A 57,030-nucleotide genomic window follows, 5' to 3' on the forward strand; every position below is an offset into this window, starting at 1 on the left:
CTCGCCCCGCGCCAGGGTTAGTACCGAAGGCGGGGCTTCCCGCAGGCTGAGCTTTTCCAGCATGTTGCGGGATAAACTTCTCGCCCCGTGCTAGGGTTAGTACCGAAGGCGGGGCTCGAACCCGCACGATGTTGCCATCACTGGATTTTGAATCCAGCGCGTCTACCAATTCCGCCACTTCGGCTCGATGCGGCACCTTTGAATGAACCTCCCTTTGGGGGTTTTGGCATCATCATGCTGTACCGACTTTTCAAATGTGTTTTGCAATTCCTTAATTGCGGATGCAAATATAGGGTCCGGCTTTGGATTTGTAAAGCATTTTGGGAGAAAAAAAGGTTCTTTTTGACGCCCAAAATGCTCACTAATTGAGAATCAATAACTTCCTAGCCGAAAAAACTCCGGATGATATCCAGGCCGTTGGCATACAAGACCAAGAGTAGGACCAGGATGAAGCCGACCATAGTGGCCCGCTCCAAGAATTTATCGCTGGGCTTGCGGCCGGTCACTACCTCATAAAGGAGGAACATCACATGCCCGCCATCGAGGGCCGGGATAGGGAGGAGGTTCATAAAAGCAAGGATAAGGGATAGGATCGCGGTCATGGTCCAGAACCGCTCCCATTGCCACTCATTGCCAAACATAGAGCCTATAGTGCCAAAGCCGCCCAGGCTATCGGAGGCTTTGATTTTGCCTTTGAACATTTGCCCGAAGGCTTTGACCTGATCGCCCAGGAATCCCCAGCCTTTAGCGATACCTGCAGGGATGGCTTCCGCGAGCGTGTAAGTCTGCCGTTCCGTACCGAACATCTCGTCCGGCAGTACGCGGGCTACCCCGATCATGCCTTCTGCTGTGGTCGTCATGGTGAGGTTGAGCGTATCAGCTTCATTGCGGAGCACCGCAACGGTAATCTCCTCGGCTTTCCGTTCTTTTACGGCCTTGGCAAAATCAAAGAAGAAAGGGGTCGGTTGGCCGTTCAGCCCAATCACTTGGTCCCCGATTTCCATGCCAGCTGCTTTGGCTGGGCTTTCTTTGAGGAAGTCGCTGATGACAAAGGGGGTCCTGGGAATGAAGAGCAGGGCGTTTTTATACTCATAACTGGACAGCATAGTGACAAACTTAGGGTCGATGGGCACTTCAATTTGTTCCCCGTCCCGTTTTACGGTCAATTGGCTGGCGTTGTTGATGATGATCTCCCGCACCAGTATGCGGTCATTGAATTTGTCGAAGGGCTTGCCGTCGATGGCCAGGATGTGGTCCCCGTCACGCAGCCCCATGTCCTGCCCGATAGAATCGACCTGAATGCCATACGTGACATTTTCTGCAGGGAGGTATTCCTGTCCATACCCCCACAAAACCATGCTGTAGATGAAAAAGCCCAGGATGAAATTGACGGTGACCCCCCCGAGCATGATCACGAGCCGCTGCCAGGCCGGCTTAGAGCGGAACTCCCAGGGCTGTGGCTCCTGTTGCAGCTGTTCGCTGTCAAAGCTCTCATCTATCATGCCTGAGATTTTGACATAGCCCCCGAGGGGGAGCCAGCCAATGCCGTATTCTGTATCTCCAATTTTGCGTTTGAACAGCTCAAACCAGGGGTCGAAGAATAAGTAAAATTTTTCCACCCGGGTCCCGAACAGGCGCGCAGGGATGAAGTGCCCCAGCTCGTGGAGGACAATCAAGATGGATAAGCTGAGCATTAACTGCCCGCCCATGATCAAATAATCCATATAATTCAGGCTTGAAACGTGATTTGCTTGTGCGGGGCCGATTGCCGCCAAACGTGAAAAAGAACACCGCCCCGGGGGCGAATGTTTTGCAAGCCCGGCAAAGGTAGGCAATTCGGGGGCATTTTTAATAATGCAATCCTGGCAGTGGGCAGCATCGGTTTTTTTCCGCTCCAAACCTCTTATCTTAGCCCGCCAAACGTACCGGATATGCAGCTGTTTTTCACTACCGATATTATTGGGCAGCGGGCAGCGCTGCCAGCAGACGAAGCCCGTCATTGTGTTCAGGTGCTCCGCAAAAAGCCAGGAGACCGGGTGCAGTTTATCGATGGAGAGGGGGGCATGTTCACCGGCCGGATCCTCGAAGTGGGCAAAAAGAGCTGTGTCATTGCAGTGGAGGAGGAGGAGCGCAATTATCAGCCCTTGCCGGCAGCTGTCCACCTGGCGGTGGCCCCTACGAAGAACATCAGCCGTATAGAGTGGCTGTTGGAGAAAGCCACAGAAATCGGGCTGACGGCTTTCCATCCTTTCTTCAGCGAGCACTCCGAGCGCAAAGTGCTGAAGCCGGAGCGTTTGGAAAAAATAGCCTTGTCGGCAGCCAAACAGTCTGGGAGGGCTTATGTGCCTAAAATCATGCCTGCTGTGCCTTTTGCGGATTTTCTGGAGCAGGCCCCAGTTTGCGAGCAGCGCTTCGCCGCCTATCTGGGCGAGGGCGTTAAGGGGAGCTTAAAGTTGAACTACCGCCCGGGGGCTGATGTTTGTTTGCTGATAGGCCCGGAAGGCGGGTTCAGCCCCAGGGAAGCCGCACTTGCGGCCAGCAAAGGGTATGCCCTCGTTTCCCTTGGCCCTAACCGCCTGCGCACGGAAACGGCTGCCCTTGCAGCATGCCACACCGTCAATTTGATCAACCAAGATTTTCATACCCGTTTAGATGACCGCTCGCTATGACAAAAATATTGCTCACGCTTCTTACTTTGCTGCCTTTTGCATTGCCCTTTGCGGATGCTCCCGGGCAGCCTACGCTGAAAATGGCGCTCCTGAAGTACAACGGCGGTGGAGACTGGTACGCCAACCCTACCGCCCTGCCCAACCTCGCAGCTTTTTGCAATAATCAGCTGGGCACCAATTTCTCAACTGAATATGCAGAAGTAGCAGTGGGGAGTGCAGAGCTGTTCAATTACGCCTTCGTGCACATGACAGGGCACGGCAACGTCGTCTTTTCCAACGCAGAGGCTGAGAACCTCAGGGCTTACCTGCTGGCCGGAGGGTTCTTGCATATCGATGATAATTATGGAATGGACCCCTATGTCCGGGTGGCGATGAAAAAAGTATTCCCGGATCAGGAATTTGTGGAGCTGCCGTTCGAACATGACATCTACCGGCAAAAATTCGAATTTAAGGGCGGGCTCCCTAAAATACATAAGCACGACGATGCCCCTCCCCGGGGCTACGGCTTGTTTCACGAAGGCCGGCTGGTCTGTTTTTATACCTTCGAATGCGACCTTGGCGATGGGTGGGAGGACGAAGATGTTCACAATGACCCGCAAGAAGTGCGCCTGCAGGCTTTGCGCATGGGGGCCAACATCATTCAATTCGCTTTTCAGCAATAAGGGGCTAAGCAGGTGCAGGAAGGAAGCGCAGCCCTGCTGCCAACAGCGGAAGGGCGCTCAATCATACGCTGAGGGCTGCCACGCCTCCCCTCATTGCCAGATCGGCAAACGGCTCTTCCGCAGATAGGCCTTGATGTTCAGCCAAAAAGCGATAAACAGGTACAGTATGGCGGGGGAGCCAAGGGTGACGAAAGAGATGTAGATGAAATAGACCCTGACCCGTTCGGATGCTATCCCCATTTTGTCGCCGAGGTAGCTGCATACCCCGAACGCGGAACGCTCCATCATTTTTTTTAACTGCCTCATTTCTCAAGGTATTTACTTTAGGGTAACGCAATATACAGGTGCTGCCGCTGCCTGCCCCATCATTTGCTTTGTGCTTTTGGGGGGCATGCTTTGCCCATGCCCACCGTCCTAACAATCAGATTCGGGTTTGGTTAGCCAAGCCCCAAATAATTATGGCTGAAATTCCGCCTGCGCCATATTTTTGCTGTAAGGATGGGGCCCTGCCCCTGCCAGCAGGCAGGTGCCGCTATGCTCCGGGGCTCGCTGCCCGCTCGGCCCCTCGCCCTACAGGCGTCGGGTCTGGCCTTCGGCCACCCCTGCGCAGCGCTAGGCCAATGCCAGGCAAAAGCCCGGAAAGCTTAAACGCCTGCGGCCTTTTAGTCTGCGCCTGTGCAGCCACTCCGATGGCTGCACAGAAGGCGCTAGGCCCGCCAAAAAAACGGAGCGCCTGAGCCTAGCTCTGCTGGATTGATCCGTGATTTATGGCTTGAGGCACTAGAAAGGGCTTAAGCGTGGAAATGCTATCCAATAATCCGGTCTAGCCGCACTAGCCACAAGCTGTACACGATAGCCCTGTAGCGTGATTTTTGAATGTTTGAGGCGCCGGGCATGCCGGCCAGCCTGCTAGTTTGCGATGGGCATATCCCCTGCGTTCAAAGAAACCTGATAGACCGCGCTTGCATTTTCAAGGGCATGCCCAGAAGGCTGCTCGCCTTTGCCAGAGAAAAGCGCGTAAGCGCCCCCGATGCCGATGATGAGGATGAGCGCGATAACAAGCGTTTCGATTTTTGATTTGTTGCGTGCCATGATGTAGAAGTTTGTTGGTGTCCGGCTGCGCCGGGGTTACTGGATTGGCATAGGCCGCCCATTCCCGGGGAGAGCAGCTCGTAGGCTCGCCACAGGGCATAGCATGGGCAGGGCAACCTGGTTGCCGGTTGTGAAAAGTTTGTGGGGGGGCTAGGCACAGCGGTGGCTAGCCGCGCTGTGCCATCGGCAGGAGGCATGCGGTACTTGGGGGCAGGGCATAGGAAGGGCTTTCAGCTAAGGTGTCCCTTCAGCTGTTGCCAGAGTACAGGGGGGGAGGGCAATCCAGGTCAAGCCCGGATTACGTTCTGTACATACTGCCCAATGGCGTGCTGCGCATTGCAGGTGCAATGATGCGTGCAGCAGGGTCTGTCCGGCCCCACATGCTTAGGCCAATATGATCGTCTTGCTGTTTTGGGGGGAGAGGGGCAATAGCCTGCTCCCTGTAGGTTAAGGAGGGGGAGCGGCGCGCCTTCCCGCTTGGCAAAGCAGGGACAGGCTGTGCGCTGTGGATGGAGTAGCGTACTGCATAGGTCGTCTTTTTAGTGTGAGATTGTTTGCTCGGGCGGAGCGTTACCGCACTGGCGTCTATGCAAATATTGTAAAAAACATTTATATGACTACAATATTTAAAGTGTTTTGTATTTATAAAAATCATAATGTGTAAGCTTATTAGGTTCGCTTACAGTACTACAAAATATATGCCAAAAATATAATGTAAGGGAGGAAGGGGGAGAGGGCAGGGCAGATAGGCAGCGTGCCAACCGCCTACTGTACAAGGGGTTTGAGGCGTTCAGTTGGAGATAAAGCGCGGCTCCGATTGCTTAGGGAGCAGTAGCCACAAACGGCCATAAGCGTTCATGTTGCCTGCTGTGCGGGCTGCTTCCGGGCCTACGCCCTGATAGTAGTCTATATGCCCTGGCCCGCGGATAGCGCCCCCGACGTCTTGGGCTGTCAGCAGGCGGTACTCGTAATGCGAGACGCGCTGTGTGCGGTTGTCGAACACAGGGCAGGCGGCAAGGAGGGTGCTGCCCAGGGGGATGTACCGCCGGTCTACGGCAATAGAATGCTGAGGGGTCAGCGGGACGTTCCCTGCCCCAGCGGGCACAGCGGATTGGCGGACAAAAAAGGTATAGGAGGGGTTTTGGAAAAGCACGGTATCCGTAAGGCCAGGCTTGCCGTTCAGGAAAGACCGGATACCGGCGATGGAGAGTTTGGCGGGGTTAAGGTCGTGCCGGCTGTTCAGGTATTTCTCAATGCTGCGGTAGGGGTGCCGGTTGCTGCCATTATAGGCAAAGAGCTCCCGGGTGCCATCCGGGTATTCTACATAGCCTGAGCCTTGCAGCTGCATATAGTAAATATCTACTTTGCTTTTTGCGTAGGCGAGCTCAAGCCCGAGCCCTTTGAATGCGCTGTCCCGCTCGATCTTGGCACGGGTCGGCAGCGCTCCTTCCCAGGAGATGGGATGGGTATAGATAGGGTGCTGAAAGGGCCCCTGCTGCTCGCGGCTTACGGGTATGATGGGAGTGAAATATCCAGTAAAACGGACCGCCCCTTTCTGGTCTGCACCCCAGATTTGATAGGCATCGAGGTAATGCCCCAAGCCTGCGGGCTTTTCGTTTTCCCAGCTGAGCAGTATGCGGGCGGCCTCCTCCAAGTCTTCGTGCGAAGTGATGAGCTGCCCGATCTGATAGCTGCGGCGGCCTTGGGCGAGGTTCAGCAGGCTCAGGTTTTGCCGCAGTGCAGCCGTAAGCGGCTCGGTTATGGTAGGGAAGGGGAAGGAGTCTATTGGGCTGAGCTCGTAGATATGGGCAAGGGGCTGTGCGCCTTCCACTTTCCCGTTCCGTTTCAGCGGAGGCTGCGCCAGGGCAGTGGGCTGCGGCAGGCTCTCTAGGGCAACGGGCAGTTCGCCGGTATTGACATCACCTTGGCACCCCCATAGGAACAGGGCAAAAACAGCCGCTTTGTAGAGGTAGGGGCGCATAGCTTAGGTTTGGTCAATTGGTGTGCCCGGAGGGGGCATACCGATTAAAAGGTGTTCGTTTCCTTGCTGTCAAGGTACTAATTTTTTTGTGCGGTGATCAGGCTGTATTGCCATAAATCCTGCTGCAGGGCTTCGAATTGCTTGATGCTGCCACGCAGGTTGTTGTACTGTTCTGCGCTCCTGATGCGGAGCAGCCGGAGCAGGCTGTTGGCCCAAGACCACCTTAGGGAAATTTTGTACAGGTTTTTCAGGGAGATAAAGGCATACCGCGTAAAATCTTCGGCTGCCAGATTTTGGAGACCCGCCGCTTCTGCATAAGCGGTGTGCTCTGCTACAGTTGAGATATCAGGGATGGCCCAACGGTTGAGCCAGTCCATCAGCAGCTTTTCTTGGGCCTCTAAATGGAACGGCCGCTGACGTCGGGTGTACTCCGCGATCACCAGCCTGCCGCCAGGCTTGAGCAGTCGGGCCGCCTCTTGGTAGAACAGGGCTTTGTCAGCGGCATGGCATAGGCTCTCGCAAGCCCAGACGACATCAAAGCTTTCATCAGCGGCAGGTACACTGCAGAAGTCGCCCACCACAAAAGCACAGGCATCGCTCAGCCCTCTGCGCTGCGCTACAGCATGTGCTTTGCTGATCTGACTGCCCACTGGGCTGATGCCCATCGTTTTCGCCCCAGCGTGGCGGGCTAGCCAAAAACTGCTCCCCCCTTGCCCACATCCTGCGTCTAGCACCCGCATCCCTGCCGCTACCCCCGCCTTGCTGGCCATGATTTTGTTGGTGTTCAGCAGGGCGGCATCATGATGGGTGTGCTCACGGTCGTAAAACCCGAAATGTACGGCTAGGTTCTCTTCATTGAGCCAGGCAATTTTGTAATCGAACTGGGTTTTGTCGTAGTAGGCAATGACCTCCTGAAGGGCGGGGCGCGTTGGCGTGCGGGGCTGCATTTTTAACCGAAGTTAAGGAAAAACGATAAGCAGGGGCGTAAAAAAACGCCTAGCCAGGGCGGCCTGCTTTGTGAAAAAGCTAAAGGGGCTTAGGGCGCAGACCAAAATGTGGCAGGTCTTGATGCTTTCCGGGATCTAGCCAGGCATTGGCCTAGCGCTGCGCAGGGGTGGCCGAAGGCCAGACCCGACGCCTGTAGGGCGAGGGGCCGAGCGGGCAGCGAGCCCCGGAGCATAGCGGCACCTGCCCGCTGGCAGGGGCAGGCCCCTATCCTTGCGGCAAGAGCAGGCATAAAAAAACCGCCTAGTCAGGGCGGTCCGCTTTGTGAAAAAGCTAAAGGGGCTTAGGACAGCTCTCCCTTTTGTTTTTGCAGTTTGTAGGCTGCTTTCATTACTTCTTTCCTTCTTTCTACGGAAGGTTTGGTGAAATGCTTGCGCGAGCGCAGCTCTTGCAGGACGCCTACCTTTCGGTGCTTCCGCTTATAGCGTTTCAGGGCCCGGTCGATGTTTTCACCATTCTTTACTTCGATAATCAGCATAGGCTTATTTTTTGTTGTTAAACGGTTTGTAGTCCGGTTAAATCAACAGGGATAAGCCGGGTAAAGTTCCTTTTTTATTGATTATCTGACATTTAGGATATTACAGCAGGTGCAGTCCGTGGCTTGCGCCCATTAGGTTGGCGAGTTTGTACAGCACCCTTGCGCCTACGTTCCCGTCCCATTCGTGCCCCAGGCCAGCGGTCTCGCAGAGGTCGAACCCAATGATCCGGTGCCCTTTTTCAACCAGTTGAGCCAGGAGGTAATGTGCCTCTTCCAGGGCCAGCCCGCCGGGCACAGGGGTGCCGGTGTTGGGGCATAGGCTTGGCTGCAGCCCGTCTATGTCAAAGCTGATGTACACATGTTCTGGCAGGGTGGAAATGATCTGGCTGGCAATGCTTTTGAACGCCGCCCCTTCAAACTGCTGCCGCCGGATGGCATGGCTGTAAAAGACGGCGGCTCTGCCGCTCTCGTTGGCCAGCTGTACCTCTGCTTCGCAATAGTCGCGTATGCCTACTTGGGTGAGCTGTGTGATTTCAGGGATTTGCAGGGCATTGTAAAAAATAGAGGCATGAGAATAGGTAAACCCTTCATAAGCTTTCCGCAAATCCATGTGGGCGTCAATCTGCAGTACCCCGTAGCTGGGGTAGTGCCGGGCAAGGGCTTTCATCAGCCCAAGGGGCGTGCTGTGGTCTCCGCCTACCACCCCAACGAGCTGCCCTGCAGACAGGAGGCTTTCGCACTGCCCTTCTACCCAATCGTTGAGGGCTTCGCTCCGGCGGTTGATCTGCGCGAGCAGAGCGGCCATCTCGGGCGCATCGGCAAGCTGGCCATTGCGCTCCAGGAAATCAATATATTGGCTGGCTGAAGGCCTTAGTTTTTGGGACTCCTCCAGCCAATACGCATCAGGCTGCCGCATGTAGATGCCCATCTGCCAGGCATCCGGCACATCGGTGTCCAAAAGGTCGAGCTGAGGGGACGCCTCAAGTATATTGGCCGGGCCTGTTGCTGTGCCGGCACCATAAGACACCGTCACGTCCCATGGGACAGGCAACAGCACAATCTGTGCCTCCTGCTCGTCGAATGGGAGCCCGATGAAGTGCCCATTCTGAAGCCCAACTCCATTGGGGTCGAAAGATCTGATTTTTTGTTGCCTGGTTTCGTGGCCGGTCATGATAGCGTTCGTCTTATTGCGTGCCTGAAAATGAGGGTGCGAGGCTTCAAAAGTCCTGTTTTTTTTCTAACTTTTTGCGGTAGGCCAACGATTTTTTTATCCTTGTAAAAACCAAAAATTACCTTTGCGCCAGCGTTAAGCCCAATCGCTGGCCTGTGCCTCAGCCACAGTGCAGTAAAGCAAACAAAATCAGTCAAACATTCAACCACAACCTATGTCTAAAGTCTTGATTATTGGTGCCGGCGGAGTAGGCCGGGTCGTTGTTCATAAATGTGCTCAGCACCCCGAGATTTTTTCGGAGATCATGCTGGCCAGCCGCACAAAGTCCAAGTGTGATGATATTGTAGCCGATGTACAAAAAGCGACCGGGCACCCTGCTATGCAAACGGCTCAGGTAGATGCCGATAATGTGCCGGAGCTGGTGCAGCTTATCCGCTCCTTTGGCCCCAAAATGGTCATCCATGTTGCTTTGCCTTATCAGGACCTTACCATTATGGATGCCTGCCTGGAGACAGGGGTGCACTACCTCGATACCGCCAATTATGAGCCCAAGGACGAGGCGAAGTTTGAATACAGCTGGCAGTGGGCTTATCAGGACCGGTTCCGGGAGGCTGGCCTGACGGCTATCTTGGGCTGCGGCTTCGATCCGGGGGTGACGAGCATCTTTACTGCCCGTGCTGCAAAACATCACTTTGATGAAATGCATTACCTCGATATCGTAGATTGCAACGCAGGCGACCATGGCAAGGCTTTTGCCACGAATTTCAACCCGGAAATCAACATCCGGGAGGTGACCCAAAAAGGGCGCTACTGGGAAAATGGGCAATGGGTGGAAACGGAGCCTCACGAGATCATGGAGGTCCTCAACTACCCTAATATTGGGCCACGAGATTCTTACCTGATCTACCACGAAGAGCTGGAGTCTCTGGTGAAAAATTACCCCACCCTGAAGCGGGCCCGCTTTTGGATGACCTTTGGGCAGGAATACCTGACCCACCTCCGTGTAATCCAGAATATCGGTATGGCGGGCATCGAGCCGGTCAAGTACAAAGGCATGGATGTCATCCCGCTGGAGTTCCTTAAAGCGGTCCTGCCAGACCCGGGCGGGCTGGGTGAAAACTACACCGGCGAAACCTCGATCGGCTGCCGTATCCGTGGCTTGAAAGACGGCAAAGAGCAGACCTATTACATCTGGAATAACTGCAGCCATCAGGCCGCCTTCGACGAGACTGGTGCACAGGGCGTTTCTTACACGACCGGCGTGCCCGCCGCGCTTGGGGCCGCTATGCTGCTTACCGGCGAATGGGGCGGTGCCGGGGTTTTCAATGTGGAAGAGTTCAACCCCGACCCGTTCCTGGATAAGCTTGGGGAGTGGGGCCTGCCCTGGCAGGAAACAGTTGGTGCTGACCTCGAGCTCTAAGCTCAGCTAATTTCCTCTATCCAATGGGCATGCCCGGGCTGTAAAGCTCGGGCATGCCTTGTCAAAACTAAGCCATGATCGACTACTCCAAGGCCCCTTCCCCTTCCTATCTGCTAGACCTAGGCCGGCTGAAGCGCAACCTTTCCCTCATCAAGCGGGTACAGGACGAAGCGGGCGTTTCAGTTATCCTTGCCCTGAAGGGCTTTTCCATGTGGCGGGTCTTCCCCCTGGTGAAGGAGTACCTTAAAGGGGCCACAGCAAGCTCTCTGCACGAAGCCCGGCTGATCTTTGAAGAGATGGGCGTAAAGGCACATACTTATTCGCCCGCTTATCTGCCCACAGAGTTCGAGGAGGTTTTAGGCTACAGCAGCCATGTCACTTTCAACTCCCTGAGCGAGTACGAGCGCTTCCGCCACCGCCTCTCTGGAAAAGGGGTGTCTGCAGGCCTTCGGGTCAATCCAGAATACTCTGAGGTGGAGGTAGACCTTTACAATCCGGCTGCAAAGGGCTCCCGCCTTGGCGTAGCACCTGACAAGCTGGCCGATGGGCTGCCGGAAGGGGTTGATGGGCTGCATTTCCATACGTTGTGCGAGTCTTCTTCCTACGACTTGGAAAAGGTGTTGGCTGCATTCGAGCACCACTTCGGCCACTTGTTCCCTGCCCTGAAGTGGGTCAATTTTGGCGGCGGCCACCTCATGACCCGCCAAGGCTATGATATCAGCCATTTGATCAGCCTGCTGAAGGGGTTCCGGCAGCGTACTGGGCTGGAGGTCATCCTGGAGCCGGGCAGCGCTATTGCCTGGGAAACTGGCGAGCTGATTGCCACCGTCTTGGATGTCGTGGAGAATAGAGGGGTTAAAACGGCCATTCTGGATGTGTCCTTCACAGCGCATATGCCCGACACGCTGGAGATGCCTTATCTGCCTAAAATACTGGGCTCAGTGCCAGAGGGCGAAGGGGCTTATCATTACCGCATGGGCGGGGTAAGCTGCCTTGCAGGTGATTACAAGGAGGGCTATACTTTTACCTCCCCGCTTGAGCCTGGCGATCAAATTGTTTTCTGGGACATGATCCACTACACTATGGTCAAGACTACTACGTTCAACGGGGTCAGGCATCCTGATATTTGTATCTGGAAGGAAGATGGAGAGCTGGAAGTCGTCAAGGCTTTTGGGTACGAAGATTTCAAAGGCCGGCTGTCTTAACCCCCGATCAGTAAAAGCTGTCTAACCCTGAATTCAAACGGGCCTGCCTGCCGCTGACTGATCAGGAAGCCGACTTGGCTTAAGGTCAGGCTGCTCAGGGCAGGGGCTTCAGGCTTGTGCCGCCCGCGGAAGGTAGGGGAAAACTCGTCTAAAGGGCAGTCGGCAGTCTGCCAAGTGCCCGATGATGGAGGCAAGGTGAAGCGGTAGGCGATGTGGGCCCACTGTTCTTCCTGCACCCGTAGGCGGATGTCATAGGCTTTGCCGTCAGGGCAATAACTGATCCGGATAGCACGGAAATTGTGCAGGGGCACCATCTGGCTAAGCCCAGCTTTTACAGAAGCAAAGCCGCCGCTGTTGTCAAGCGATACCCTTCCCGAGAAAATACCTTCTCCCGCTATGGTTTCAAACCGGCTCTGCGAAAGCCCCCCCATCACGGTATCATTGATGGGCACCCAATTGAGCAGCCCTTGCTGGAAGCTGGTTAGCATAAGTGTTGAAGGGGTCATGGTTGCGAGCGTGTTGGGATTTTGGTCTTCTAATCGAAAATTAGTGCCTCAAGCCATAAACCCTTGGCACCCCAAGTTTCGTTCTTTTCCGCCTGCTCTTCGTTAAAGGACCGCTCCTTTAGCTCGGGCTAGAGTCGCGAGCCTTCGCCTTGATCAGCCGGAAAACAACTTCAACTTAAGTATCAGAGATTTATGGCTTAAGGCACTAGTAGTTTTTTGATTAAACGAGACCCGAAAACCAGTGTTTAGCTAAGTCCCGCTATTTATGCACAAAAGCGGGAAGGGTTTTCGGGGCGAAGTGTAAGCTAAAAAGTGTCCCGCTGTCTAGCGGATAGACCGGTTACTAAAGTTCTAACACGCTCTAAAGGGTTGCAAAATAAAAGGTTAAGCCCCCTTTCGCGTATAATTGCGTTAGGGGGCCTTGTCGTTGTTTAGCTCAATTTGATCTGGCTGAACTCGGCAGGGGCTTTTGCCCAAAAGCAGCCGTTTTCGGCGTGGATTTCCAGAGGCTGCCCGTCGCACAGGACTGTTTTAGGCTGGAAACTGAGCCCATAGAAACGGATTTCAAAGCTGTCGTAGGATGTTTTGAAATGGCCCTCCTTTGTTCGGTCAAGCACTAAAGTGCCTTTGTTTGCTGTTGTTTTGAAATGCTGAAGGGCATAGTTGCCATCCTCGTGCGCGTACCCTTCGCCCGCATCTTCGTAGAGTTTGGCCTGCCCCGAGCCCGCATAAACCCTCAGGGTGATTTCGTCAAACACTTTTTCCCCCGTATACTGCTGTACCGGGTAGTTGGGCACGACAGCGCCTGCACGGCAGAGCAGCGGCAAGCGGTCAGGGCTACAGCTCAGCCGGGCAGTGCGCGCACCGGTATATTTCCGGCCGGTTTCGTAATCCAGCCATTCCCCTTCCGGCAGGTAAGCCGTTACGGTTTTGGCCCCGGGCCTGAGGACGGGCACAACGAGAAGGTCTCCCCCGAATAAGAACTCATTTTCGCGCTCAGCGGCTTTCGCGTCCCCTGGCGCTTCAAATACCAGGCTGCGAAGTATTGGCGTGCCATCTTGCACATGCTGCCAGAAAGCGGTATACAAGTAGGGCAGGAGCTTATACCGCAGCTCAACCGCAGTGCGGGCCTGATCGGTATAGGGCTGCCCAAAAGCCCAAGGCTCCTGGTCCATACGGTTGTTGCGCTCCGCTGCTTTGATCTCCTCCGCATCTGCCTCAGCTGCTCCATCTACGTTATTGCCCATAGAGTGGACGCGGAACAGTGGGTGGAAAACAGCAAGCTGCATCCACCGGGCGAAGAGCTCTCCCGAGGGCTGTTCACAGAAGCCGCCTACATCCGTGCCGACAAAGGAAAAGCCAGAAATGCTGAGCCGTTGGCACTGAATGTTGGCGAGCCGCAAATGTTCCCAACTGGCCACGTTGTCGCCAGTCCAGACACTAGCATAGCGCTGCCCGCCCGAAAAGGTAGCCCGGGTAAGCAGGAAGGGGCGCTTGCCTGGGTTGAGCTTTTTTAGCCCTTCTACGGTAGCTCTTGACATTTGTTGGCCGTATATATTGTGCGCCCGGCGGTGGTTGGTCCGCATGCCATCATAATCGTGCAGTACCTCATCTGGAAAAGTAGCGATATCCACCTGGAACACCGCAGGCTCGTTCATGTCATTCCAAAAGCCGCTCACGCCCTCTGTATTGTAAAGCTCTTCGTAGAGCTGCCCCCACCATTCGCGCACATCGGGGCGGGTATAGTCAGGGAATACGCACTCCGGAGGCCACACTGGGCCGCGCATGACCTCTCCTGAGGTCCGATAGCAGAACACATCTTTTTCTAAACCTTTGTCATAAACGTGGTACCCGGGGTCAGCTTTGATGCCGGGGTCGATCATGACGATAGCCTGAAAGCCCTGTTCCCGGAGCTTTCTGATCATGCCCGCAGGGTCGGGGAAATACGCTTTGTTCCAGGTGAAGCAGCGGTAGCCGTCCATATAGTCGATGTCCAGGTAGATGGCATCGCAAGGGATTTTGCGCTCCCTGAACTCCCGGGCCAGCTCGTGCACCCGCTCTTCAGGATAGTAGCTCCAGCGGCACTGATGGAAACCAAGGGCCCAGATCGGAGGGAGCTCATGTGTCCCGGTCAGGGCAGCGTAGCGGCGGGCTACATCAAGCAGGGCTGGCCCCTGTATAAAGTAATAATCGACCTCGCCGGCCGTGGCCCAGAATGAGGCTTCGCCCTCTGTCGTATGGCTGAAATCAAAAAAGGACCGGGCAGTATTGTGGAAAAAAATCCCATAAGCCTGCCCATTGTGCAGGCCATAATAAAAGGGTATGCTGCGGTAGAGCGGATCGGTTTGTTTTTGGTAGCCAAACGAATCGGTGTTCCAGTTTTCAAGGCGCTGCCCGCGGAGGTTCAGGCTGCAGCTCTTGTCCCCCAGCCCAAAAAACGCTTCTCCCGGCTGTGCGGCCTTGGTGACGGTCATTTTTTCAAAGCCGTTCAGGATGGTCTTGCGGGCTGCCACCGGGGCGGCATCTTCATTAATGATCTGCCCCGTGGCGGCATCTTCGAACGTCAGGCGGCAGTCTGCTTTACTGATGTGGCAGAGCAGGTTGCCGTGCTGCAGGCTCAGGCGGCTTTGCTGTTCATTGATGCCCAATTCCCAGCCTCCCTCCTGTGCGCCTTGCTGTACTGCATAGGAAAAATCTCGCTCGAAGCGGCCTTCTGGTGCAAATCGTACCCGGAGCACCCCTTCTCTGACTGCAGCAATGCGCAGCTGTGCAGATTGCGCCCCATACAGCGTTAGGCAGCTGCCGTCGTTTGCCAGCTCATAACGGCTCAGCGGGCCGGGGCTGATCTCTTCGTATACATCGGGGTAGCGTGCGCTAGTCTCTGTGGCAGACTTGGGTACGGCCTGCAGTGCTTTTTTTTGTTTTGCCATGGTTTCAATTGTCGGTTCGCGGTTTATGAGGCGGGCTGACGCCAAATATACCAAAAGAGGGGCTATGGGGTGACGGCATTAGGCAATAATATGGCAGGGCCGCGGGGCCGGGTCTGTTTTTTTGGAGGGGGGCAGGCCAATGTCAATGCTTTTTTGCCCCTGTGCGTCCACCTTTGAGCCCATATTGCCTTTGGCAGGGCGCCAATCAGATTGTCTTTTTTTAGGGCCTGCCCCTGCCAGCCGGCAGGTGCCGCTATGCTACGGGGCTCGCTATCCGCTCGGCCCTGTCGGGCCTGCCGCCCCTTCGCAGCGCTAGGCCAATGCCAGGCTAGAGCCCGGAAAAGCATATAACGCCCACGGTATTTGGTTTACGCCCCTTTGGCAAGGCTAGGGGGCGACCTGCAGCCGTTGTAGGTATGGCCTTCCTTCCCGGCCTTTCGCCCTGATGTGGTACAGCCCGGATGGGAGAGCGGTGAGCGGGATTTCCAGATGGCGCTGCCCAGGGCTTGGGCTAGCAGACCAAAGCAGCTGCCCAAGGCTGTTGTAAAGCCCTAAATGCGCCACATCTTGGGGCAGGGCCACACGGCAGGACTGCCGGGCAGGGTTGGGGAAGACCCTGAGCGGCAGGGGCGCTGCCCGGGTATGATGGGTGCTGACGAGATTGGTGTCTCTGGCGATAATGATTTGGGCAGTGTCTGGCACAACAGGTATGCCCTTGAAGGAGGAGTTGATGAGCAGTACGCTGTCTATGGTGATGTTTAGCGTATCCACATTGAGCCCAACGATGATGTCTTCTATGATGATGCTAAAAGAGGCGATGGCACCGCTACCGCTTATCGGCTGCTGATTGATGCGGGTAAGGGCAAATTCTGCTTTCCCGCTGATCTCGTCATTCACAAATAAGTCTTCGACACCGGCCATGTCAGCATCAGCAAAGGTGTCATCCACATCATCATAGGTAAAACCTGTAGTCGGCTCTACCAAGTCGGTATCATAGCTCAGGGTAAAGGCGATGCCGTAGAAATCGGCAAGAGGGGCATCCGGGCTGCCAAGGTTCAGGCTGATGTCCACTTGGGCCCCTTGCTCCACTAGGGTAGCGGAAGGCACAAGCTGCAGCGCGGGCGCACCAGAACCGGGGGCTGCATTCTGATAAAAGTCTGGTGATTGGGTGCCGTGGGTCAGCCCGAAATTGGGGATGATGGCATTTTCGATATCGTCGTCTTCTATTTCCCCATCCCCGTCGCAGTCGGCATAGCCAAAGTTGGTGCCGTCCTGGAAAGATTCAGGCCAGAGCGTGAAGCTTTGTGGTTCCCAGTTGGTGGTCGCATCTGTGCGCTCAGGGCCAGTAGCGTTGTAGGCCAGCCCGATGTACAGGACATCAACTGCATTTACAATGCCGTTGTTGTTGGCGTCTCCTGGCCAGACATCCTGTGCATAAACGGAGGCCGAGAAGAGGCTGAAGAGCAGGAGGAATGTTTGAGCTAACTTCATGTTGAAGAGTTTGTTCATGGTAGGGTGCAGCTTTGCTTTCTGTATGCAAGAATAAGGCGGATTAGCCGTTTTATCAACTACAATTATCAGTGGTTGTCAGTAAGGCAGGCTGAGCAGAGAGATAAGCTTGCTGCAAAAATAATTGGTTATCTTTACTTTAGTGCTTTGAATTAGCTTAAAATTAAATGTGTAACACCAGATTGTCAAATCAAAGAATGTGGAAAAGAGCAAAGTCCTTCAGGCATTAAGGGCCTTGGAGCCTGAAGAGTGGGGGCGGTTCCGCCAATTTTTGTGCTCGCCCTACTTCAATACCCGGGAAGCATTGGTACGTTTGCTAGATGCTTTGCAGGGTTATCTTTCGGAAGGGCACGAAAGCGCCTGGCCGGAGAAGGGGGAGCTTTGGGGAGCCGTCTTCCCAAGCCTGCCCTACGAGGATAAACAGTGGCGTTACCACCTGAGCTGGCTCAACCAAATGCTAGAGGAATTCTGGTGGCTGGAGCGGGCGAGGGGGCAGCCGGCCGTTCAGCTGCAGGAGCAGATGGAGCTGCTCTCAGAGCGGGGGCTAGAGAAAGCCTACCGCCAAAAGGAGCGGAAGCTCTCTGCATTGCTGCGGTCTGAGGCCGAAAGCGGTGCACAGGCATTTTACCGCAAATACCGGTGGGCGGCGGCACGCGAAGGGCACTTTCAGCGCAAACGCCTGAGGCGCTTCAATAAAGACCTACAATCTGCAGCGGGCTTTTTGGACCGTTTTTACTATTTGGAGAAGTTGAAGTTCGCTTGTGCCATGCTCGACCGTCAGGCGATTTTGGATGCAGATTATGAAACGGGCATCACAGAGGCTTGGCTGCAGCATCTGGAAAGCGCCAGCTGTTTCAATGAGCCGGTCATCCGCCTGTATCTCAACATCTACAGGGCGCTGTCTGCTGAAAAGGAGGAGGCTTACTTCGAAACCCTGATCACTCAGCTGGAAACCTGGTCGGGCAACCTCCCCGAAGAACAGATGCGGGAAGTCGTCCTGATGGCCATCAATTACTGTGCCCGCAAGATCAGGCAAGGGCGGGAGCATTATGTTTCCGAAGCCCTTAAACTCTATACGCTTGGGATCAGTCAGGGCGTGTTGATGGAACAAGGGCAACTGTCTCCCTGGACTTTCACCAATGTGGTCAAATTGGCCTTGCGCCTAGAGCGCTATCAGTGGATAGAGTCTTTCATTGCTGCGTACGCTAAGCACATAGCCCCTTCCTTCCGGGAAAATGCCCTGCATTTTTCCCTAGCAGAATTGTATTACTATACCAACCGCTACCGGAGCGCGCAAGAGCACCTTTCGCAAGTGGAGTTCTCCGACCTCAATTACTACCTTGGGGCCCGCACCATGCTGGCCAAGATCTATTTTGAAGAGGGCGAAGAGGAAGCCCTGCTATCCCACTTGGCAGCTTTCACCATTTTCCTAAAACGGAACAAGGCGCTATCCGCACAGCTAAAACAGACCTTCCTGAATTTTTGCGATATCCTCTTCCAGCTGCTCAAGCGGAAGCCAGGGCAGCTTTCTGGGCTTGATGCCCGGATAAAAGAAACGGCTTTGCTCACCGACCGCAAATGGCTGTTAGAAGCTTGGGGGAAGGCCGCTGGCTGACCGGGGCTATAGGGCTTGTTGGGATATTCCTTTTAGGCCGGAGGCAGCCAAATGGTGTGCCGACCGGCCTACCTGCCAAGCTGGCACTTTCCAGGTAAGCCGGGGCGTGATGTGTTCAACCAAGTATGGGCTAAAAGCCGGTGCGAAGCTGCCAGTCTTCGCGCAGGTTCGCATAGCGCAATATTGCCGACGTAGGTTCCATGGGCGCAAACCAGATGGTCGCTTTTTTGGCCTGCCCCTGCACAATGTGAGGGAGCCTGCCCCTGCCCGATGGCAGGTGCCGCTATGCTACGGGGCTCGCTATCCGCTCGGCCTTGTCAGGCCTGCCGCCCCTTCGCAGCGCTAGGCCAATGCCAGGCTATAGTCTGACAACTTAGGATTTTTGAAAATATGACGCTGCTATTTTTTCGGTTGTCGAGACAAAAAACGTAGGCATAGCCTACACGAAGCGTGGGGATAAGGGGCTCCACGATGAAGTCGGCGAGGCTTTTTGGTGAAGAGAAACGGAAAAAGAGCAAGTCAGAATTCATAAATTCTGGGTTGTCAGGCTATAAAGCCCCAAAAGCATAAACACCTGCGACATTTTTGTTCACGCCGGTTCTACCTACATCGCAGCGCAATCAAAAATGCTGTTTTGTGTGTATTTCGGAAAACCAATCTGGACACATGAAAACCATGCTGTGGAATTGATCACTAATAAGTTTATCCGGCAGAAGTGTGCCTACATACATCGGAATCCGGTACGGGCGGGCTGGGTGAATAATACGCCGGATTGGGAATACAGTAGTGCTTCGAATTATGAGGGGGAATATGTCTTGATTGAGGTAAGTTTGTTGGATGCGATGTACGAATGGTGATGGTTTGCGATAAATGGATTTTGTAGTTCGACGTAGGCGCAGCTTACGTCGAACGGGAAAAGTGTTATTTTGCTGCCATAAAACTACAAGATATGCAAGGACAAGGCAATCGGCAATATGGGATCCTTTCAGCCGGCGAATTGCTCATCGATTTCATTTCCTCTGAGTTTGCCAGCAACCTGGACGAGGCAGTTGACTTTAAGCGCATATTGGGTGGGAGCCCTGCCAACCTGGCTATGAACATGGCCCGGCTCGGCGTCAGCACCAAGTTGGTGGCTACCATCGGCAATGATGATATGGGGAAATATGCTGCCCGTTATGTACACCGGCTGGGCATAGACCTGCACGGGCTGCGTGCCGTGGATACTCCCACTACTTTGATTTTGGTGACCCGCTCGAAGGAGGTCTCCAACTTTGAGGCCTACCGTGGCGCAGATTGTGAAATTGTGCCGGAGCAGATGCCATTGGGGCAGCTCAAAAACATCGCCCTTTTTCATACGACCTGCTTTGCACTGAGCCGGGAGCCGGCGAGGAGCACCATACTGCAGGCTGCAAAGCTGGCTGCAAGCCACGGCTGTACGCCCTCCATTGATGCGAACTTTGCGGCCAAGATATGGCCAGACCAGGCGGCTGCCCAAGCTGCTGTCAAGGCCTACTGCGGGCTGGGGGCACTGGTGAAAATGAGCGAAGTGGACTGGGAAAGGCTTTTCAACCATCAAATGTCAGACCCAGGGGCAGCGGCAGAGCAATTGCTCGAGATGGGGGCAGCAGAGGTGTGCCTTACCATGGGGAGCGAAGGCTGCTATGTCGCGACGAAGGGCGAGCGCCACTTTCTCGCTGCACGCCCGGTAGAGGTAAGGGACACGACAGGTGCAGGGGATGCGTTTTGGTCAGGCTACCTTACGGCTTGGCTGGACGGGAAGGGGCTTATGGAAAAAGCAATGGCAGGGCGGAAAATGGCAGAGCTGAAGCTGCAGCACTTCGGCCCTTTACCCGATCAGGTCGAACGGATGGAGCTCTACAAGGGCTAGCCGTACCTTTTGAAGCCTACTCCTCTTCAGGCTTGGGCGGAGCGGGCGCTTCTTCCCGGAACTCTTCCAGCAGCCCCAAAATCTGTGCCCTCTTTTCCCAGTTCTTCCTGGCGAGCATCTGCATGTCTTCGATATTGTCCTGTTCATCTACAATTTCGATGCCGAGCAGGGTTTCGATCACATCTTCCATTGTGACAATACCGCCCATGCCCCCAAATTCATCCACGACAAGGGCGATGTGCTCCCGCTTTTCCATAAGCTGATTGAACAGATCGGGCAGGGGCACCTGCTCATTGATGATGAGGATTTCCCGCATGATGGATTTCAGGGGCTCGCCCCCTTGTTGGCTAATGATGCTGCTCAGGATTTCGTCTTTCAGCACAAAGCCGTTGATATGGTCTTTGGATTCTGCAAAGACAGGGATGCGGGAAAATTGTAGTTTGGGGTTGTTTTCGTAAAACTCTGCTATCGTACGGTCTTGGTTTGCTGCTTTGACGACTGTCCGGGGCGTCATGACGTCTTTTGTCCGTATCGTATTGAGCCGCAGCAGGTTGTGGATGATCCTAGACTCATTGCTGCGGAATATGCCCTCTTTCTCGCCGATTTCCGCCATAGCTGAAAAATCAGCCCGGCTGAGCACGCTTTTCTCTTTGTCCTTTTTGAGGGATTTGGTGATAAACTGGCTGACCCATACTAAGGGGTAGAGGGCATAGATGATGAAATTCAGGGAGGTGACTGTAAACCCCGAGAGCCGCTTCCAGTTGTTGGCGCCTACCGTTTTAGGGATGATCTCGGATAATATCAGGATGGCAAGCGTCATGACAGCCCCTACTAGGGCTTCTACAGAAAAAGGCATGCTGAGCCCGCCTATGATCAGGTCTTTATCGCCGAACTGTTCGCCCGCCTGTGCGCCAACGCCTATGGCCCCTACGGTATGGGCTATAGTGTTGAGCGTCAGGATAGCAGAAAGCGGACGGTCGATGTCTTCCTTAAAGACTTTGAGCAGCTGTCCGGTCCGTGTGCCTTCTTTGTACTGAACTTCCACGAAGGAAGGGGTGATGCTGAGCAGTACGGCTTCCCAAACGGAGCAGAGGAAGGAGACAATGATCGAGAGCAGGAAAAAGAAAATCAATAAGCCCATATGCGGTTTTGATATGCAGGAAGTATTGGAGCTCAGGCTGGCGGCGTACGTCCGGGCCAGGCTGTTGCCGTTCCTGACTGATGGTGCAGGTCAAAAATACATAAAGCCCCGGGATATCAAAGCAGGGGCGGCCTTTCTGTTGGCCTTTTCGGGGCAAATTGTGCACTGAGGGTGCTGGGGCACAATAGGAAAGGGCTTTGGCATCTTTCATCAGCCAAAGCCCTTTCTAAGCGGAGCATCCGTAAGCTTTAGTTGAGGTATATCCTTTGATAGGGGACAAGGACCTCATTGCGCTCAAGGTTGTTGATGGCCCGCAGCTGCTCAACAGTTGTACCGTAGTTCCGCGCGATGCTGTACAGGGAGTCGCCTTCTTTGACGATGTAAACCGTACGGGTAGGCTGGGCAGGCACTGCATTGTACTGAGCAGGGCTGCTGGCAGCGGCACTTGGGGCATAATACGATTGCGGGGCCGGTTGAGGCGTTGCAGCGCGGTCGAGGAAATAGGGCGTATTGTAGTTGCCGTCCACCTGCTGATTGGCGGCGGGGGCATCAAAATCTATTGCACTGCCAGAGAAGGCTTCCTGTTCTTCCTGAGTAGCGCCTTTAGCTTGCAGCCCTGAGGTTGCCGACGTTGCGGATGGGATGCGGGCAGTAGCGGTCTGCCCATAGGACTGAGGCGCGGGGCTATTGGCAGGGGCTTGCTCATCACAGTCGCAAGGGCAGTCGGTAATGCGCAACTGCTGGCCGACCCGTGCAAAGGTGTTTTCGCTCAGGCCGTTCATTTCGCGGAAGCGGGGCTCCGTGTAGCCATATTTCAGGGCAATTGAGGCTACGGTCTCCCCTGGCTTGACCAAGTGGTATTTTTGGTGCTCGCCGCCTTCTGTCATTTGCGTAGGGCGAGACTCGTACCGGGGAGGGTTTGATGCCGCCATCATAGGCTCAGCGCCCCCTTTTGCCGTAAGCACAGGTTCAGCAGAGGGCTTGGGCGTGGCAGAGACCTGCAGGGCTTCTCCTGGGTAAATGGTGTTGGAGCTGCCTTTTTGGTTCCATTCCCGGATCTGGGCTACCGTCACCCCATAGTTTTTCGCAATCCGGTAGAGGGTTTCCCCTTTCTTCACGGTATGCGTCTGGGCTTTGTCCTGAGGGGCAGCAGGCAGGGGGGATCTGGCCACTTGAGCGAGTGGGTCTTCCGGGGCGGTGTAAGCTTCATTGCTATAGCTTTCCGGCTGCTGGCCCACGGTGTAGAACTCGGGTTGTGCAGTTTTGGCCACAAAATCTTGTTCGGCAGGTGTGGGTGGGGTATCGTCTGTTATGCCCTGGCAGATGCGCTTGAGGTGGCGGTCGAGTTTCCGGCCATTGACCCGTTGGAGCCGGAGCGTATTGTTGAGCGCGTCGTCTACATTGATGCCGTTCCGCTTTTCGACGATGCCAACTTCCGGGATGAGGACGAGGTCGGTATGAGGGCTCCCGTCAAACTCTGCGTACTGATGGAAAAGGTAAGCCCCCGAGCACTCGTTGTCCAGCCGGCCCTCAAAATAGACTTTAGCTTTAGGGTTCTGCAGGGCGATATTCTCCCCTATAGTGCCCCGGTCGAGGTCGAACTGAAAGCGGTATTTGGGCGAATCGTATACGATGAAGTTATCCGAGCGCATAAAGCGGGAAGCGAAAATGATAGGGGACACAAAGTACCGGTTCCCTTTCTGTACCACCATGTGCACCCGGTCTATATTGCTGTTGATGGCATTGACCAGCTGTTCGTCAAAAACAGCATTGCTGCACCGGATGAACTGAGAAGGCATGAAATCTTGGGGGATCTGGCTCTCAGGGCCTACCTCCAAAATCGTTTTTTCGCCCGGTGTAGACTCCACTTGGTACACGATGTAGGGCGGCTCATCCTCGTGGTTGAGGTAGGCATACTCTAGGCGGTCCATGCAGGTGTCATCATAAAGGATGTACAGATTTGCAGCCTGCCCGGCTGTAGCCGCAAAAAGCAGTGCAAATAGGGCAACAAATTTTTTCATGGTCATGGTTTATGTGAAGGCCAATGGTTTTGTTTGGCCACAACGGCGGATAATGGCGCCACAAATATACAATTTACTGTAAATCGTGGAGAGTTGCAAGCTTGCCCAAGGTGGCCCAACAAATTGTTGAGGCCCACCGCTGAGGCATGCAACGATTGTGGGCAATAGGGGAACGGAATAGGGCAGGAGGGAATTGTGGAGGGCGTAACCCAAAATGTCACAGGCGTTGATGCTTTTGGGCTTTAGGCTGGCAACGGCCTAGCGCTGCGAAGGGGTGGCAAGCCCGATAGGGCCGAGCGGATAGCGAGCCCCGTAGCATAGCGGCACCTGCCCGCTGGCAGGGGCAGGCCCCTCAACCAACGACAATCTGTTTTGCGGCCATTGTGGGAGGGGGCGGATTAGGCTGCCGTTCAGTTTTTGGGCACCAGGCCCATATTGACAGCGTAGAGCACTAACTCGGAGGAAGAGCCTAGCCCTAGCTTCTTCATGATGTTTTTGCGGTGGGTATAAATGGTGTGGGTGCTGAGGTTAAGCTCCCGGGCAATCTCTTTTGCGATCAGGCCACGGGCCACTAGCTGGACAATCTCTATCTCTCTCGGGGTAAGCGGGGTGGGCTCGCAGCTAACCGCTGAGGCGGCTTCATCCGCTCCTCCGGGCAGGCTCCGCTCAATGAGGTAGTCTAGGACGCGGGTGCAAAAAAACTTTTCTTTCTTCACGGTGGCACGTATGGCGTCCTGTATCTCCTCTTCGTCGCAAGATTTGGTGAGGAAACTGTTGATGCCCAGATGGAGGGCCTTGTATATTTCGTTTTTGTCCGAGTCATCGCTGATAATCAGGATGCCGATACCGGGATAGTCTTTCCTTAGCCGTTCTACTGTGCCGATAGAGAAAGCGGGCTCCTGCTGATAATCGAGTATAAGCACCTCGGCAGGGTGTTTTTCCAAAACCTCCCAAAGCTGCCCCTCCTCGTTGGCTTCTGCCACGACAATGAACCGGCCATCTTGTTCGACAAGATGCCGCAGGCCCGCCCGGAAGACGTGCTGATTATCGGCGAGTATGACGGGGACTGGCTTCATGCGGAGTATTCATTGTTGGCAGGCAGCCTTGCTTTTGCCAAGGAACGAAGGTAGTGCTTGCCGGATTGATCTGCAAACTTATTTAGACTTAATTTAGATAGCAGGCAGCTGCTTTTGTGCTTCCAAAAAAAGCTCGCGCCCAGCCCTTGGAGCGATGCTGCCCGAGCAAGGGGAAAGCGCCACCTTATGGAACAAAGGCTGCAGCAAAGCTTCATAGGTTTCCCTATGGCCGCCAAAGGGCGGCCCATCGAATGGGAAAACGGTGTTGAAAAGCAGCCCGGCGAGCCGCCCTCCTGGCTTGAGCAGCCGGTGGCACTGCGCAGCATAAGCCGCTCTTTTGGCAGGCGGCAGCGCACAGAAAAAGGTCTGCTCAATGATGAAATCGTACTGGCCCGACAGCTCGAAGAAGTCGCCGGCAATCAGGTGCTCATCAGGGAAAAGGCCCGTAGCTTTCAGGGGCTGCAGGGCTTCTGCCGACCAGTCGCAGATGTAGACGCTGCTGTAGCCTTGCTCCCCAAGCCAGCGCGCTTCGTGCCCGAACCCTGCGCCAGGGATGAGTATCCGGCTGCTGATGGGCACTTCCCGGCTAAAGTAATCGACAAGGGCAGGGGAGGGGTAGCCTATGTCCCAAGGCGTATCCCCGTTCCGATAGCGGTTTTCCCAATAGGCAGCGTTCAGTTCTGTCTCCATTTTATTTAGTCAGGGTATTGGTTGGCCTCTTCCGAAAGGTCCTCATACAAAGGCGCTCCGGTATCAGCGAAAACGACCCGCAGCTGGTACTTCGGGCTGATGCCTTTGACAATTGGCCCAAACAGCGTGTTCATCAGTTCTATGGCTTGGTTTTCGGCTTTTTCAAAAATATCGCTTTCCAGCGCTTCCCTCCTGAACTCAGACCGCAAGACATTAAAGTTTTTGTTGAGGTCAATATTTTCCACTTCCCTCATCCAGCCAATGTCTAGTTTGTCAATCTTGGGGTACACTTCGTGTGAAAGGATGACCGGCTGGGGCAAAGTGATGGTGACAACCTCTTGCCTGCTGTTCAGCTGAATGTCGAAGTAATCATTTAGGCGGAAGCCCACTTTCAGGAGGCTGATGGCAGAGACTTCGATATCTGAGGAGGACACCGCGAAGCCGAACACCTTGGTCTGTAGGTTTCGGTTGAGGCCTTTCTTGTCCCGTACTTCCATCGTAGCCAATTCGGCGATAACGCGCTCTACTTTTTCCTGCAACAGCCCGCGCGACCGGCCGAAATCCCGGATAGCCGCCCGGTCAGACAGTTTGGCGAGCATAGGTGCTACTGCCTCTTGCATAGCGACCCCACAAGGCGTATTGACTTCTTTCCCCTTGGCATAGATACTGCCGCCCTGAGTTGGGACAAGGGAGGTGATCACTTGTGTCACCAAAAAGCAGGTATACTTCCCGGCCACTTCCCTCAGGGCCTGTACCGCCCCGCTGCCTTCGTTATCGTACCAAGTTTCGTAAAGCTGGCCGGTGGTGTCGTTCAGCCGGGTGAAGTCATTGAAATATAGCTCTGCAAGGTAGGGGTGATGTTTTTCATATTCCTCCTGCACCCGGCCGAGCGCACTGTCGTCCAAGTTCATCCTGCGCCCGACATGGCGCAGGATGTTCAGGTTGAGGTCGTACACGAGCCGGTCAAATGCCCGGCGGTTGCGTGTGGGGTTGGACAAAATGTCCAAGGCCTGCTCTTCGTCTATCTGGAGCTGAAAATCAGAGGGCACATAAGTGACCTGGTATTCTTGGGGCACATCGGTATAGCCCGCTGGGCTGATGACCTTTTTGTAGATGAACAGCCCGATAAGGCCAAGCCCAAGGGTGGCGGCAAGCGCACGCAACAAACTTTGCCGGCTGGCACCGGTATCTGAAGTGTTTCTGGCCATAAGGCAAGGTTGAGAAGCTAATGGATTTGAGCCGTAAATGCCTGCAGTTCAGAGCTCAGCAACAGCGGGGCTGGTGCTGAAAAACAGCTAGGGATCTGGGCTGGTCAAGCGAATTTCAATTTTGATCAGTGCTGGGGCACAAAAATGCCGTGCTGCCTGAGCCCGGGGCAAAGATAAATTGCTGTGCCCTTGGCAGGCCAGCTAGTTTTGCATTTGCATCAATATGGCTTGCAGGGCAGCATCTGACTGCTGCTCTGTGCTGAGCAGGTCCTTCAGGCTGACCTGGCTAAGGACATGGTCTATAGCGCTCTGCACAACGCTCCATAAAGACCTTACCGAGCAGTCTACAGAGTTGGTACAAAGCTTGAAGCCTGCAGCATGCTTGTCGCAAAAACTGCGGTCGAACAGCGCGCCGCCAAGCGCGTGCAGCACTTCGCCGATGTTGATCTCCTCTGGCGGCATGGCTAGTATATAGCCCCCTTTCTGCCCACGGGTGCTCTCTATATAACCGGCCATGCGGAGCAGTCGGGTGAGCTTGCCTACATAACTGGCTGACATCCCCTCCTGCTCGCTGAGCTGAGGGATGCTGAGCCCTTCTTCCTGGCCCGACTGAGCGATCCGGATGAGGATGCGGAGGCCGTATTCGTCTTGTGCTGATATTTTCATGGCTTTGCGGTTGGGCTGAGGGGGTTAAAACATATCGAGCGCGAAGCGGGCTTCTTCGCTCATCATTTCCTTATTCCATGGCGGATCGTAGACTACTTCTAGTTCTACGTCAGAAACTCCTTTTACTCCGCCAACTTTTTCTTGCACTTCTAAAGGCAATGAATCAGCAACCGGGCACATAGGCGTGGTGAGGGTCATACGCACGCCAACCCTGCCTTCCTCCCCGATGTTGATGCCGTAGATGAGCCCGAGCTCGTATATGTCTACCGGTATTTCGGGGTCGAAAACGGTTTTGATGGCTTCGATGATCTGCTTTTCCAGTGTCGCATTATCCATAGCTGCGGAACAGTTTCAGATTAAGGCTTGGCTTGCAAAGCCAGGCCGTACATTTTCATTTGCTTGACCATGCTGACCAGCCCATTGGACCGGGTAGGGGAGAGGTGCTCTTTCAGTCCGATCTTCTCGATAAAGTACAAATCGGCATGGCTGATATCCTTTGGCTTTTGCCCGGAGAGCACCCGGATGAGCAGCGCGATGATCCCTTTGGTGATGACGGCGTCGCTGTCTGCAGTGAACTGCACCTTGCCATCCATCTCTGCAGCATGCAGCCACACTTGGCTTTGGCAGCCCTTGATCAGGTGGCTTTCATCTTTGTACTGCTCTTCGATGAGTGGCAGAGATTTGCCGAGGTCGATAATGTACTCGTACTTTTCCATCCAATCGCCAAAAAAGCCAAACTCATCGATGATCTCATCTTGTATCTGATTGATTTCCATAGTCCTTTCAGTTTAGCGCAGCATATTCAGTGCACGTTTCACGCCTGCAACGAGGCGGTCGATATCCGTTTGGTTGTTGTAGAAAGCCAGGGAGGCGCGCACCGTCCCGGGGATGCCGAAGCGGTCCATTAATGGCTGCGTACAATGGTGCCCGGTCCGGACTGCAATGCCTTGTTTGTCGAGCAGTGCGCCCAAATCATAGGGGTGGACGCCATCAACGATGAAAGAGACCACGCTGGCTTTATCTTGTGCAGTACCGATTATCCGGAGCCCTTCGATTTGGCTTAGAGCCTCCGTAGCATAGGCTAGCAGGTTGTGCTCGTGCTCCTGTATGCGGCCATGCCCGATGCTGTTCATATAACGGATGGCTTCACCTAGCCCGATGACCCCTGCGATATCAGGTGTGCCCGCTTCGAATTTGTGTGGGAGCTCGTTGTAAGTGGTCTTTTCGAAAGTGACGGTTTTTATCATTTCGCCCCCCCCGTGATAGGGCGGCATGGCATCTAGCCATTCCCGTTTGCCGTAAAGGATGCCAACGCCAGTCGGGCCGAACATTTTGTGGCCAGAGAAGGTGTAAAAATCCGCATCGAGCTCTTGCACATCCACCTTCATGTGGGGGATGGCCTGAGCGCCGTCTACCAGCACAGGTATGCCCAGTGTATGAGCTCGGCTGATGATGCTTTTGACCGGGTTGATGGTGCCCATGGAATTGGAAACATGGGTGAGGGCGACCATTTTTACTTTATCGTCCAGCATGGCGTACAGCTCCTCGAGCAGCAGCTCCCCGGCATCGTTGATAGGGGCCACCCTCAGCTCGGCCCCTTGGGCTTCGCAGGCCATTTGCCAGGGCACGATATTGCTGTGGTGCTCCATTGCGGTGATGAGCACTGCGTCCCCCTGCTGAATGAACTTCCGGGAGTAGGAGGAGGCGACCAAGTTGATGCCCTCTGTAGTGCCCCGCACAAAAATCACTTCCTCGGCAGAAGGGGCGTTGATCAGCTCACGTGCCAGCTCGCGGGCCTCCTCAAAAGCGGTGGTCGCTTCCTGGCTGATCTGGTATACCCCACGGTGGACATTGGCGTGCTCTTGTTCGTAGTAGCGCGCTATCTTCTGAATGACAGCGTTGGGCTTTTGGCTGGAAGCTGCACTGTCGAGGAAAGCCAAAGGTTGGCCGTTCATTTCCCGTTCCAGCAGCGGAAAATCTTTTCGGATTTCTTCCAAAGTCCGGATGGCTGGCGTTGCTGTTGATTCCATAATAGTTGTTGTCAATGTACACAGCCCCGGACGGTGCCCGGGGCTGTTGCCAAAAAATGTATAGGCTTCCGGGCAAGCTTATGCGCCAAATTTCTCCGCGATCATTTTTGCTCCAAATGTGCTTACCGCTTGGTTCGGGAAATGCCCGAGCACCTCGCCGATGAAAGCGAACTGCAGCATGGCGCGGGCTGCGGCATCGCTCATCCCCCGGCTGCGGAGGTAGAAGACGGAGTCCTCATCCAATTGCCCGATGGTGGCACCGTGGCTGCAGCGGACATCATCTGCGAAAATCTCCAATTGAGGCTTGCTGTCCATTTGTGCTTTATTGGACAGGACGAGGCTGCTGCTCTGTTGGAAAGCGTTGGTCTTTTGGGCGTCCTGCCTGACCAGCACTTTGCCATTGAAAACACCCCGGGCTTTGTCCGTCACTATGCCCTTGTACAGCTCATTGCTCTGGCAGTGTGGCACAGCGTGATCCAGGAATGTATGGTTGTCGATGTGCTGTTCCCCATTGCCAAAATAAATACCGTAGTAATTGGTGGTAAGGTTGGAGCCCAAATGCACGGTATTGAGGTTGTTCCGGACAATCCTTCCCCCTAGGTCAATGGTGTAGTTGTTGAAGGTGCTGTCCCGGTCGTGGGCTGCATCCGTATTGTTGATGACAAAACCCTGCTCGCCCTCATTTTGAAGGCAATAATGGTGCACGTGCGCATTAGGGCTGACCAATGCCCGGTTGGCGAGGTTGTTGAAGTAGACGCCTGAAGTGCCAGGAAGCTGGAACTGCCCTTCGATGACCGTGAACTCACTGCTCTCTTCTGCGACAAAGATGTTGAGGTGGCTGTTGTAAATGGGCGTTCCGCCTGGGGCAGCCAAGTGCAGGATGTACACTGGGCGCTCTGCCTGAGTATTTTTAGCGGTATGGAAAAAAAGGCTGTGCTGGGAGAACGCGAGGTTGAGGCTCAGGAAGATGTCTTCCCGCTCTGTGAGCATTTTCTCCAGCTCTCCCCGGGCCACAGTGCCGAACTGATCAGAGTCGAGGGCATCTTCCAGCTTGAGCACAGACATGCCTTTAGGCAGCGTTTTCTCATCAGAAAGCTGAGGCTGATAGACCCCATTGACAAAAACGATGAGGTGGGCATCGAGCCCTTCAGGGATGAAGGGGGAGAGCGCATCAGCGGATACCGCTACCTGCTCCCCGAGCTGATACTCCTGCTGTACAATCCGGTTGATGCTTGTGTACTTCCACTCTTCGTCCCGGCGGGTAGGGAAAGAAAGCGCCCCTGCCTGTCGGATGGCCCGTTGCTGATACTCCTGCAGCGGGTGAACGGCGCCGGTGGCGGCGCCGTGTTTTTCGAATAAATCCAGGAAGCGCTGTTTTTCTACAGCGAAACGGTCTTCTACTACGGTAGTTGACATGAATTTAGATATTTGGAGCAGCTTCTTTTGCTGCATAGGGTTCAAAATCGGATGAGCTCCTGCTGAGGGCAGCGTCTTGGCGGCGTTTAAGCGGTCACCGCATCGGCTTCTGCCTTGATCCAATCGTACCCTTTATCTTCAAGCTCAAGTGCAAGGGATTTATCGCCAGACTTCACGATGCGGCCATTGTAGAGCACGTGCACAAAATCAGGCTCGATATAGTTGAGCAGGCGCTGATAGTGGGTCACGATGACGAAGGAGCGCTCTGCAGAGCGGAGTTCGTTTACGGCTTCGGACACAATGCGAAGGGCGTCGATGTCCAGCCCAGAGTCGGTTTCGTCCAAGATAGCGAGCTTTGGTTCCAGCAGGGCCATCTGCAGCATTTCACTGCGCTTTTTTTCTCCCCCGGAGAAGCCTTCATTGAGGGAGCGGCGCAGGAAGTCCTCCTTCATGCCTACCATTGCAATTTTCTCGCGGATGAGCTTGAGCATCTGCATGGCATTGAGCTCTTCCAGCCCTTGAGCTTTACGCTTGGCGTTCACAATGCTTTTGAGGAAGTTGGAGGTGCTGACCCCAGGGATTTCCACAGGGTACTGGAAAGCCATGAAAATGCCAGCCAGTGAGCGCTCGTCCACTTCCATTTCCAGCAGGTCTTCCCCCAGGAACTCGATGCTGCCGCTTTCTACTTCATATTCTTCCCGGCCTGCGAGCACGTTGGCGAAGGTGCTTTTGCCAGAACCGTTGGGCCCCATGATGGCGTGCACCTCGCCAGGTTTTACTTCGAGGTTGATGCCTTTGAGGATATTTTTATCTTCTATAGAGACTTTGAGGTCTTTTACTGTGAGCATAGTATGATAAGGTATTTGCGTTCTGATTAAGAGGTTGAAAAAAGGAGTTGCGTCCGCGGTTTAGCCAACGCTGCCTTCCAGGCTGATGGCCAGGAGCTTCTGAGCTTCGACGGCGAACTCCATAGGCAGCTCATTGAAGACTTCCTTGCAATAGCCGTTCACGATGGTATTGACCGCATCTTCCTCGCTGAGCCCTCGCTGCATGAGGTAGAACAGCTGATCTTCCCCGATTTTGGAGGTGGTAGCCTCATGTTCTACCTTAGCGGAATTGTTTTCCACCTCCAGGTAAGGGAAGGTGTGGGCCCCGCATTTGTCGCCCATGAGCAAGGAGTCGCACACAGAGAAGTTGTGGGCGTTCTCTGCCTTTTTCCCAATTTTGACCAGGCCACGGTAAGAGTTGTGGCTGTACCCGGCCGAAATCCCTTTGGATATGATGGTGCTGCGGGTGTTTTTGCCGATGTGGGTCATTTTAGTGCCCGTATCGGCCTGCTGCTTATTGTTGGTTACGGCTACAGAGTAGAACTCCCCTACGGAGTAATCTCCCAGCAGCACACAGCTTGGGTATTTCCAAGTCACTGCAGAGCCGGTCTCTACCTGAGTCCAGGTAATTTTAGAACGGACGCCCTTGCACAGCCCGCGCTTGGTCACAAAGTTGTAGATGCCGCCTTTGCCGTCCTTGTCGCCCGGGTACCAGTTCTGTACGGTAGAGTATTTGATGGTGGCGTTGTCCATTGCAACAAGCTCTACCACTGCAGCGTGCAGCTGATTTTCGTCCCGCATAGGGGCGGTACAGCCTTCAAGGTAGCTGACGGAGCTGCCCTCTTCTGCGACGATAAGCGTGCGCTCGAACTGCCCGGTATCCCGCTCGTTGATCCGGAAGTAAGTGCTGAGCTCCATAGGGCATTTTACCCCTTTAGGGATGTAGACAAAAGAGCCGTCGCTGAACACAGCTGAGTTGAGCGCAGCGTAGTAGTTGTCGTTAGCAGGCACAACAGAGCCGATGTAGCGCTTGATCAGCTCGGGGTGCTCCTGTACCGCTTCGCTGAAGGAACAGAATATGATGCCCAGCTCAGCCAGTTTCTCCTTGTAGGTCGTTTTTACGGATACAGAGTCGATGACCGCATCTACGGCTACGCCGGCAAGCATTTTCTGCTCCTCCAGAGGGATGCCCAGTTTGTTGAAGGTCTCCAGCAGTTCAGGGTCAACCTCATCGAGGCTGTTCAGCTTTTTCTTCTTTTTGGGTGCGGCATAGTACACCATGTCCTGGAGGTCCACTGGCGGGTAATCGACATTGGGCCAGGTCGGCTCGGTCATTTCCAAGAATTGCTCGTAAGCTTTCAGGCGCCATTCCGTCAGCCATTCTGGCTCGTTTTTCTTTTTGGAGATCGCGCGCACGGTGCCTTCGTTGAGCCCTTTGGGCAGCTTATCGGTTTCGATATTGCTGCTGAAGCCATATTTGTAGTCGCTTCTGGTATGCTGCTCCAGCGTCTGCATGGAATCGCTCATATCTGAATCCTGTTTTGGCGTGTTATTTAGACTTAATCTAAGTGCAAAGGTGAGTAATTTATACAAAAAAGTACAAATAAGGTTCAGCTTTTCTTTCAGCAGCTGTTCTACCTAACATTAGGTAGGGTAGGGGCACAGCCCTTGTGTAGTGCCTTTTGTTGGGCAGAGGCTTGATTTCTGGTGTATTTCACTGTGATTAAAATTAAGTACAGAACAAAATTCTTTGATATAAATATCCTATTCTTGGATAGGATATACCTATGTTTAGGGAGAAGACCTAAACAGGCCAAGGGCTAACAATTGTCCGCTCCCTTGCCTATCTTTGCGCCCGCTAAATGCTTGATATGAAGACCAAAACGCTCAAACGAGATAAAGTAAACGTCATTACCCTGGGCTGTTCCAAAAACCGGGTCGATTCTGAGAACATCATCACGCAGCTGCGCGGCAATGATTTCGAGGTCGTACACGAAGATGATGATGCGGAGGCTAATGTCGTCATTGTGAACACTTGCGGTTTTATCGACTTGGCCAAGGAGGAGTCGGTCAATACCATACTAGAGTATGCGGACATCAAAAAGGAAGGCGGGATAGATAAGCTGTATGTGACGGGCTGCCTTTCACAGCGCTACAAGGACGACTTGGAAGCTGAAATACCTGAGGTAGATGCTTACTTCGGCACCTTGGAGTTGCCCGGGCTGCTTGCCAAGCTCAATGCCGACTATAAGCATGAGCTCATAGGGGAGCGCACGACGACCACCCCTCAGCACTATGCCTACCTGAAGATATCAGAAGGCTGCAACCGGACTTGCTCTTTTTGTGCCATCCCACTGATGCGCGGCAAGCACATCTCCCGCCCGGTGGAAGAGCTGGTGCAGGAAGCCCGCAACCTGGCCCGCATGGGGGTGAAAGAGCTGTTGCTCATTGCACAGGAGCTCACTTACTACGGGCTGGATATATACAAAAAACGCGAACTGCCGCGCCTGCTGCATGCTTTGGCGGATGTAGAGGGCATTGAATGGATCAGGCTCCACTATGCTTACCCCAGCAAGTTCCCGATGGAAATATTCGAGGCTATGGCGGCGCGCAAGGAAATCTGCAATTACTTGGACATCCCTTTGCAGCATGCCAACAACGGGGTGCTAGAGCGTATGCGCCGTCAGATTACCCGGGAGGAGACCGTAGCTCTGGTAAAAGCGGCCCGCGAGCGGGTGCCGGGCATCACGATGCGGACCACCCTGCTCGTCGGTTTCCCCGGCGAGACGGAGGAGGAGTTTCAGGACCTTTGCGATTTTGTAGAGGAGATGGAGTTTGACCGCTTGGGCGTATTCCAGTATTCCCACGAGGAGGGCACCTCTGCTTATGGGCTGGAAGACGATGTGCCCGCAGCAATAAAAGCGGAGCGCGCAAACCGCATCATGGAGATTCAGCAGGCGATATCTGCCCGGAAGAACGAGGCTAAGGTAGGGCAGTCTTTCCGGGTGCTGTTCGACCGCAAAGAAGGCGGGTATTTCGTTGGGCGCACTGAAGGGGATAGCCCTGAGGTAGACAACGAAGTTTTGGTACCTGCCGAAGGCCAGTATGTCCGGGTTGGCGACTTTGCCAATGTCCGTATAACAGAAGCTACCGAATACGATATTTTTGGAGAAGTAGCGGCCGGCTGATACAGCGGGCTGCTTAAATGGCCTGATGGTTTTGGAAAAGCCCTTTCTGAGTTGGATCAGGAAGGGCTTTTGTATTGGCAATTGCAAATACTGCCAGGGCTTTTAGTATTGGGCTAAAGCCTGCAAGCCCTAGCCGGGCATCGGCCTAGCGATGTGCAGGGGCGGCAGGCCTGATAAGGCCGAGCGGATAGCGAGCCCCGGAACGTAGCGCCCCTGCCGTGAGGCGGGGGAGGCCCCTAAAAGCATTAGGGCAGGCTGCGTTTTGCTCAGTACAATTTCTTGATGCGGGCTTTAGGCCCGGGGCAAAGCGCGGTATGGCAGCCCATGCAGCTGTCGACCATGTCCTCGAACAGCATTTTAGCCTTGGCGACATCAGCATTTTCCAGCGCTTTGAGTGTCTGAAGGTAGGATTGGGCATGCACTTTGTAGGTATCGGAAGCGGCTTTCTCTGGCTCTGTTGCCTCAGCGGTAAGGATCGCTTTGTAATCGAGGGTGATTTCAGGCTTTTCGCCATTTTCGATAGCGGATTTCATCCGTTCCGCTTCTTCGTACATGGCGCGCATGAGGAGGGCCAGCTCACTGTCGCCGTTGGGGTTGATAGGCTGCCGGATGATGATGGGTTTAGATGGGCTGCTGCCATCTGCTTCGGGCTTAGGGGCCGGTTGTTGGGCTCCGTTTTCAGTAGTGCAGGCGTAGGAGAGGGCCATCAGTGTGCTGCAAAGGAGGAGTGCGGTGTAGAAGAGCGCGCGGTTGAACATGGCTTTTTTTTGGTAAAGATAAGAAAAGCGGCTGTACTGTGTCAGTACAGCCGCTCTGCTGTTGTGGCGGAAATGCCAGGGATGGGCTAGTGTGTATGCCAGCAGCCGAAGTGGCTATCGGCGGGCGTTTGGCCTATGCCGTTGCGGCCACTTGATGCTCCGCCAGGCATTTTCCCTTCTTCGATCATGTCAATGCGCGCGAGCAGGTCTTTGAGGTGTGCCCCTTGCATACCGTCGGCGCGTTTGGCAGCCTTCGCAATGTCTGCCTTTAGTGTTTCCAGTGTCATGCGGGCAATCGCCTTGGCATCGCTGATGTCAACATCGCCTCCAGCCATAAGCAGGCTGCCCATTTGGCTGATATACGCCCGTTGCAGGTTGCGCCGGTAGGCATCGGGGGTTGAGCCCGCGCCAATTTCTGCAAAGATGCTGCGGCGGGTATCTTCGAACAGGTTGCTCATGGTGTAAGCCTGATTGCCGTTCAGCGCCTCGTTTTCCATCATGCGCTCGAGGCGGCTGCCTGTGAACAGGAGGTTGAGCCCGTAGTCCTGCAGCCCGCGGATAAGGTCAACGATGACAGTAGAGCCGACCCGCCCGATGATGTCTTGGTCGATCATCCATGTGGGGGTAGCAAAAAGTTGCCGGTTCAGGAAGTTGACTGCAGCGCGCTGCTTGTCTTTAGGCACATGCGTGTACACAATTCCTTCCTGATCGTAGGTTTTGTCGTATTCGTACACGCCCCCTATGTTGTTGCCGACATGGCCGACATAGCGGCGGAACTGCCCAGCAACCTGACGGTAGATTTCAGAGAGGTCTTCGTAGTCTTCCCCATCCCGGGCGGTCCACGTGATCAGGTTGGGCACAATGCGCTTGAGGTTTGCTATGCCCAGGTCGCTGGCCTCTACGGCATCGCTGCCGATGTCTTCCGTTTGAGCGCTGGGGTCGACGACCCGCCACTGCTGCTGCCCATATCGGTAGATGGGGTCGTCATCGCGAGATTTGATCCACTCGTTGAGCACTGGGCGCTCCTCCTCTGCGGAAGCAGCCTCAGGCACGAGCTTGTACCCGTAGATGATGCTCCATTCGTCGTAGGGCCCGATTTTCGGCATGACACCTGCACCTTTGTCTTCTGGCTGAGCAACGTAATTGAAGCGTGCATAGTCCATAATGGAAGGGGCAACGCCCATGCGCTGTACAAAGCCCGGTGCGCGCAGAGAGTCAACAGGGTAAGCAACGCTTGAGCCCATATTATGCGGGAGCCCGAGGGTGTGGCCTACTTCGTGAGCGGCCACAAACCGGATGAGCTCGCCCATGAGCTCGTCATCAAATTTCACTTTGCGGGCATCCGGATAGACCGCAGCGGTCTGAATGAGGAACCAATTGCGCAGGAGGTTCATCACATTGTGGTACCAGATGATATCGCTTTCCAAGATTTCTCCAGTGCGGGGGTCGTGCACATGAGGCCCCATTGCATTTTGGATGTCAGTAGAAACGTATCGGATAACCGAATAGCGCACATCTTCGGGGCTCCATTCGGGGTCTTCTTCTTTGGAAGGAGGGTCTTTGGCGATGATTGCATTTTTGAAGCCTGCTTTTTCGAAAACCGCCTGCCAATCCTCTACACCTTTTTTCAGGTATGGCCGCCATTTTTCAGGGGTAGCGGGGTCTATATAGTAGACGATAGGCTTTTTGGGCGCTACGAGCTCGCCACGTTTGTAGGCGTCCATGTCTACGGGGTCGAGGCGCCACCGGGTGATGAAGCGCTTGGTGGCCGCTTTCTGTTCATCCAGGCTGTAATCGGTTTGGCGCAAGCTGAAATACCCTACCCGGTCATCGTAGTAGCGGGGCTGCCAGGGCTCTTCTGGCAGCTCGATGAACGATTGGTTCATCTCTATAGTCATAGACTCTGTGATCTGATTGTCGGGCAGCTCGTCCCCCCGGTAAGTGAGCACTTGGCGGACTTCGACATTGGACGGGTAGGCTTTGATGTGCTTGATGAAGCTGCGGTTATTGTCAAGGCCTTTGATTTTGAAGGCTTTGCGCTGCCCATCAGTCATTGGGCCGAGCATAGGCACATCCGAAGAGAAGAACTTGGTCACATCGATGACATAGGCTGTAGAGTCCTCGTTCTGCGTTGCGACCTTGAACCGCTCGATGATGGGCTCGTAGTTGTTGTTTTTGACCGATTCATAGATGGGGTCGCCTTGAGTGGCAACGCTGTTGTAGCTTACGGAGCGCAACAGCAAGTGCCCGTCCATTTCCTGCCATCGGATGACTTGCTGTGGGCGGGACCGCATGCCAGCCCCTCCAAAGTTCAGGTTTTTGACATGCCCGGAAATCCGGCTGACGACCAGGATTTCACGCTCCATCAATGACTTAGGCAGTTCGAAGTAATATTTGTCCTCTACTTTATGGACGGTAAAGAGGCCTTCATCAGAGATGGCATCCTCGGTAATGATGTCGGTATACCCTTTCTCTTTCTTTTTGCCCTTGCTATCGTCTGCCCCAGCTTCCTTAGGGTCTCCATCCCCTGGCCCGTCTTGGGCAAATGAGGGCGTAGTGCCAAAGGCGAGCAGTGCAGCGATCAGGCAGCACCAGATCAGTTGTTGTTTCTTCATACGTTGGTATATGGTTTGGTTTGGCTAAATGAACCTGTGAATACGGTTGTAATAGCTGAAAGCTGCCTTTTGTTGTAAACGGGGCGGCTTGCAGTGCTGCCAAGTTAAGGAATCTCGGGCAGGGGGCAGGGGCGATTTTTTTGCGAAAGTGGTGTTTAGACAACGAGGCGCAAAAAAAAGCAGCCCGGCTACAGACGAGCCAGGCTGCTTTCTCCGGCGGGAAGGCTAAGGTTAGTGCCCGTTGCCGTTGGTCAGGGTCTGTTGCTTCATTTCTTCCCCCATTTTTTGGGCTGTGACGAACGAGGCGGTCATCTGCGAAAGCATATCTGCGCCAGCGCTTGGCGCATTGGGCATCATGATGAGGTTGCTGTTGGCATTTTCCCCCATGGCCTGAAGGGTGTCGTAGTGCTGGGTGACCACGATCAGGGCAGAAGCTTCCTGGGAGTTGATGCCTACTTTATTGAGCACTTCGACCGACTCTTCAAGCCCGCGTGCGATTTCACGCCGCTGATCGGCTATGCCTTGGCCCTGCAAACGCTTGCTCTCTGCCTCCGCTCGCGCTTTAGCTACGATCCGGATGCGGTCTGCTTCCCCTTCATACTCAGCAGCAAGCTTTACCCGCTCAGCAGCGTTGATGCGGTTCATGGCATTTTTGACTTCAATATCCGGGTCTATATCCGTGACTAGGGCTTTGACGATGCCATAGCCGTACTCGTTCATGGACTCCTCCAGCTCCCGGCGGATAGCCAGGGCGATATCGTCTTTGCGCTCAAAAACATCATCGAGCTTCATTTTAGGGACTTCTGCCCGGACGGTGTCAAAAACATAAGCCGTAATCTGCTCGTGGGAGTTTTCAAGGCGGTAGAAGGCATCGTATATTTTATCTGAGAGGATATAATATTGGACCGATACCCTCAGCTTGACGAAAACGTTGTCTCGGGTTTTGGTCTCGACATGAACATCGAGCTGTTGCACTTTGAGGCTTACCCGGCCGGCGATGCGGTCGATAATGGGGATTTTAAATTGAAGCCCGGAGCGTTTGATGCTGTGGAAGCGGCCCAGCCGTTCCACCAAAGCTGCAGACTGCTGGCGCACGGTGAAAATGCCAGTGAACAAGATGATCAGCCCCAAGAAGATGATGAGAATAATTGCAGGTGAAAATGGCATAGGGATTAAGGTTGAAAGGATTAACAATAGGTAGGCTCAGTGCTGAGCGCTACGATTGAACACCCTATGAATATACGGCAAACTCGTTGTTTATTAGCTTTTTTGGGATAAAAACCCACAAATAGTCGACGGTACAGGCCTTACAGCTTCCATCGGAGCCGGAGTATCCAACGGTATTCCATCGGGCCGGAGGGCGCGCCCCTGCCCGTTCGGTTCTCGAGCCCTGCCTCAAGGGCCTGCCCATTGTGCAGCCACCAGCCAATGCCCGTGTAGAATCGCTGCTCCCTTAGCTCCCAAGGCTGATGTTCGAACGGGTAGGCGACCAGCTCAGCCTGATGGTTGAGGTAGGCTTCCCCGGGGTCTAGCTTTTCCCCTTGCAGCGGATAATCCAGGCCGCCCCTGAGCCGCCACCTGTGGCGGGCCTGAAAGGCGTTGTTGCTGAAAAGGCGCTGTTCAGCCATCAGCCGTTCCCGGAAACGGAGCTTGCCTTTGCGCTGCACAATGCTGACCTGCTGGGAAAAACGGTGCTCCCAGGTAGGGCTGCCCTGCCCGAGGCTGCGGGCGGCGACACGGTAGGCCCCTCCAAACGCGGCATCTGGCCCCGGAGCGTAAGCTGCTCCCACTTGAGTGTAAAAGAGGGTAGGGGCTAACCCCGCCCCTTCGGTGTCTGCCCAACGGTTCCGGAACTCGGCCTGCAAGTCGCCCTTCCACTTGCCTGGCAAATTGAAGCCGAAGTCGATTTGGGTGAACTGTTCTGCGGTATGCTGAGCTTGTGCAGAGGAAAGGGGCAGCATTTGGGCGAGCAGCCCCAAAGCTGCCGGCAGGAAGTAGCGGTTCATTGGCCTGTGGTTTTATGTAGGCTAAAGCTTGGGAAGGGCTTTAAAAGAAAAGGAAATCATTGGGGCGCTGTTCTATGGCCCGTACAGATTGCCATTCGCCTTGGGGAGAGGTTTGGACTTCGAAGTATTGGAAAGCTTGGCCTTCTTCTTTTGCTTTTATCTCGATTTCGTACCCTAGCAGCTCGCCACCGGGCGAAAGCTGCTCTTGCAGCCGTTTGATTTTGTAACGGCTGAACCGGGCGGAGAGCTGTCGCTGCAGTGCCTCGCCTACCTGCCTGGGCAAACTATCGCTATTTGGGAGGAGCCGTTCAATATCATGCAATTTGCCAGATGGCTCAAACTTCACGCTGTAGCGGTAGCCTTGGTAATTGAATTTGGCTTCCAGGAAACGGCCCGCCTCGTTTTGTTCTTCATAATACCGTGCACGGCTGCCCCCTGGGAAGCTTCCCTCTAGGAAATCCAGAGCAGGCTGTGGGAATGTGCTTTTAGGGGTGCGCGACTCCTGCTCTGTTTTTTGGGCGTTCAGGAGCGCGGGGGCAGTGAATAGGACTAAGAGCAAAAAAGCATGAATACGCATCTGTTGTCTTGTTTTTGCACAGGCAAAGGGCTATGCCGGGCTGTTGAAAGAACAAGGCAGGTCAGCGGAGTGTTTGCAGCAAATGCTTTTCCAGGTTGTTGTTTTACTCAGCTAATGTTTCCTGACAAAAAAAACAAATACAAAAAATCAGATTTACAGGGCGCAAACCAAATTGTCGTCTTTTTTGCCTGCCCTGCCGCAAGGATAGGGGGCCTGCCCCTGCCCGATGGCAGGTGCCGCTATGCTACGGGGCTCGCTATCCGCTCGGCCTTATCAGGCCTGCCGCCCCTCCGCAGCGCTAGGCCAATGCCAGGCTAGAGCCCCAAAAGCATAAACACCTGCGGCATTTTGGTTCACGCCCGATTTACAGCGACTTAATCTCTCCTGCGAGCTTGGCGAGGGAATCTTTGGCATCCCCAAACAGCATACGGGTTTTGTCATGGAAAAACAGCGGGTTTTGGATGCCCGCATACCCGGGGCTCATGCTGCGCTTCAGGACAATCACGTTCTTGGCGTCCCAAACCTTAAGCACAGGCATGCCATAAATAGGGCTGCCCGGATCGTCGTCAGCCGCGGGGTTGACCACATCATTGGCCCCGACAATGACGACGATATCGGTATCCTTCAGGGCTGCGTTCGCCTCTTCAAGGTCTAGCAACTTGGGGTAAGGCACATCTGCTTCTGCCAAGAGGACATTCATGTGCCCCGGCATACGGCCGGCTACCGGGTGGATAGCGTACCGCACCTCTACACCGTTCTTTTCCAGCAGTTCATCCACTTCTTTGCATACTTTTTGGGCTTGGGCTACCGCCAGCCCGTAACCGGGGACAATGATGGCCGAGCTGGCATAAAACAGTTGGATGGCCGCATCATTGAGGGATACCTCTTTGGCCACGAGCCCATCGGCCTGCCCTGCAGCGCTGCTGCTGCCGCCCCCGCCAAAGCCACCGATGAGCACATTGAGCAGGGAGCGGTTCATAGCGTCGCACATCAGCACGGTAAGGATGGTGCCAGAAGCCCCTACCAAAATCCCGCCTACGAGCATAAATTGTGAGCCATAGATGAGCCCAGTGACAGCAGCGGAAAGCCCCGTAAAGGAATTGAGCAGAGAAATGACAACGGGCATATCCGCCCCGCCGATTGGGGCTACAAAAGAAAAGCCATAGATCAGGGACAGGGCCATAAAGAGGCTGCCGAGGGCCAGGCTTCCTGATGACCCGGCGGCTGCCAGGTAGATGCCTAGCCCCAGGGTCACAGCGAGCAGGGCAAGATTGATGGCGCTGTGCCGTGGCAGTGCCACCTGACTGTCATTGACCAGGCCTTGCAGCTTTCCGTAGGCCAGCAGGCTGCCGGTGAAAGAGACTCCGCCTATCAGCAGGGCTGAGAGCACAATAGACAGGCCGGCAAGATCAAGCGGTTTGCTGCCTTCATAAAAAGGGAACAGCTCTGCATAGGCGAGCACAACTGCGCAGGCCCCGCCAAGCCCATTGAAGATAGACACCATCTGCGGCATAGCTGTCATCTGCACTTTCTTAGCAGAAACGAGCCCGATCGCGGCACCTACTGCGAGCGCCCCGGCAATCCAAAGGTAGTTATTGGAGGCCCCTTCTATAGGCTGGAAGAGGGCTGCCAAAATGGCGATGACCATGCCGGAGCCGGCTACGATATTCCCTTTCCGGGCGGTATCGGGGGAGCTGAGCAGGCGCAGGCCCCAAACAAAGGCGAGGGACCCGGCCAGGTAAGCGATATTGATGATGAATTCGAGTAGCATATCGATAGGTATTCAGCAAGGGGCATATGCCCCTGACAGTTGACAACAGGGGTTCTTTTAACGCTTCTTCTTTTTGAACATTTCCAGCATGCGGTCAGTAACTGCAAAGCCGCCTGCCACATTGACCATCCCCAGGACTACGCCCAGGAAGCCCAAGCCGAGCATCAGGTAATCTTCAGGGCCAGACTGCCGGATGAGGAAGATCGCACCAATGATGACAACCCCCGATATGGCATTGGCGCCCGACATCAGGGGCGTGTGAAGTACAGTCGGCACTTTGGAAATGACTTCGAAGCCCAGTATTATGGTGAAAAGGAGCAAATAGATGAGGAGCAGGTTGCTGTCCTCATTGAAGAATGTAATCAGGCTTTCCATAGTTATTCTTTTTCTGCGGCTGGCTTGGTAATGCAAGCACCGCCGATGATCTCATTGGTGTAGTCGAGGTTGAGCTGCCCATCTGAGGTGATGTACTTCAGGAAGTTGACAACGTTGTTCGAGTACAGCTGACTGGCGTCCTGTGGCATTAGGGCCGCGAGGTTGGAGTTGCCCAAAATGGAAATGCCATGGTGCACCCTCAGCTCATTGTCTTGAGATAGCTCACAGTTGCCGCCGGTAGAGGAGGCCAGGTCGATAATGACAGAGCCGGGCTTCATACGCTCTACCGTGGAAGCAGGGACCAAGATAGGAGCTTTGCGCCCTCTTACCTGTGCGGTAGTGATGATGACATCTGCTTTCATGGCACGCGCCTGTACTTCTTCCCGCTGCTTTTGGAGGAAAGCTTCGCTCTGTTCCACGCCATATCCACCGGCTCCGGCATCCTCGCGCGCGCCTTCGATCTCGATAAACTTCGCGCCCAAGCTTTTTACCTCTTCTTTTGCCGCTGAGCGGGTGTCGAAAGCTTCCACCTGTGCGCCCAGCCTGCGGGCGGTAGCAATGGCCTGCAGCCCTGCAACACCTGCGCCCAGCACCAATACCGTAGCGGGGCGGATGCTGCCTGCTGCGGTGATCATCATTGGGAAATAGCGGGGCAATAGGCGGGCGGCTTCTAATACGGCCTTGTAGCCGGCTACAGCAGCCATAGAAGAGAGCACATCCATAGATTGCGCCAAGGTGGTACGCGGGATCATGTCCAGGCTGAATGCATTCAGGCCAGCTTTGGAAAGCTTCCCACTTACGCTCTCGTCCACAAAGGGCTGGAATTGGGCAATCAGCCAAGCCCCAGGCTTGATGCTTGGCCACTCTGTTTCAGGCAGTGGGCTGATGCTCAGTAGTATATCTGCCTTGCCGAGGAGCTCAGCCCTACTAAACACATCTACACTGCTGTAGGCTTCATCGGGGAAAAGTGCCCCTTCGCCTGCGCCTTCTTCCAAGAGCAGGCTAAAGCCTGCGGCTTGGAGCTTAGGTACAGCATCGGGTGTGAGCGCCACGCGGGCATCGCCCTGAGGCTCTTTAAGGATTGCTAATTTCATGGTACAACAGGAGTCAGTTCTTTGGAAAGGTAGCGCCAAATAATAGTTTTGCCAAGAAAACTAATGCAGAATTATTAGCCTGTAAACCAATCGGATAGATGTAGATATGAGGAAGGATAGCACCGCTAAGCCCTGATCCTTAGCAGGTTGCAGCACTGGGCTTTACCGGCTTTCAAATGGGGCAGCCGGTAAAAAATATTGGGCGGATGGCTAGTTATTTTCGGAGGTGGGCAAATTTTTGCCGGAACTTCGCCACCTTGGGGGAGATGATGTAGGTGCAGTAAGGGTTTCTTTCCCCCACTTTGGAGTAGTAGCCTTGATGGTAGCCCTCGGCCGGATAAAAAGCCTCTAGAGGGGAAAGCTCGGTAACGATAGGCTGATCCCAGACCTGCGGTGCCGTTTTGGCAATAGACTGTTCTGCTAGGGCTTTCTGCGTTTCATCGTGGTAAAAGATGACAGAGCGGTACTGAGGCCCCCGGTCGTTGCCCTGCCGGTTGAGGGTAGTGGGGTCATGGGCGGCCCAAAAAATTTCGAGCAGGGTTTCGTAGGAGACTTCAGCAGGGTTGAATTGGATTTGTATGACTTCCGCATGCTGGGTTTTGCCGGAGCATACAGCATCATAATTGGCTGTTTCACGGGTGCCCCCTGCATAGCCTGAAGTCACCTTGGCTACCCCTTTCACTTCCTGAAAGACGGCTTCTGTGCACCAAAAGCACCCTCCGCCAAGGGTAGCATACGCTGTCTGAGTGTCGCTCATGATTGTGTGCCTTTATTAAGGTTGCGGTGTGCTAACGCTGAAAGACTGGCATTGGTTTAGCGGCCCCTTGTTTTTCATTGAGGTAAGAGAGGAAACGGTGAAGGGCCTCTTCTTTTGCCTCGTCAAGCTGATAGCTGATGTAACGGGTAAAATACTCTTCCAGGCTGAAATCAGGGGCGGGGGAGGGGAGCAGGTATTTCAGTTTTTGGATTTGGCTGACGCCAGAAGCGAGGGCATCATTGAAAGCCTGAAGGAAGGGCGCATCAAATTCGCGGGTGCTGACCCAGGCGGCAAAAACGAAAGGCAGGCCGGTATGCTGCTGCCAAGCCTCCCCGAGGTCATAGCAGTGCTTGAACTTCTTGTCCAGGCCTATCGTCCGGTCGCCAATGACGAGGCCGGCAGTGCGCCCGCCGATCTTCCGGATATACCCTTCTTGTGCGGGCAGCAGGGCGGGGGAGAGGTGCCAATACTCTTTCAGCAGGAGCTGTGCCAGCTCAACTGAGGTGCGGGAGTGGTGGTCGAGGTAAAGGGTTTCTGCCTCTTCCAGGGGGCAGTCGCTGTAGATGCATACTGTTCTGACTTCGCCCACAGCCCCTATGCAGTAGCGGGAAATGATGCGGGGCTGCTGCAGCTCAGGGATGATGGCTACCGGGACAAGCGCCAAGTCTGCCTGCCCGTTCTTCAGTTTCTGCGCACAGTCGGACGGGATGTTCAGCTCCAGGTTCAGCTGCCCGCCGATGGGGCTGTTAAGCAGCCCGTAGAGCAAAGGTTTGGTATTGAGGTAACTGACGGCAGTGATGCGGTATCGGTCCATGAAAGCGCTTTAGATTTTTAGGCTATCGAGGTGCGACAGGTCGTTCTGCAGCAAAAAGCGGAAGCCGGTGCCTTCATAAGCGGTTTTGTAAAGGCCAGTGTTGGCATGTTGGTACTCGTCCATCCGGCTGAGCGGCTGCCCAGCGAGCAGGCACATCAAAGCCCGCATAGCACGCCCGTGGGAACAGACCAGGATTTTAGGCTCTGGCCGCTGCTGAAGGTGGCTGACAAATTCAGCAAGCCGCTCACCGACATCGGCAGCGCTTTCGCCTCCTTCCAGCCGGGCATGGTAGTCACCGGCTTTCCATGCATTGACTACCGCGAAGTACTCCTGATGCATGTCGGGCGTGCTGACCTTCCCTTCGTGCTCCCCCCATCCAATCTCATTGAGCGCTGCAAACTGCTCCCAGGGCAGCCCGTCGCTGATGAAAGGGGCGACCGTCTCGTGGGTGCGCTTGAGGCGGGAAGTGAGCACTGCATCGAAGCCGACCCTGTGGTGGAAATCGTAGAAGGCTTTGGCTTGCTGCCGCCCGGTGTCGTTCAGGCTTGTGTCTACGCCTTGCCCCTGCACAATACCTTTCAGGTTGAAATCGGTCTGCCCGTGCCGGACAATGTATACTAATTTTTCCATGCGGTGGTTTATCGGTTCACAACGGGCAGAGACATATAGCCTTTGAACTGCTCATCTTCTTCGAAAACATGATCGGTGAAGTCTTGCACCACGTTGTAGAGGGTGTCGCGTTCGATGGGGTTGCGGCCAACAGCCCGGATAAGGTTGACGAGCTCGCGGGTGCTGAGGGCGGGGTTTTGCTCTTCAGAGCCGGCCATGCTGTATATTTTGGTGGTATCATCTATAGTGCCGTCTATGTCATCTACCCCGAAAGAAAGCGAAAGCTGGGCCACGTTGCGCCCGATCATAGGCCAGTAAGCCTTGATGTGGTCAAAGTTGTCCAGGTAGATCCGGCTGATGGCATAATTGCGCAGGTCCTCGACTACAGTAGATTCCGGTACATGGCTCATCTGATTGCCCTGATTGCGGAACTTCAGCGGGATGAATGTCTGGAACCCACCGGTTTTGTCCTGCAGCGCGCGGAGCTGTTCCAGGTGGTCTATCCGGTGCTCGAACCGCTCGATATGGCCATAGAGCATAGTGGCATTGGAGCGCCGGCCCAGCTCGTGCCATATCTCATGTATGCGCAGCCATTGCTCCCCTGAGCATTTCCCGCCGGCGATCTGATCCCGTATTTCAGGGTGGAAGATCTCCGCGCCCCCGCCGGGCATGCTGTCGAGCCCCGCATCGAGCATCTGCTGCATCCCTTCTTCGTAGGAAACTTTGGCTTTTTTGAAGATGTAGTGGTACTCTACGGGTGTGAGCGCTTTTACGTGAAGCCCTGGCCGGTGTGCCTTGATGGCCCGGAACAGGTCTGAGTAGAACTGCAGGTCGTACTGTGGCAGCACCCCGCCCACGATGTGCACCTCTGTCACCGGCTCATCATCGTATTTTTTGATGATGTCCATGATCTCTTGCAGGGAATATTCCCAGCCTTCTTCCCGTTTTTTGATCAGGCGGGAATAGGAGCAGAAGGTACAGGTATACAGACAGACGTTGGTGGGCTCTACGTGGAAGTTGCGGTTGAAAAAGGTGCGCCCGCCATGGCGCGCTTCCCGTATGTAATTGGCCAGGGCGCCTACAAAGCCTAATTCGCCTTCTTCAAAAAGCAGCTGGCCTTCTTCAGGGGTGATGCGCTTTTTGTCAAATACCTTTTGGGCAATTTGCCTGAGGGGGGCAGATAGGTTGGGGTCTTCCAGGAAGTGCTCAACTTTGCGGGCCGTTTGCATACGAAGTATTGTTTTGGTACCAGAATAACAGACAGGCCGCCTCTAAGTTTGAACACTGTTCTAAACTTTCAGAGTTTTGTGAAAAATACCTGCCTGTGCCCGCAAAGGTAAGGAAGCAGGAGGGAAAATGCACACTTGGGAATGCCGCATGTGCCGGGGGAGTGGCGGGCGCCCTCTGCAAAACAATGCAATTATTGTTGTTCATTTTTCTCAAAACCAACTATCTTGGCTTTTCCGATGGCTTAAGCGAAATTTTAGCCGCTTTTTTGGGCAGCTGCCAATAAGATAGCGCTTTTGCCGGGCCTTAGACAACACAATGATATTCAAACACTAACACACTAAGAACATGAGGAAGAAACATGTCCACTTGGGGCTTGCGCTGTGCGCTGCCCTGGCCTTTACATTTGGGGCAGCCCACAAGGGCAATGCCCAAACCGTAGCCGCTTCGGATGATATGCAAGCCTACACTACTAACATTGAAGGGCAAAACAACGGGACAGGCTGGGCTACTAATTTTGAGCCTAAAAACTTTGGCGGCAGTGATATGGGCGGGAGCTTTTTAACATCGGGTTCCCCACCTGCAATAACGGGCCAATCCGGCGGTATCTTTGCAGGTACCTCTGGCACTGGCAAGGCGTACGCCCGTTCTCTGAACACAGCATTAACCGGCCCTTCGAGGATAGAAATCAAGCTGCGTTTCAACTTGAATACAGGGGATGCAAAAACGGCGGGCATGATCATTTCTGATGCTACCGCTCCGGGCTTGACCTGGAATACAGGGCAACAATTATTTTTGGGCATTAGCGGCGATGGGGTTTGGAAATATGACGACGGCACTTTGAAAATTGTAAAAGCGGCTAACGGTACCGATGATTTTGCGTGCAACGGCGGAGACCTTTACGAGGTACAGCTAGACATTGACCCTTCAAACGACTTTTATGGTTTCAAAATAATCAATTCTTCTGCCTCTACCGAGAGCGAAGTGACTACAGGGACCTTGAACGGCGGTGGGATCCAAACGCTCGGCTTAGGCAATGGCGTTACAGGGATCAATCAAGATCTGATTTTCGATGATATCGTAGTCACGACAAACCCTAGTGCGTTCCTCCCCGTCGCCCTTTCAGCCTTCACGGCCCGCCCAAGTGCAGGGCACAACCTTCTGCAATGGTCTACCGCCACCGAGCTCAACAACAGCCACTTTGAGATAGAGCGCAGCTCCGACGGCCGCGTTTGGTCGGCTGTGGGGCGTGTTGCGGGCGCCGGCACAGTACAAGAGCCAAGAGACTATCAATTCTCAGACGAGGCGGTGCAGCCTGGGCGCACCTATTACCGCCTTCGTCAGGTAGATTTTGACGGGCAGTACGAGTACCACGGGCCAGTGCAAGTGGTACGGTCAAGCGCTGGCACAGTCAAGGTCAGGGTATTCCCCAATCCTGCTGCCGATTGGCTGGAGGTGGCTGCAGACGGGCAGCAGCCTTTCCATGCTCTACAGCTGATGGATATGTCTGGCCGGCAGGTGAGCTACTGGCCTTCGGCCCGTGCCGGGCAGCGGCTCTCTCTGGAAGGGGTCAGCCCGGGCGTCTATCAATTGCTCGTGCTAGATGCCCAAGGCGGGCTCATCAGTCAGCAGACGGTGCATAAGCAGTAGAGCTTGCTGAAAAGGGCAAGCCTGCAGCCCGCTTTGCCTCTATGGGCAGGGCGGGCTGTTGCATTGTGGGGAAAGGTATGCCTTTGAGGGTAGCCAATGCCCGGCCTCCGGCCTAGCGATGCGGAGGGGTGTGAAGCCCGATAGGGCCGAGCGGGCAGCGAGCCCCGCAGCGTAGCGACCCCCGCCCTCAGGCGGGGGTAGGCCCCAAGAGATAGCATTTTGCCTTGCCCAAGAGGGTTAATTGAGGTTGAACTTTTGCTGTACCGGGCTGCGGAGAGCTTTGGCGCTGAGCACGAGCGCCTGAATGATGAGGGCGAGGATGATCAGCAGCACCATTTCAATTTGGGCAGTGAGGTTGGAGCCCAGGACGATACGGTGGGAGGCTTCGCTCAAGCGCGTGCCCTCCGCAATTTGTATGCCCGACAGGCGGTGCAAGAGGCGGTGCGCGTTGTTGATCTCCGACAGGTACAAGGCGCTATTGAACGGCTGGGCTTTTTCCAGATCAGACAGTTGGGCCACGGTACGTTTAAGGAGGCTGAACAATTCCTTTTCTTCGGGAGTGAGATAGGTCGCTTCATATTGGGCGATAAGCGGCTGAATATCAGCACCTGCTAGTTGTGTTTCTGTGGCCGGCAGGGTAGAGGGGGAGGTATTTGCCGCCCGGGCTTTTGCATGGAAGGCTTCCGATAATTCATAAATATAGCCCTCAACGAGAAGCCGGTCTTTGTAAAGCATGGAAAGGTGGCTGTCGAGCTGCTCCATACCGGAGCGCTCTTGCCAATTGTTCCAGAAGACGAGCGCAAATACTAAGGCGAGGAGAAGGGCGGCACGCATTTTATTTTGAACGAAAAAAGTCCATTTCATAGGGCTGTGGTTTTGGCTGGGCTAAAGCTGCAATCTGCAGCCTTATACAGACGAGAATAGCCTATGAATTTACTAGAAAAAATCAGTTTTTTCAAGCCGCTGCCGATGCCTTTCGTTTTTTTAGGTAAATTTCCTACTCTTCAACGACCAACCCGATTATGCCTGCTCAACTGTACGCTTTACTGATTGGCATCAATGATTACCCTGGCGCCCCCCTGCACGGCTGTGCAGCCGATGTGGCAGCAATGGAAGCTTACCTTGTTGCACAGCCGGCCTGGGAGGGCAGGCTGCAGCTCCGGAAGCTGCTGGACAGGGAAGCGACCAAACAGGCGGTGGCAGATGCCCTAGTGGGCCATCTGGGGCAGGCTGGGGAGGGCGACAGCGTGCTCCTGTACTTTTCTGGGCATGGCGCACAAGAAGTAGCCGACCCTGAGGTATGGGAGCAAGAACAGGACGGCTGCCTGGAAGGGATAGCTTGCCGTGGGCTGGACGGGCAGATCGAGCTGATGGCGGATAAAGAGATCCGCTACTTGCTCGGCCAGGCTTTTCGCCGTGAGGGGGCTGCTCCACCGCACATCCTGACCCTATTCGACTGTTGCCATTCTGGGGACAATACCCGTTCATCAGCCCAGGATGGGGAAGAGCGGGCAGTAAAGCGCCTGGCTGGGCGCCTGCCACAGCGGGAATGGGGCCAGTTTCTGTTTGGAGGAGCGTATGCGGCGGCAGATTTGAAAGGGGAGGGGCTACAGCGGGAAATGCCACAAGTGCCCCACGTACATTTAGCCGCTGCCCTTCCGGATCAGGCTGCACTGGAAGTGAACGGGCAGGGTGTTTTCACCCAAAGCCTGCTGCAGGTCTTGAGCTCAGCAGGTGACAGCCCCGACTATTACACCCTACACCAAATGGTGAGGAACTACATCCGGTTCAAGTACCGTCAGGACCCGCAGCTCGATGCCCCCGGCGGCGGCAGCCGGCTGCTTTATCAGGGCTTCCTGGGCCTTGCCCCAAGGCTAGAAGGGTTGGCATTTGGCCAGATGGTGTACAACACCAAAAAAGGCTGGGTGCTCGACAAGGGGGAAGTGCATGGCCTGTCGGAAGGCAAGGAGGTATCGGTCGAGCTGATGGCCGGGCAGGGGTTGCCTGGCTCCGTCCTGAAAGCCTTCGCAGGCTATAGTATTTTAGATATCGATTTTGAATCCCGGCAGCAGCTGGACAAAAAACAGGGGTACCGGGTGCGGCTGGGCCTGAAGCAGGAAGCGCCTATGAAATTATGGTGCCCTTTCCCGCCGCTAAAAGAGGCGCTCAGCACACTGTTGGACAAGGCAGAGGGGGCTGCCCTTCATTTTTCCGCAACTGCCGAAGAAGCCGATTTGGCCCTTACGGGCTACAACGGGCGTTTTTTTTGGTCTTTGGCCAGCGCGGCCCCTGCCTACCCGGCGATAGGAGCGCCTGTGCTGTACGACGAGCTACAGCCCGCTGTCCTGATTGCTCAAGCCAGGCAGGTGTCCAAGTGGCAGTTTACCAAAAGCCTGTACAACCCCAAGCCTTCTGTTTTTCAGGGGCAGCCGCTCAAGGTAGAAATTTGGCAGCAAACCGCAGGGGAGTGGGCCGCTTTGCCGCCTAAGGGGGAGGTATACCCCTGTGCAGCAGTTGAAGAAGCGCCGGGCGGCCTTCTGCAAGCCCGGTTGAAAATCCGCTTGTCTAACCCCCACCCGTTCCAGGTCTATTTTACGCTACTGTACCTCGATAGCCAATACAGCGCCAGCTTGTCCGTGGAAGAGCCCGGGCGGCCGGGCCTGCTCGAGCAAGCCGCAACCCCGCTGGGGCCAGGGCAATCGATATGGCTGTTTGGGCACCGCGGCGGAGTCATCCCCTTTACATTCGGCGAGAGAGAGCAGATGCTGAACTTAGAGGAGAGCTGCTCTTGGTTCAAGCTTTTGGTCTCCGCCACGCCCGATATCAACTACGCCCATCTGCTGGTGCCGCAAAGGAGGATGATGGACCTGACTGCCGGAGCGGATTGGTCAGACTGGGCCACTCAGCTGGTAGCGATAAAAGTAAGCAGCCCGGCTGTGGCAGCCAGGGTTCAGCCATCATTGGAGCGCTGGCTGGAAGATGATTCCTGGGGCGATGTGGTGATGGCCCGCCATTTTGACGCCACGGGCTGGGGGGCGGAGCTGTCGTTGCGGGCAAGCGCCCGCCCAGCGGGAGCACTGCAGCGGAGCAGCCTGCTATGGGGCGCAGCGCTCCAGCTGGCCAATGCTTGGGCCGGGGCCCGGAGGAAAGGGAGGTTTAAGCGGCAGCTGGAAAAATACCCAAGCCGTACGCTGATCGTATCTGAAGGGGATTCGTGGTTTCAGCACCCGGCCTTGATGGATACGATAGACCACCTGAGCTTATACTACAACATCTATAGCAAGGGGGCAGCTGGCGATTCACTGCGGGCCTACTTGCAGACCGGAGAGTGGCTGGAGGCTTTTGCAGAGGCCAGGGCGTTGGCCAAGGCTGCTGGCAGTCAGGAACAGCCGCGTTTTTTGCTCTTGAGCGGTGGTGGCAACGACATTCTGGGGCCACAGTTTTCTGTATTTTTGCGGGATGGAGGCCAAGCAGGGAACCGGCCTTCCCAGCCCGGGGAGTGGCTGAACGAAAGGTTTCATGCTGAGCTCCATCAGGTTATGGCCCTTTACCGGCAAGTATTGCTGCGGCTACAGCTGGACGAGCCAGGAGTAGCGGCGGTCTTGCATGGCTACGATTACGTACGGCCCCTGCCGCACAACGCGGGCGGCAAGAGCTGGCTCGGGCGCCCGATGTCTGAAAAAGGGCTGTTGGCAGAAGAGGAGCGCCAAGCGGTAGCCCGCTATTTGATAGACGCTTTCAACCAAGAGCTGGAGAAAGTAGCCGCCGGAGCGGAGAACGCCGTTTGGGTAGACCTCCGCGGGGCTGTACAGCCCTGGCAGTGGGCAGATGAGATCCACCCCAATGCCGAGGGGTACCAAATGGTGGCAGCCCGGATTTCGGCAGCGATAGATCAGATCATTCTAACAAGACCATAAAAACAAACGCATGAGTTTCTTCAGGATATGCAAAAATGACATTACCGACCATCTGCGGGAAACCTTCAACGCTTTCCCGCTAAGGGTGCCGGAGACCAGGGTGAAGCCGTTGGTCGTCATGGGGCAGAAAGGCAGCAAAATAGATTTCAGGGGGGAGCTGCAGTTCTTGCTGAAAGGGGATGCCCCGGTTGAGCTTGAGCAGCGCGAGTCGGCTATGGCCAATGCCGCCCTAGACCGTTCTAAGGCGGTAAGCGCAAGCTTTGGGCTGAAAATCCTGGACGGGTTCCTTTCCGGGTTTGGCATAGCGCCTTCCCCCGTGAAAGCGAGCCTGGAAGGCGTTACCGAAATGAGCTATTCTTTTACGGGCGCGAAAAGGCTTTATATAGACCCTAGCGAGCTAGGCCGGGCCTTGGATAAGCGGCATATCGATCTGGCTCACCCCTCTATGGGGGTCTTCAGGGGGAGCGACCCTTACCGCATGTTGCTCGTCTCCGACGCCATTGTCAGCAACAAGTTTACCATCAATATCGAAAAGTCTAGCAGTAAAGAACTTGAGGCCAGCCTGCCTGAGCTTCAGTCTTACCTCGCTGATGCAGACCTCAGCGTCAAAGCGGAGAGCAAGGACGGGCGCAGCATTACCTTTGAAGGGCCAGAGTACCTGACCTTTGCCTTTTCCTGCTTGCTGCTTGAGCTGCACCCTGGGCTGGGCACCATTGCGATAGGGGAGACGGTGAAGAGCAAAGGGGCTGGCGAAGCCCCTTTGCGGTCGCCCTATGCAGTGCTTGATGAAGATGAGTTTGAGCCGGGCATGATAGCGCTATAGCATGGCTCAGGGCTTGAGCTGCTTGGTATCGCAAGCGTACTTCCAAAGGTCGAAGGTCCTGTTGACCCCTGCGCGCTTGCGCATCCGTTTTAGGTGGGTATTGATGGTGTGTACCGACAGGCCACAGGCAGTGGCCGTATCTTCGAGCGTCCGGTTGTTGGACCAGACCTCAAGGATGTGCAGTTGGTGCGGGGTAAAGTAGACGGTGGGCGTTTCAGGAGTGGACATATGCGTAGTTGGGGTTATTGTGCCCACTAAAGGTACAATGTAGTACGGTAAACTCCCAAAAACCCTGTGTACCAATATTTTGTTACAATAGCCACAGGCCCAAGATAAAAATGGCCTGTGGCTGCTGCGCTGATTTTAAATTTGGACCCCCGCGAGATATGCTGCGCCATCTTCTGCGCCTTCCATGGGCGTGGTGCCATCGTACCTTTCCTGCTCGAGAATAAAATACGAAATGCCAGCCGTCTTGGCTGCTGCGAGCAGTGGCGGGTAGTCGATACTGCCTTTGCCCAGCGTGCAGGAAGCCTGTTTCTCTTCAGCGGGAGCCTCCTTCATGCGGTCTTTCACGTGTGCAAGGCGGAACCGGTTGGGGTAGCGCTCAAAGTAGGAGAGGGGGTCTACCCCGGCCACAATGACCCAATACATGTCCATCTCGAAATCAACCGTGTCCGGATTGGTATTGTCCATCATATAGTCTTGGGGGATCTCGCCGTCTAGCTCAGCGAAGGAGTAGTCGTGGTTGTGGTAGGCAAAGCGGATGCCATTGGCCTTGCAGATGTCCCCGCACTCGTTGAACCGTTCAGTGATCCGCTTGAAGTCGTCCATTGACTCCTGTGGGCCTACCCATGGGCAGATGAGGTACTTCATTCCAGCTTCTGCAGCTTGCGCAGCTTTCTCTTCAAAGCATTCCATGATGTTGCAGTGGCTGGCAATAAGGTTCATGCCAAGGTCATTGTTGACGTAACTGGCAAACTCTGCCGGCTTCATCCCCCAGAACATGCCCTGTTGCCCTTCGAAACTTTCGATTTGGCCATAGCCATAGCCCGCAAGCGTTTTGAGGGTAGCTTTGGGGTCCTCGCCAATGACATCCCTCAAGGTCCACAGCTGTATGCCAAAAGCGCCGAGGTTGCCCTTAATGGCTTGATTTTCTGTAGTTTGTTCAGTTCCCTCCGCGTTTTCAGCATCGGTTTTTTCTGCATTGTTGCAAGCCCATGCAGGCAGCAGGAGAGAGGCGGCAGCGGCTTTGCCAGCCTGTTGCATGAATTTCCTTCGGTTGTAAGACATTGATTTTGTTTTTTGTTTTGCAGATCGGCACAGTGCCCAAAGATACCGGCTAAGTGTGTAAAGTACACAATATAGCGAATTTGCTGTAATTCGCAGTTGGGCTGTGGGTGCGTATTTGAGCTGGCACTGAGGGCTTGGGGCTGTTCCTGCTGCAAGGGGCTTGCGGATCGCCTATATCGCCGGGACACTCCGTGAGAGCCTGCAAGCCGCTGCTTCTCAGCTAAAATAAAAGCCCTATAATTTATATTATGTTAAGTAAAAGGATTGAAAACGCCTGCCCCTTGTTTTCCCCGCCCTATCCCTGCCCACTGCGGAGGAGAAAAGAAAAGGAGTTCCTGCGGAACGGCCCCTATTGGTACATGGTATTGAGAAGGCCCTGTAACGCCTAGGCGCAAGGCGATTGCCGTTTTGGGGGGCTGCCCCCTGCCTGACGGCAAGGTGCCGCTATGCTCCGGGGCTCACTGCCCGCTCGGCCCTACGGGCTTGCCACCCCTGCGCAGCGCTAGCCCGCTCCATTTGTGCCTATTATACCCTGAAATTGGAGGCAGCAAAACTGATATATTCCTTATATTTGAGCGAATATTCGCAAATGTGTCTTTTATGGAGTCTTATGCTGAAGTCCTCAATTACGCCATCCCATTCTTCATTTCCCTCCTGCTCCTCGAGGCTTTGATAGCGCGCTGGAAAGGCGCGAGCGTCATCCGGAGCATGGATACTTTGTCCAGCCTGAGCTCAGGGCTGACCAATGTCATCAAGGATGTGCTCGGCCTTACAGTGGTCATCGTCTCTTACGATTGGCTGGAGTCTCGCATTGGGCTGGTCGAAATTTCTGCAACTTGGGCAGTTTACCTGCTGGCATTCATCGGGCTCGATTTTGCGGGCTATTGGGTACACCGCTTGTCGCACAGCATCAACTTTCTGTGGAACAGGCATATCATCCATCACAGCAGCGAGGAATTCAACTTGGGCTGCGCCCTGAGGCAATCTATTTCGGGCTTCTTCGCCATAACCGTCTTCTTCCTGGCGCCAGTAGCTTTGTTGGGCGTCCCCGGAGAGGTAATTGCGGTGGCCGCCCCGCTGCACCTTTTCGCACAATACTGGTACCACACCCGCCTTATCGGCAAAATGGGCTTGCTCGAACACATCATTGTCACGCCTTCCCACCACCGGGTGCACCATGCGATCAACCCTGAGTACCTCGATAAAAACCACAGCCAGATTTTTATCATTTGGGACAAATGGTTCGGGACTTTTCAAGAGGAATTGGACGATGCCCCCCCTGTTTACGGGGTCACCCGCCCGGTCAGGACTTGGAACCCCATCCTGATCAACTTTCAGCACCTGTGGCAGCTTATTCAAGATGCTTGGCGCACCAAGGATTGGGGGGCGAAATTCACCATCTGGTTCAAGCCCACAGGCTGGCGCCCCGCTGATGTGGAAGCCGCTTATCCCGTAGAGAGCATAAAGGACCCCTACGCGTACGAGAAGTACGCCCCTACCCTTTCGCCTCACCTGCAGCTATGGTCTTGGGCGCAGTTCACCCTCACCTTTCTGCTGATGATGTTCCTTTTCAATCAGATCGGTGCGATCGGTGCACAAGGCGCTATCCTTTACGGGCTATTTTTGGTGTTCAGCATTTTCAGCTACAGCATGCTGATGGACAAAAGCCGGTTTGCCGTTTATAGCGAAATGGTACGCTGCCTGCTAGGCCTGGCGATCATAGGCGCACAGGGCGGCAACTGGTTCGGGCTGGAAAAGGCATGGGGAATGGGGCCATTTGCCTTGGGCGGGTACTTTATCGGCAGCCTGCTTGTCACCGTTTACTTTTTCCAGTCTGAGGTAAAGTCAGCGGGCTATGAGGTCAGCCGGGCTACGAAAACAGCAGCCCCCACAAAAAGGCTGCAAAGCTGATGACCAGGCCAATCAGGAAAACGCGATACGCGATGGTCAGTAGTTTGTACTTCCGCATCAGCACTTGCCCGAGGCTGTAAAGATCTCTAGAAAGGTCATCGTAGAGGATGGCTTCGTCCTTTTTCAGGGAGCGCATATAGCTGGTGAATTCAGCTGACGGGAGCTTTAGGAAGTTCCCAAAGTACAGCAGCCCTACGCGGTGGCGCTCAATATCTTCTTCGCTGAACTCTTGGCCAGATACTTTTGGGGCCGCAGATAATACTGCGAAAGTGATTGCCGCTATCGCGGTGAGCATTAGAAGGACCACAGGCAGGATGAAGCCCCAGTTTTCGCGCCAGCTCACCCCGCCGCTAAAGGATATGCTCGCCGAGCCCGCGGTGATCAATATGGACAGGACAAGGGTATTGATGCTGATGATCATATTAGCTTTACCATCTGCGAT

General features: G+C 54.7%; 50 protein-coding genes and 1 tRNA gene (1 of these 51 only partly in view). 12 read left to right on the forward strand and 39 right to left on the reverse strand.

The annotated features are described in order from the left end of the window. Window positions 1–100: 100 nt before the first annotated feature. Both FRY97_RS00940 and rseP read right to left on the reverse strand, forming a co-directional pair. Window positions 101–184 (reverse strand) — tRNA-Leu (locus tag FRY97_RS00940). Between the two features lie 199 nt (window positions 185–383). Continuing rightward, on the reverse strand, window positions 384–1,724 hold the full coding sequence (rseP, locus tag FRY97_RS00945; RefSeq protein ID WP_147165538.1) for an RIP metalloprotease RseP: 1,341 nt from the start codon (window positions 1,722–1,724) through the stop codon (window positions 384–386). A 207-nt stretch (window positions 1,725–1,931) separates the two neighbouring features. Here rseP and FRY97_RS00950 point away from each other — a divergent pair, with 207 nt between their 5' ends. Then, window positions 1,932–2,669: an RsmE family RNA methyltransferase gene (locus FRY97_RS00950; RefSeq protein ID WP_170254439.1), complete on the forward strand. Its 738-nt coding sequence runs from the start codon at window positions 1,932–1,934 to the stop codon at window positions 2,667–2,669. Continuing rightward, window positions 2,666–3,331 (forward strand): DUF4159 domain-containing protein, encoded by a 666-nt coding sequence (locus FRY97_RS00955; RefSeq protein ID WP_147165540.1) that lies wholly within the window; start codon window positions 2,666–2,668, stop codon window positions 3,329–3,331. Before FRY97_RS00950 ends, FRY97_RS00955 begins: the two co-directional genes overlap by 4 nt. 90 nt (window positions 3,332–3,421) lie before the next feature. On the opposite strand, the gene FRY97_RS00960 is transcribed toward FRY97_RS00955, so the two are convergent. The 6 genes from FRY97_RS00960 to FRY97_RS00990 all read right to left on the reverse strand — a co-directional run bounded on the left by FRY97_RS00960 (window position 3,422) and on the right by FRY97_RS00990 (window position 9,058). Further along, entirely contained in the window at window positions 3,422–3,637 is a 216-nt protein-coding gene (locus FRY97_RS00960) for a PspC family transcriptional regulator (protein WP_147165541.1), read from the reverse strand. 603 nt (window positions 3,638–4,240) lie between these two features. Then, the gene (locus tag FRY97_RS00965; protein WP_147165542.1) at window positions 4,241–4,423 is read right to left on the reverse strand and encodes a hypothetical protein; all 183 of its coding nucleotides are present in this window, start codon (window positions 4,421–4,423) and stop codon (window positions 4,241–4,243) included. Between the two features lie 790 nt (window positions 4,424–5,213). Next, the gene (gene mltA / locus FRY97_RS00970) at window positions 5,214–6,404 is read right to left on the reverse strand and encodes a murein transglycosylase A (RefSeq protein ID WP_147165543.1); all 1,191 of its coding nucleotides are present in this window, start codon (window positions 6,402–6,404) and stop codon (window positions 5,214–5,216) included. A 77-nt stretch (window positions 6,405–6,481) separates the two neighbouring features. Continuing rightward, window positions 6,482–7,351: a methyltransferase domain-containing protein gene (locus tag FRY97_RS00975; protein ID WP_147165544.1), complete on the reverse strand. Its 870-nt coding sequence runs from the start codon at window positions 7,349–7,351 to the stop codon at window positions 6,482–6,484. A gap of 341 nt (window positions 7,352–7,692) precedes the next feature. Further along, on the reverse strand, window positions 7,693–7,887 hold the full coding sequence (gene rpsU / locus FRY97_RS00985) for a 30S ribosomal protein S21 (RefSeq protein ID WP_147165546.1): 195 nt from the start codon (window positions 7,885–7,887) through the stop codon (window positions 7,693–7,695). 100 nt (window positions 7,888–7,987) lie between these two features. Next, complete coding sequence (locus FRY97_RS00990) at window positions 7,988–9,058, reverse strand: agmatinase family protein (protein WP_147165547.1); 1,071 nt, start codon at window positions 9,056–9,058, stop codon at window positions 7,988–7,990. A gap of 214 nt (window positions 9,059–9,272) precedes the next feature. On the opposite strand from FRY97_RS00990, the gene FRY97_RS00995 reads away from it, so the two are divergent. Both FRY97_RS00995 and nspC read left to right on the forward strand, forming a co-directional pair. Further along, on the forward strand, window positions 9,273–10,478 hold the full coding sequence (locus tag FRY97_RS00995; protein ID WP_147165548.1) for a saccharopine dehydrogenase family protein: 1,206 nt from the start codon (window positions 9,273–9,275) through the stop codon (window positions 10,476–10,478). Window positions 10,479–10,552: 74 nt separating this feature from the next. Further along, window positions 10,553–11,683, forward strand: coding sequence for a carboxynorspermidine decarboxylase (gene nspC, locus FRY97_RS01000; RefSeq protein ID WP_147165549.1), 1,131 nt, complete (start codon window positions 10,553–10,555; stop codon window positions 11,681–11,683). On the opposite strand, the gene FRY97_RS01005 is transcribed toward nspC, so the two are convergent. The 3 genes from FRY97_RS01005 to FRY97_RS01015 form a co-directional block, all read right to left on the reverse strand. Then, a complete protein-coding gene (locus tag FRY97_RS01005) occupies window positions 11,680–12,189 on the reverse strand; it encodes a CIA30 family protein (protein ID WP_147165550.1) in 510 nt (169 codons plus the stop codon). The two genes, nspC and FRY97_RS01005, sit on opposite strands and share 4 nt — an antisense overlap. A gap of 431 nt (window positions 12,190–12,620) precedes the next feature. Further along, the gene (locus FRY97_RS01010; RefSeq protein WP_147165551.1) at window positions 12,621–15,119 is read right to left on the reverse strand and encodes a glycoside hydrolase family 31 protein; all 2,499 of its coding nucleotides are present in this window, start codon (window positions 15,117–15,119) and stop codon (window positions 12,621–12,623) included. Between the two features lie 387 nt (window positions 15,120–15,506). After that, on the reverse strand, window positions 15,507–16,610 hold the full coding sequence (locus FRY97_RS01015; protein WP_147165552.1) for a hypothetical protein: 1,104 nt from the start codon (window positions 16,608–16,610) through the stop codon (window positions 15,507–15,509). A gap of 217 nt (window positions 16,611–16,827) precedes the next feature. Here FRY97_RS01015 and FRY97_RS01020 point away from each other — a divergent pair, with 217 nt between their 5' ends. From FRY97_RS01020 to FRY97_RS01025, 3 genes are all read left to right on the forward strand, one after another. Further along, entirely contained in the window at window positions 16,828–18,243 is a 1,416-nt protein-coding gene (locus FRY97_RS01020; protein WP_147165553.1) for a hypothetical protein, read from the forward strand. Between the two features lie 680 nt (window positions 18,244–18,923). Beyond that, a complete protein-coding gene (locus FRY97_RS22255) occupies window positions 18,924–19,100 on the forward strand; it encodes a hypothetical protein (RefSeq protein ID WP_170254440.1) in 177 nt (58 codons plus the stop codon). 92 nt (window positions 19,101–19,192) lie between these two features. Beyond that, complete coding sequence (locus tag FRY97_RS01025; protein ID WP_147165554.1) at window positions 19,193–20,131, forward strand: carbohydrate kinase family protein; 939 nt, start codon at window positions 19,193–19,195, stop codon at window positions 20,129–20,131. Between the two features lie 16 nt (window positions 20,132–20,147). Here FRY97_RS01025 and FRY97_RS01030 read toward each other — a convergent pair whose 3' ends face one another. From FRY97_RS01030 to sufB, 12 genes are all read right to left on the reverse strand, one after another. After that, window positions 20,148–21,272: a CNNM domain-containing protein gene (locus FRY97_RS01030; RefSeq protein ID WP_147165555.1), complete on the reverse strand. Its 1,125-nt coding sequence runs from the start codon at window positions 21,270–21,272 to the stop codon at window positions 20,148–20,150. Between the two features lie 248 nt (window positions 21,273–21,520). Next, entirely contained in the window at window positions 21,521–23,293 is a 1,773-nt protein-coding gene (locus tag FRY97_RS01035; protein ID WP_170254441.1) for a muramidase family protein, read from the reverse strand. A 410-nt stretch (window positions 23,294–23,703) separates the two neighbouring features. Beyond that, window positions 23,704–24,369 carry a response regulator transcription factor gene (locus FRY97_RS01040; protein ID WP_147165557.1) on the reverse strand — a complete coding sequence of 222 codons (666 nt, stop codon included), beginning with the start codon at window positions 24,367–24,369 and terminating at the stop codon, window positions 23,704–23,706. A 93-nt stretch (window positions 24,370–24,462) separates the two neighbouring features. Beyond that, window positions 24,463–25,059, reverse strand: coding sequence for a methyltransferase domain-containing protein (locus tag FRY97_RS01045; RefSeq protein WP_147165558.1), 597 nt, complete (start codon window positions 25,057–25,059; stop codon window positions 24,463–24,465). Window positions 25,060–25,064: 5 nt separating this feature from the next. After that, the gene (locus FRY97_RS01050; RefSeq protein WP_147165559.1) at window positions 25,065–26,267 is read right to left on the reverse strand and encodes a DUF4230 domain-containing protein; all 1,203 of its coding nucleotides are present in this window, start codon (window positions 26,265–26,267) and stop codon (window positions 25,065–25,067) included. A gap of 201 nt (window positions 26,268–26,468) precedes the next feature. Further along, window positions 26,469–26,933 carry an RrF2 family transcriptional regulator gene (locus tag FRY97_RS01055; protein WP_147165560.1) on the reverse strand — a complete coding sequence of 155 codons (465 nt, stop codon included), beginning with the start codon at window positions 26,931–26,933 and terminating at the stop codon, window positions 26,469–26,471. A gap of 24 nt (window positions 26,934–26,957) precedes the next feature. After that, window positions 26,958–27,269, reverse strand: coding sequence for an SUF system Fe-S cluster assembly protein (locus tag FRY97_RS01060; RefSeq protein ID WP_147165561.1), 312 nt, complete (start codon window positions 27,267–27,269; stop codon window positions 26,958–26,960). 20 nt (window positions 27,270–27,289) lie between these two features. After that, the gene (locus FRY97_RS01065) at window positions 27,290–27,709 is read right to left on the reverse strand and encodes a SufE family protein (protein WP_147165562.1); all 420 of its coding nucleotides are present in this window, start codon (window positions 27,707–27,709) and stop codon (window positions 27,290–27,292) included. A gap of 12 nt (window positions 27,710–27,721) precedes the next feature. Then, entirely contained in the window at window positions 27,722–28,963 is a 1,242-nt protein-coding gene (locus tag FRY97_RS01070; protein WP_147165563.1) for an aminotransferase class V-fold PLP-dependent enzyme, read from the reverse strand. 78 nt (window positions 28,964–29,041) lie between these two features. After that, window positions 29,042–30,379, reverse strand: a complete 1,338-nt coding sequence (gene sufD, locus FRY97_RS01075; protein WP_170254442.1) for a Fe-S cluster assembly protein SufD — start codon at window positions 30,377–30,379, stop codon at window positions 29,042–29,044. Window positions 30,380–30,465: 86 nt separating this feature from the next. Beyond that, window positions 30,466–31,227, reverse strand: a complete 762-nt coding sequence (gene sufC, locus FRY97_RS01080; protein WP_147165565.1) for a Fe-S cluster assembly ATPase SufC — start codon at window positions 31,225–31,227, stop codon at window positions 30,466–30,468. A 60-nt stretch (window positions 31,228–31,287) separates the two neighbouring features. Further along, a complete protein-coding gene (sufB, locus tag FRY97_RS01085) occupies window positions 31,288–32,733 on the reverse strand; it encodes a Fe-S cluster assembly protein SufB (RefSeq protein WP_147165566.1) in 1,446 nt (481 codons plus the stop codon). Between the two features lie 344 nt (window positions 32,734–33,077). Here sufB and rimO point away from each other — a divergent pair, with 344 nt between their 5' ends. Beyond that, the gene (rimO, locus tag FRY97_RS01090) at window positions 33,078–34,394 is read left to right on the forward strand and encodes a 30S ribosomal protein S12 methylthiotransferase RimO (RefSeq protein WP_147165567.1); all 1,317 of its coding nucleotides are present in this window, start codon (window positions 33,078–33,080) and stop codon (window positions 34,392–34,394) included. Between the two features lie 266 nt (window positions 34,395–34,660). On the opposite strand, the gene FRY97_RS01095 is transcribed toward rimO, so the two are convergent. From FRY97_RS01095 to mqnE, 12 genes are all read right to left on the reverse strand, one after another. Continuing rightward, window positions 34,661–35,152 (reverse strand): hypothetical protein, encoded by a 492-nt coding sequence (locus FRY97_RS01095; protein ID WP_147165568.1) that lies wholly within the window; start codon window positions 35,150–35,152, stop codon window positions 34,661–34,663. Between the two features lie 86 nt (window positions 35,153–35,238). Continuing rightward, window positions 35,239–37,767, reverse strand: coding sequence for a zinc-dependent metalloprotease (locus tag FRY97_RS01100; RefSeq protein WP_147165569.1), 2,529 nt, complete (start codon window positions 37,765–37,767; stop codon window positions 35,239–35,241). A gap of 231 nt (window positions 37,768–37,998) precedes the next feature. Further along, entirely contained in the window at window positions 37,999–38,934 is a 936-nt protein-coding gene (locus FRY97_RS01105) for an SPFH domain-containing protein (protein ID WP_147165570.1), read from the reverse strand. 140 nt (window positions 38,935–39,074) lie between these two features. Beyond that, window positions 39,075–39,773, reverse strand: a complete 699-nt coding sequence (locus FRY97_RS01110; protein WP_147165571.1) for a DUF2490 domain-containing protein — start codon at window positions 39,771–39,773, stop codon at window positions 39,075–39,077. Window positions 39,774–39,813: 40 nt separating this feature from the next. Continuing rightward, a complete protein-coding gene (locus FRY97_RS01115; RefSeq protein WP_147165572.1) occupies window positions 39,814–40,350 on the reverse strand; it encodes a hypothetical protein in 537 nt (178 codons plus the stop codon). 364 nt (window positions 40,351–40,714) lie between these two features. Continuing rightward, window positions 40,715–42,121 carry an NAD(P)(+) transhydrogenase (Re/Si-specific) subunit beta gene (locus FRY97_RS01120; protein ID WP_147165573.1) on the reverse strand — a complete coding sequence of 469 codons (1,407 nt, stop codon included), beginning with the start codon at window positions 42,119–42,121 and terminating at the stop codon, window positions 40,715–40,717. A gap of 57 nt (window positions 42,122–42,178) precedes the next feature. Then, complete coding sequence (locus FRY97_RS01125; RefSeq protein WP_147165574.1) at window positions 42,179–42,496, reverse strand: NAD(P) transhydrogenase subunit alpha; 318 nt, start codon at window positions 42,494–42,496, stop codon at window positions 42,179–42,181. Window positions 42,497–42,498: 2 nt separating this feature from the next. Beyond that, window positions 42,499–43,590 (reverse strand): NAD(P) transhydrogenase subunit alpha, encoded by a 1,092-nt coding sequence (locus tag FRY97_RS01130; protein ID WP_147165575.1) that lies wholly within the window; start codon window positions 43,588–43,590, stop codon window positions 42,499–42,501. Between the two features lie 214 nt (window positions 43,591–43,804). After that, window positions 43,805–44,347 carry a peptide-methionine (S)-S-oxide reductase MsrA gene (gene msrA, locus FRY97_RS01135; RefSeq protein WP_147165576.1) on the reverse strand — a complete coding sequence of 181 codons (543 nt, stop codon included), beginning with the start codon at window positions 44,345–44,347 and terminating at the stop codon, window positions 43,805–43,807. A gap of 31 nt (window positions 44,348–44,378) precedes the next feature. Further along, window positions 44,379–45,161 (reverse strand): menaquinone biosynthetic enzyme MqnA/MqnD family protein, encoded by a 783-nt coding sequence (locus tag FRY97_RS01140; protein ID WP_147165577.1) that lies wholly within the window; start codon window positions 45,159–45,161, stop codon window positions 44,379–44,381. 9 nt (window positions 45,162–45,170) lie between these two features. Further along, entirely contained in the window at window positions 45,171–45,791 is a 621-nt protein-coding gene (locus FRY97_RS01145) for a histidine phosphatase family protein (RefSeq protein WP_147165578.1), read from the reverse strand. Between the two features lie 8 nt (window positions 45,792–45,799). Beyond that, window positions 45,800–46,999: an aminofutalosine synthase MqnE gene (mqnE, locus tag FRY97_RS01150; protein WP_147165579.1), complete on the reverse strand. Its 1,200-nt coding sequence runs from the start codon at window positions 46,997–46,999 to the stop codon at window positions 45,800–45,802. Between the two features lie 346 nt (window positions 47,000–47,345). On the opposite strand from mqnE, the gene FRY97_RS01155 reads away from it, so the two are divergent. Next, the gene (locus FRY97_RS01155) at window positions 47,346–48,647 is read left to right on the forward strand and encodes a T9SS type A sorting domain-containing protein (RefSeq protein ID WP_147165580.1); all 1,302 of its coding nucleotides are present in this window, start codon (window positions 47,346–47,348) and stop codon (window positions 48,645–48,647) included. 237 nt (window positions 48,648–48,884) lie between these two features. Here the strand turns inward: FRY97_RS01155 and FRY97_RS01160 are convergent, their stop codons facing one another. Further along, complete coding sequence (locus FRY97_RS01160) at window positions 48,885–49,511, reverse strand: MCP four helix bundle domain-containing protein (protein ID WP_147165581.1); 627 nt, start codon at window positions 49,509–49,511, stop codon at window positions 48,885–48,887. Between the two features lie 158 nt (window positions 49,512–49,669). Between FRY97_RS01160 and FRY97_RS01165 the strand changes: the two genes are divergently transcribed. Beyond that, complete coding sequence (locus tag FRY97_RS01165) at window positions 49,670–52,564, forward strand: caspase family protein (protein WP_147165582.1); 2,895 nt, start codon at window positions 49,670–49,672, stop codon at window positions 52,562–52,564. 10 nt (window positions 52,565–52,574) lie between these two features. Then, entirely contained in the window at window positions 52,575–53,387 is an 813-nt protein-coding gene (locus FRY97_RS01170; RefSeq protein WP_147165583.1) for a gasdermin, read from the forward strand. 6 nt (window positions 53,388–53,393) lie between these two features. Here FRY97_RS01170 and FRY97_RS01175 read toward each other — a convergent pair whose 3' ends face one another. Continuing rightward, complete coding sequence (locus FRY97_RS01175) at window positions 53,394–53,615, reverse strand: helix-turn-helix transcriptional regulator (RefSeq protein ID WP_147165584.1); 222 nt, start codon at window positions 53,613–53,615, stop codon at window positions 53,394–53,396. A 135-nt stretch (window positions 53,616–53,750) separates the two neighbouring features. Continuing rightward, window positions 53,751–54,677, reverse strand: coding sequence for a sugar phosphate isomerase/epimerase family protein (locus tag FRY97_RS01180; RefSeq protein ID WP_147165585.1), 927 nt, complete (start codon window positions 54,675–54,677; stop codon window positions 53,751–53,753). Between the two features lie 600 nt (window positions 54,678–55,277). Here FRY97_RS01180 and FRY97_RS01185 point away from each other — a divergent pair. Beyond that, complete coding sequence (locus FRY97_RS01185) at window positions 55,278–56,588, forward strand: sterol desaturase family protein (RefSeq protein ID WP_147165586.1); 1,311 nt, start codon at window positions 55,278–55,280, stop codon at window positions 56,586–56,588. Here the strand turns inward: FRY97_RS01185 and FRY97_RS01190 are convergent. Further along, window positions 56,548–57,030 carry the final stretch of a Pycsar system effector family protein gene (locus FRY97_RS01190; RefSeq protein ID WP_147165587.1) on the reverse strand. It continues 693 nt past the right edge of the window, so only the last 483 of its 1,176 coding nucleotides appear in the window; its start codon lies off the right edge, out of view; the stop codon is at window positions 56,548–56,550. The two genes, FRY97_RS01185 and FRY97_RS01190, sit on opposite strands and share 41 nt — an antisense overlap.

Origin of the sequence: Phaeodactylibacter luteus (assembly GCF_007993045.1) — a bacterium.
In the GTDB taxonomy this organism is placed as follows: Bacteria; Bacteroidota; Bacteroidia; order Chitinophagales; family Saprospiraceae; genus Phaeodactylibacter; species Phaeodactylibacter luteus.

What these genes read in the sequence shown, in the direction of transcription:
- rseP (WP_147165538.1), bottom strand. Translation starts at nt 1,724, where the DNA reads ATGGATTATTTGATCATGGGCGGGCAGTTAATGCTCAGCTTATCCATC.
- FRY97_RS00950 (WP_170254439.1), top strand. Translation starts at nt 1,932, where the DNA reads ATGCAGCTGTTTTTCACTACCGATATTATTGGGCAGCGGGCAGCGCTG.
- FRY97_RS00955 (WP_147165540.1), top strand. Translation starts at nt 2,666, where the DNA reads ATGACAAAAATATTGCTCACGCTTCTTACTTTGCTGCCTTTTGCATTG.
- FRY97_RS00960 (WP_147165541.1), bottom strand. Translation starts at nt 3,637, where the DNA reads ATGAGGCAGTTAAAAAAAATGATGGAGCGTTCCGCGTTCGGGGTATGC.
- FRY97_RS00965 (WP_147165542.1), bottom strand. Translation starts at nt 4,423, where the DNA reads ATGGCACGCAACAAATCAAAAATCGAAACGCTTGTTATCGCGCTCATC.
- mltA (WP_147165543.1), bottom strand. Translation starts at nt 6,404, where the DNA reads ATGCGCCCCTACCTCTACAAAGCGGCTGTTTTTGCCCTGTTCCTATGG.
- FRY97_RS00975 (WP_147165544.1), bottom strand. Translation starts at nt 7,351, where the DNA reads ATGCAGCCCCGCACGCCAACGCGCCCCGCCCTTCAGGAGGTCATTGCC.
- rpsU (WP_147165546.1), bottom strand. Translation starts at nt 7,887, where the DNA reads ATGCTGATTATCGAAGTAAAGAATGGTGAAAACATCGACCGGGCCCTG.
- FRY97_RS00990 (WP_147165547.1), bottom strand. Translation starts at nt 9,058, where the DNA reads ATGACCGGCCACGAAACCAGGCAACAAAAAATCAGATCTTTCGACCCC.
- FRY97_RS00995 (WP_147165548.1), top strand. Translation starts at nt 9,273, where the DNA reads ATGTCTAAAGTCTTGATTATTGGTGCCGGCGGAGTAGGCCGGGTCGTT.
- nspC (WP_147165549.1), top strand. Translation starts at nt 10,553, where the DNA reads ATGATCGACTACTCCAAGGCCCCTTCCCCTTCCTATCTGCTAGACCTA.
- FRY97_RS01005 (WP_147165550.1), bottom strand. Translation starts at nt 12,189, where the DNA reads ATGACCCCTTCAACACTTATGCTAACCAGCTTCCAGCAAGGGCTGCTC.
- FRY97_RS01010 (WP_147165551.1), bottom strand. Translation starts at nt 15,119, where the DNA reads ATGGCAAAACAAAAAAAAGCACTGCAGGCCGTACCCAAGTCTGCCACA.
- FRY97_RS01015 (WP_147165552.1), bottom strand. Translation starts at nt 16,610, where the DNA reads ATGAAGTTAGCTCAAACATTCCTCCTGCTCTTCAGCCTCTTCTCGGCC.
- FRY97_RS01025 (WP_147165554.1), top strand. Translation starts at nt 19,193, where the DNA reads ATGCAAGGACAAGGCAATCGGCAATATGGGATCCTTTCAGCCGGCGAA.
- FRY97_RS01030 (WP_147165555.1), bottom strand. Translation starts at nt 21,272, where the DNA reads ATGGGCTTATTGATTTTCTTTTTCCTGCTCTCGATCATTGTCTCCTTC.
- FRY97_RS01035 (WP_170254441.1), bottom strand. Translation starts at nt 23,293, where the DNA reads ATGAAAAAATTTGTTGCCCTATTTGCACTGCTTTTTGCGGCTACAGCC.
- FRY97_RS01040 (WP_147165557.1), bottom strand. Translation starts at nt 24,369, where the DNA reads ATGAAGCCAGTCCCCGTCATACTCGCCGATAATCAGCACGTCTTCCGG.
- FRY97_RS01045 (WP_147165558.1), bottom strand. Translation starts at nt 25,059, where the DNA reads ATGGAGACAGAACTGAACGCTGCCTATTGGGAAAACCGCTATCGGAAC.
- FRY97_RS01050 (WP_147165559.1), bottom strand. Translation starts at nt 26,267, where the DNA reads ATGGCCAGAAACACTTCAGATACCGGTGCCAGCCGGCAAAGTTTGTTG.
- FRY97_RS01055 (WP_147165560.1), bottom strand. Translation starts at nt 26,933, where the DNA reads ATGAAAATATCAGCACAAGACGAATACGGCCTCCGCATCCTCATCCGG.
- FRY97_RS01060 (WP_147165561.1), bottom strand. Translation starts at nt 27,269, where the DNA reads ATGGATAATGCGACACTGGAAAAGCAGATCATCGAAGCCATCAAAACC.
- FRY97_RS01065 (WP_147165562.1), bottom strand. Translation starts at nt 27,709, where the DNA reads ATGGAAATCAATCAGATACAAGATGAGATCATCGATGAGTTTGGCTTT.
- FRY97_RS01070 (WP_147165563.1), bottom strand. Translation starts at nt 28,963, where the DNA reads ATGGAATCAACAGCAACGCCAGCCATCCGGACTTTGGAAGAAATCCGA.
- sufD (WP_170254442.1), bottom strand. Translation starts at nt 30,379, where the DNA reads ATGTCAACTACCGTAGTAGAAGACCGTTTCGCTGTAGAAAAACAGCGC.
- sufC (WP_147165565.1), bottom strand. Translation starts at nt 31,227, where the DNA reads ATGCTCACAGTAAAAGACCTCAAAGTCTCTATAGAAGATAAAAATATC.
- sufB (WP_147165566.1), bottom strand. Translation starts at nt 32,733, where the DNA reads ATGAGCGATTCCATGCAGACGCTGGAGCAGCATACCAGAAGCGACTAC.
- rimO (WP_147165567.1), top strand. Translation starts at nt 33,078, where the DNA reads ATGAAGACCAAAACGCTCAAACGAGATAAAGTAAACGTCATTACCCTG.
- FRY97_RS01095 (WP_147165568.1), bottom strand. Translation starts at nt 35,152, where the DNA reads ATGTTCAACCGCGCGCTCTTCTACACCGCACTCCTCCTTTGCAGCACA.
- FRY97_RS01100 (WP_147165569.1), bottom strand. Translation starts at nt 37,767, where the DNA reads ATGAAGAAACAACAACTGATCTGGTGCTGCCTGATCGCTGCACTGCTC.
- FRY97_RS01105 (WP_147165570.1), bottom strand. Translation starts at nt 38,934, where the DNA reads ATGCCATTTTCACCTGCAATTATTCTCATCATCTTCTTGGGGCTGATC.
- FRY97_RS01110 (WP_147165571.1), bottom strand. Translation starts at nt 39,773, where the DNA reads ATGAACCGCTACTTCCTGCCGGCAGCTTTGGGGCTGCTCGCCCAAATG.
- FRY97_RS01115 (WP_147165572.1), bottom strand. Translation starts at nt 40,350, where the DNA reads ATGCGTATTCATGCTTTTTTGCTCTTAGTCCTATTCACTGCCCCCGCG.
- FRY97_RS01120 (WP_147165573.1), bottom strand. Translation starts at nt 42,121, where the DNA reads ATGCTACTCGAATTCATCATCAATATCGCTTACCTGGCCGGGTCCCTC.
- FRY97_RS01125 (WP_147165574.1), bottom strand. Translation starts at nt 42,496, where the DNA reads ATGGAAAGCCTGATTACATTCTTCAATGAGGACAGCAACCTGCTCCTC.
- FRY97_RS01130 (WP_147165575.1), bottom strand. Translation starts at nt 43,590, where the DNA reads ATGAAATTAGCAATCCTTAAAGAGCCTCAGGGCGATGCCCGCGTGGCG.
- msrA (WP_147165576.1), bottom strand. Translation starts at nt 44,347, where the DNA reads ATGAGCGACACTCAGACAGCGTATGCTACCCTTGGCGGAGGGTGCTTT.
- FRY97_RS01140 (WP_147165577.1), bottom strand. Translation starts at nt 45,161, where the DNA reads ATGGACCGATACCGCATCACTGCCGTCAGTTACCTCAATACCAAACCT.
- FRY97_RS01145 (WP_147165578.1), bottom strand. Translation starts at nt 45,791, where the DNA reads ATGGAAAAATTAGTATACATTGTCCGGCACGGGCAGACCGATTTCAAC.
- mqnE (WP_147165579.1), bottom strand. Translation starts at nt 46,999, where the DNA reads ATGCAAACGGCCCGCAAAGTTGAGCACTTCCTGGAAGACCCCAACCTA.
- FRY97_RS01155 (WP_147165580.1), top strand. Translation starts at nt 47,346, where the DNA reads ATGAGGAAGAAACATGTCCACTTGGGGCTTGCGCTGTGCGCTGCCCTG.
- FRY97_RS01160 (WP_147165581.1), bottom strand. Translation starts at nt 49,511, where the DNA reads ATGAAATGGACTTTTTTCGTTCAAAATAAAATGCGTGCCGCCCTTCTC.
- FRY97_RS01165 (WP_147165582.1), top strand. Translation starts at nt 49,670, where the DNA reads ATGCCTGCTCAACTGTACGCTTTACTGATTGGCATCAATGATTACCCT.
- FRY97_RS01170 (WP_147165583.1), top strand. Translation starts at nt 52,575, where the DNA reads ATGAGTTTCTTCAGGATATGCAAAAATGACATTACCGACCATCTGCGG.
- FRY97_RS01175 (WP_147165584.1), bottom strand. Translation starts at nt 53,615, where the DNA reads ATGTCCACTCCTGAAACGCCCACCGTCTACTTTACCCCGCACCAACTG.
- FRY97_RS01180 (WP_147165585.1), bottom strand. Translation starts at nt 54,677, where the DNA reads ATGTCTTACAACCGAAGGAAATTCATGCAACAGGCTGGCAAAGCCGCT.
- FRY97_RS01185 (WP_147165586.1), top strand. Translation starts at nt 55,278, where the DNA reads ATGGAGTCTTATGCTGAAGTCCTCAATTACGCCATCCCATTCTTCATT.